We start from the raw sequence: 57,671 nt of genomic DNA on the forward strand, positions 1-57,671 counted from the left end.
CTGGACATGGCACCGTCGTTCGTTTTACCGGAACGACGCGAACGGTCTTATCCTCGATCGGTCAGGCGCCGGCCGCAGAAGTATCCGGCCAAGAAAAATGCCAGTCAGTGTTAACTGACTGGCATTAGCCCATGGGCAGTCCCTTTCGTTTGCTTCATGGCCTCAAGCGCAGTCGATCACTCCACCGTGACACTCTTGGCGAGGTTGCGCGGCTGATCGACGTCGGTGCCCTTGAGCACGGCGACGTGATAGGAGAGCAACTGCAACGGCACCGCGTAGACGATCGGTGCGAGGAAGCGACAGACGCCTGGCACAGTGACGACGTGGACGCCTTCGCCGGCCTTGAGGCTGACTTCCGGGTCCGCGAACACGAACAGCTGACCGCCGCGGGCGCGAACTTCCTGCAGATTGGATTTCAGCTTCTCCATCAGGTCATCCATCGGCGCGACCGCCACCACCGGCATGTCTTCATCGATCAACGCCAGCGGGCCGTGCTTGAGTTCGCCGGCCGCGTAGGCTTCGGCGTGGATGTAGGAGATTTCCTTGAGCTTGAGCGCCCCTTCCATGGCGATGGGATACTGGCTGCCACGGCCGAGGAACAGGGTGTGGTGACGGTGCATGAACTTCTCCGCCAGCTGCGCGATCTCCCCATCCAGCGCCAGGGATTGCTCGATCACGTGCGGCAGGTCCTTGAGACGCATCAGCAGCTGACGGCTCAGCAGGTCATCCGTCTGAGCATCGCCCTTGGCCTGACGCAGCGCCAGGGTGGTCAGCATCAGCGCTACCAGCTGGGTGGTGAAGGCCTTGGTGGAGGCAACCCCGATTTCCGGCCCGGCGTGGGTCAGCAGTGACAGGTCGGATTCACGCACCAGCGAGCTGCCCGCCACGTTGCAGATGGCAAGGCTTGCCAGATAGTGACCGGCCTGCGGGCCTTCACGGTTGAGCTTCTGGATGTCACGCAGCGCCGCCAGCGTATCGGCGGTCTCGCCGGACTGGGACAGGGTCAGGAACAGTGTCCCCGGTGCCGCGACCCGCTCGCGATAACGGAATTCCGAGGCCACCTCGACCTGAGCCGGAATGCCCGCGACCTCTTCCAGCCAGTAGCGCGCCACCATGCCGGCGTGATAGCTGGTACCACAGGCGATGATCTGTACCTGACGCACATCCGCGAAAAGCTGCGTCAGACGCGCCACATCCACGACCTGCTTGCCTTTCTCGGCCCCATTGTCTGCCGCGAGGAAGGAGTGACGCGAGACATCGAAGGCCTCCAGACGCACACCCTGCGGGTCCAGTCGCTCGGCCAGAGTGCGCGACAGCACACGCGGCTGCTCCATGATTTCCTTCATCATGAAGTGGCGATACTCGCCCTTGCCGGCGGCTTCGACACTATGCTCGTAACGCACCACTTCACGCGTGACCGGCGTCAGCTCATCGCGGTCGCCAGTACGTTCCAGCACCTGGATACCCGCCGGCGTGATGGCGACCATGTCGCCTTCATCGAGATAGATGAAGCGATCGGTGACCGGCAGCAGCGCCAGCGGGTCAGAGGCGATGAAGTGCTCATCGATCCCCACGCCGACCACCAGCGGGCTGCCCTGACGGGCGCCGACCAGCAGCTCGGGGTTGCGCTGTTCCATCACCGCCAGCGCGAAGGCGCCATCGAGACGCGCGGTGACCGCATTGACGGCCTCCGGCAGTGCCAGGCCGCTGCACAGTTCGCGATCGACCAGGTGCGCGACCACCTCGGTGTCGGTCTCGGAAGTGAAGACATAACCGGCGCCTTCCAGCTCGCCGCGCAGTGCTTCGTGGTTCTCGATGATGCCGTTGTGCACGACAGCAACCCGCTCACTGGAGAGATGCGGGTGCGCATTGTGCTGGGCAGGACGCCCGTGGGTCGCCCAGCGGGTGTGCGCCACGCCGATGGCGCCGGACAGCGGCGCCTCGCGCAGCTCGTCTTCCAGCGCACGTACCTTGCCCACGGCACGCGCACGACTCAGTTCTCCGGCAGGGTCGATGACCGCCACGCCAGCGGAGTCATACCCGCGGTATTCGAGGCGATGCAGCCCCTCGATCAGAATCTTGCTGATATCACGCTGAGCCAGACCGGCAACGATGCCACACATGAGAAATTCCTCTACTGCGTGCCACCCTCATGGAGAGCGTGGCACGACTGAATGGATGTCTTTCAGGGAGTGCGTACGCAGATCAGGTACGCGTGCTGAATCTTTCAGCGACGTTCAATGCCTGCTTGAGCCTTGATGTCTGAGCATTGACGTTTGAGCACTGACGCTCGGGCTGTGATGCCAAGCGGCAAGCTCAAGCCTGATTCAGCAGCAGGGTGTCACCGCGGCCGACCGCGTAGTACATCAGGCCGGCGGCCTTCATGGCGGTGGGCTCGAACAGGTTGCGGCCATCGACCACCACCGGGAAGCCGAGCTGGGACTTCAGCCACTCGCCATCCAGGGTGCGGAATTCCTTCCACTCGGTGCAGATCACCAGCGCATCGGCGCCCTTGACCGCCTGCTGACGGTCCGCGACCAGTACCAGCTCATCGCGCTCGCCGTAGATGCGGCGGCATTCCTTCATCGCTTCCGGGTCATAGGCCTGCACGGTCGCGCCAGCGGCCCACAGCGCTTCCATCAGCGTGCGGCTCGGCGCATCGCGCATGTCATCGGTGTTGGGCTTGAAGGCCAGCCCCCAGACGGCGATGGTCTTGCCTTTGAGGTCGCCATCGAAGGCCCGCGACAGCTTGTCGAACAGGGTGACCTTCTGGCGCTTGTTGACGGATTCCACGGCGGTCAGCAACTCGGCTTCATAGCCGATCTGGCTGGCAGTACGTGCCAGCGCCTGGACGTCCTTCGGGAAGCAGGAACCGCCATAGCCACAGCCCGGATAGATGAAGTGGTAGCCGATACGCGGGTCACTGCCGATGCCGCGACGCACTTCCTCGATGTCCGCGCCGAGACGCTCGGCCAGATTGGAAATCTCGTTCATGAAGCTGATCTTGGTCGCCAGCATGGCGTTGGCGGCGTACTTGGTCAGCTCGGCGGCACGCACATCCATGAACATCAGCTTTTCATGGTTGCGGTTGTAGGGGGCGTAGCATTCGCGCATACGCTCACGCACCGCTTCGGAATCGGTGCCGACCACGATGCGCGCGCCACGCGTGAAGTCGTCCAGCGCCGCGCCTTCCTTGAGGAATTCCGGGTTGGAACAGACATCGAAATCAACGCTTGCACCACGGTCCTTGAGCACGTCATTGACCCGTGCCTTGACGCGGTCTGCCGTGCCCACCGGCACGGTGGACTTGTCGATGATGACCTTGTAGTCATTCATGTGCTCGCCGATGGTGGTGGCGACGGACAGCACGTACTTGAGGTCGGCGCTGCCGTCTTCATCCGGCGGCGTGCCCACGGCGATGAACTGCAGCACGCCATGCTCGACGGCTTCACGCGCGTCGGTGGTGAAGCTCAGGCGACCGGCTTCCACGTTGCGCAGCAACATGCCTTCAAGGCCCGGCTCATAGATGGGAATCTCGCCCTGCTTGAGACCCTCGATCTTGGCGGCGTCCACATCCATGCACACTACGTCGTGGCCGACGTCGGCCAGGCAGGTACCCGTGACCAGACCGACATAACCGCTTCCAAAAATCGTGATCTTCATTGATGTCATCCTTGCTGGCCTTGTCGCCAGATCGTGTCGTGATACTCAAAGTGAAACGAGGCAATGACGGCAGAATCTCGTGCACATCTGACGGCTTTTCAGCGGCAATCGAGGCGGACTCCAGGGCATTTCGCCGTAAAGTCCTGCTCCCTCATGACTCCCTCAAGACTCCCTCAAGACTCCCTCGAGACTGCCTCGAATCTCTCTCAAGAGATGTCTTCGCAGGCGGAATTTCCCGCCTTCGTTGGCCGAAAATGAAATGCCGACAATGTCCTGTGCAAGAGGATCAACCCCCATTGAACAGCGATATTTCGTGACAGCGGCGCGAGGTTACCCAACCCACGGGCCAGAAGGCTCGCAGGGTGATTGCAGGTAGACTGCAGATAGCTCGCAGGAAAAGACGCGCCGCTTGAGTCAGTGACGGGCAATCATCGCTGCCCGAAGTGTGGCTCTGTTATAAAGCAACTTCGTGAAAAGTCATCCTGTCGGGCGCAATATGATCCAAAACATGACCCTATATAACTTGTGACTTATCTTTCTGATCCTGCCTGTCGCAACTTCCCTGATATGCCGCTTGATCAATTGACTACCCGGGCGGCAATGGCCATCTCATGGATGGCCATGCCTTCGCGCTAGAGTCGTCATCAAATCAGAACCGTCAGTCAATGAGAGCCATCAGCGGCGCGGCAGCCATCAGCGAAAGTAATGCTTCGCGAAGGTCGCCAGGTGGCCATGCTTCATGGCGACCGGCGCCTTGCGCAGGAAAAAGGCCAATGACAACGGCGAGAAACGACTGCCGGTGGCGCGGGCAAACATGCGCCCCTTGGTGCGCGCCTTGGCCGGCGTGCTGTAGAAGTCGCTGCCGGAGGTGACCCCCGCATGGGCGACGATACCCAGATTGGCACGCATCAGACGCGCGCCCTGACGACGCGCATCGCTCAGCACGATGAACTCCTCGCCGGAGGGCTGATCGGTGCCCAGGCCGAACTGCTCATCGAAGCGTGCATGGAACTGGCAGAGATCCAGCGCCATGTCGACCGAGCGCACGCGCGCCAGTGACATCAGGCTGTGGGTCTTGAAGGACACGGGTGGCGCGGGCCGATCCGGGTCTCGCTCATGCAGCGGGAAGGCCTTGACGTGGGGGAAGCTGATCGCGGCCGCTTCGGTGCAGGTGAAGGCTTCCATCACCAGCGCGACTGCCTGGGGATGCAGCTCGATGTCGTCATCCAGCACATAGGCGTAGCGCGTGGCACAGGCGGCCAGCGCCGTGTTGCGACTCTTCGACAGCCCCCGCCCGTCGATCGCCAGGTACTCGAAACGGCTATCGAAATTGGCCAGCGCGTACTCGCGATATTGCTCGCGGCTTGCAGGGTCTGACAGCTGATGCACGATCAAAAAGCGCGCCCCGGGCAGCGCATCATGGCGCGGCACGCTGTAGAGGCCGTCATCCAGGGTCGAGATCAGGAAGGTCAGCTCCGGCACCTGACGACGCGCGCTGTCATCCACCTGACGTGCCCCGACCAGCACGCGCGGGCGCGAACCGAGGGCCGGCTGCGCGCTTGCATCGGCATGGCGGGAAGCCGCCGTGGACTCGGTGGAAGGTGTCGCGGACGCCGCGACACCCTGTTCAACGATGTTTTGCATAACCGTTCACCGCGTAATGGACAAAGTTGCGACTGGCGCTGATCACATCCATCCCCAGCACCTCACGATACAGGCGCCACTGATAGGCGGCGGCCTTGAACTTGTTGGACGACACGCTGCTCTCGCGACGCGTATAGCGCGCCAGCGGTTCCGGCATGCCCTGCGCCGGGCCCAGCTGACCGATGATGATCAGCCACAGCGCCAGGTCCTGACGCTTGCGGATCGTCGGCATGTAGAAGCGCCCATAACGACCGGCGTCATAGATGGCGGTCAGGCAGCCGATGGAGTTGGAGCGCAGCATGTCGTCACGCGTCAGGCGCTCGGGCGGCGCGAAGTACGAGACGTGCTCGCCCTGCTCGTCGACCATCTCGTAGCCGGTGTAGGAAAGCCCGGCGCCGGTGTCCTGCATGAAGGCGATCTGGCGTTCGATCTTCTCGGGCAGCCAGGCATCGTCGGCATCCAGAAAGGCGATATAGCGGCCCTTGGCCTCGGCGATGGCACGGTTGCGTGCCCGGCCCGGGCCACCGTTGGTGTCGGTTTCCAGCACGCGGATCTCGACGCCAGCGGTGTCCAGCGCCGCGAAGTCGTCACGCAGACGACTGGCGGCGCCATCCGGCGAGGCATCGTCGCTGATCAGGATCTCGCGTACCGGCTCGCTCTGGGCCAGTACCGAGTCGACGGCGGCGTGCAGGCGGCGGTCATAGCCGTAGTTGGGCATGATGACGGAGACATCAGCCATGGGCCTTCTCCTCAAGCGGCTGTCGCTGAACGCGACGCGAGTGTGTGTCTGGGCGCGTGTCTGCGGATGAGTCCTGACGCGCTTGCTCGGTAGTCGCCGCATCGCCGGGCGTCGGCGGCGCGAGACGTGAGATCAGACGCTGATATTGCGGCAACACCGCGTGTGCGCTGTAGCGGTCAAAGCTCTGCCAGGCACCGCTTGAGAGACGCAGCAGAAGCTCGTCATCGAACTCGAGGCGCGCCAGCTCGTGGGCAAGCTCCGCGATGATGGCGGCATCCCCGCTGCCATCCGGTTCCGCGCTGAGCATCCCGTCGCGGCCATGCTCGATCAGCGCCAGCGGACCGGAACGCACCGGGCGCGACAGGCACGGCAGCCCCTCACGCTTGGCCTCGATCACGTTCATCGGCAGGCATTCGCGCTCCGAGGTCAGCAGCAACAGGCGTGCACGCCGCAACTCGTGGGAGACGTCCCTGAGCGCGCCGGTGAACAGCACCTGCGTGCCGGCAGGCACCGTACTGTCGTTGGCGCCCTGGAAGACACGCAGCCCCAGCTCGTTGCACAGCGCCAGCAGACGTTCACGCTCCGGGCCGTCACCGACCACCACCAGGCGGCCGCGACGATAGCCGGAATCCGCGAAGGCACGAATCGCCAGATCGAGGCGCTTGATCGGCGCCAGACGTCCGACCATCACCACATCGACCTGATGCTCGCAGCCGCTGCGTGCCTCGTCCGCCCGCTGGTCATCCAGATAATTGGGAATCACCGTCGGCGTAAGGCCGCGGCGACGCCAGCATTCGGCATCGACCTCATTGAGCACCTGCAGCACGTCGAGGTGGCGATAGGCCAGCTGCTTGACGATGCGCTTGGCACGGCGGTCGTGGTGATAGGCGCTGTGCTCCTGGGCGATGATGCGCGTGCGCGGACGCGGACGCCCCTCGCCATCGACACCACCGGTACCGCGCGCCGCCAGCTGCGCCGCCAGATGGAAGGCGAAGTAGCCACTGACCATCACCTCGACCCGCTCCTCCAGCATCAGGCGACGCAGATGCGTCACCCAATGGCGGAAGTTCTGGCGCGTGCCGGTGGCCGGCAGCCCGAGGGTGCGATATTCGACACCCTCCAGACGCCCCCAGTAGGGCTCGCCTTCGCGCACCGAGACCAGCGTGACCCGGTGGCTGGCGCTCAGGTCCCGCGCCAGACCATGCATCACCTTCTCGACGCCACCACAGGCACTGATGTCCTGAATCAACAGAGCGACATGTGCCATATCAGGCTCCTCGCACGACAGGCTCGCTGTCGTGAGCGGCAGTCGCGCTGTTGTCGCCGGCAGGCGCATCCGCGGCCATGGTATCGGCCGCTGCGGCATCGGCCGGCGCAGAATTGACTGGCGCAGCAGTGGTGGCAGTGGCCACCGGTGCCGGGAAGGCAGCGTCATTGAGCTTCAATTCACGCTGGCCCCAGACGCCGGCACGCCCCGGTGCACGGCGCAGGAAGTCACGCGTGATGTCGGCGGTGATCGCCAGCTTGTCGGCGATGACCTTCTCGGCCAGCGCCGGGAAGGCCTTGTCGGCGACCAGCTGTTCGATATCGGCCACGATGCGCGCCGGGTCGAAGTTCTCGATGTCCTGCACGCTGTCGCCGAGACCGAAGTCACGCATGATGCCCGGCGCCTTGGGACCGCAGTAGGACAGCGCGTAGACCGGCGTGCCGGACATCAGCGCGAAGATGACCGAGTGGAAGCGGGTGCCGACCAGGAACTGGGCATCGCGGTAGAGATCGACCAGCGCGTCAGGGCTCGGATCGCCCTGTACCAGCTCGATACGCGTGGCGAGGTCTTCACCGCCCGCCGTGGCCAATGCCTTCTGCAGATGATCGAACACCAGCTGGGAGATGCGCTGGTCATTCTCGATATCGGTCGGGCCCAGCACGTGCGGCACCACCAGCAGGCGCTCGATGCCCAGACGCTCGCGGGATTCCAGCAGTGAGCGCGACAGCACCTCGACACGCTCGGCGAAGGCTTGCTGATCCAGGCCCCACCAGTCGCGCAGGGTGATCACGGCATACGGCGAGGCCACGCCATTCGGCGCCTTGACCGCGGCATGCTCGTCGCTGGCGCGCGGGGCCATGGCGAAGGCCATGTCGGTGCCCAGCAGCGCGTGCGGAAGCTTCGGGTCGGCCTTCTGGGTCATGGCATGGGTGATTTCCTCACGCGAGACCACCAGGCAATCGCTCAGGGTACGCAGGAAGAAGCGCTCCTGGGCCGGGGTCTTGAACGGGCCGAAGGAGTGACCCAGCAGCAAGGCGCGCTTGCCGGCCTTGCGGGCCAGCATCACCGGCGCCAGATAGCCGATCAGCGCCAGCCACGAGGACAGCGTCTTCTTGAAGCTGCCGTTGTGGAAGATATGACCACCCTTGACGACCACCAGGTCCGCGGCGTCGATGATGTCGTTGCCACTCTTGCCCTGCTTGCCGAACATCATCTTGGCGCCCAGGCCGAGCAGCGAGGTCACGAAGCGCAGCTTGTCACGCATCGGCGGCATCAGCGGCTGGCCGACGGTGACGCGTTCACGGTAGCGACGACGAATATGGCGGAACGGGCCGCGCTCGGTGGCGAACACCTGATCATCGATGGGCAGGATGTCGATGCGGTGGCCTTCGGCTTTGGCCACGCCGGCACCGGAGACATCGCTGCGGCCCTGTTCGGCATCGATCAGCTGATCGAGGAAGTCGATGGTGCCCATCAGGATGGCAGAGTCGCCCTTGTTGTCGTCATGCCATCCGTGCGTCATGCATATCTTGGCCATGCTGTTCGTCCTTCTGTCCGTAATGTCGCGATTCGAACGCGCGATGCCTGAGGGCTGTGTCTGCATGCCCGGCATCGCCGTCATGTCATCAACCGGAAGGCACAGATGCTGACCTTCCGATTCCTGCTGCGCTCGTGAAGCCCGGTCAGGCACTCGCCGCAGCGTTGTCTTCGTGTGCCTTGCCGCCGCGGGAGAGTGATGGCTGAAAGAGGATCGCCATCGCCAGCATCACCACTTCGGCGGCGACCGGCACACACAGGAAGAGGCTGTAGAGATCGACGCCCAGGAGGCTGCCGGTGTCACCGGGCGCGTTGCCCAGCGAGTGATTGAGCGCCGCGATCGCAAGGCCCCCGCCGACCACCAGCGTGGCGCCGGTGCTCTGGCACAGCAGGCGCTTGCCGTTGAGGCGCAGCGCGGCCAGACGCGTGAAGGCGCAGGTGACGAAGGCGTGCACCAGATAGACCAGCGCGAAGGCGCGCAGCGTCAGGGTCAGGCGCGGGTAGGCGCCGCTCAGGAAGTGTTCCGCCAGCCACGGCGCGATCAGCGCCAGCCCTCCCGCCACCGGCAGCGCGAAGCCACTGGCGATGGCCAGGTACTCCTTGAGGCGCGCATCGCCGTGGGTCAGCTTGGGCAGGTAGTAGCGATACAGGCTGGTGGGGAAGACATAGAGCGCGAACACGATGGAGGTCACCACCGAGACACTGGCCACCTGAGCGGGCGCAAACGCCAGCCCGGCCAGAATCACCCAGGCCTGCAGGTAGGCGAACGACATCAGGTTGTTGTAGAGAAAGCCGCGACCGCGCGCGAAATCGGCCTTGCTAGGCAGGCGACGCTGGCCCGCGCCCTCTTGGTCCGCGCCCTCATGGCCCGCCGCCGCGTCGGCCTCGGCCCGGGCATCCGCTAGCGCATCACGCGACAGCCACATGCCCAGCGTCATCACGATGACCAGCGCGAGGGCGCTGACCATCACGAAGGTCGGCACCGGCGCCAGGCCGAACATGCCGGCGGGGGTGGTCAGGTCAACGCTGAACTCGGCGCCGGTCACGAGCTCGACGCCCTGATGGTAGAGCGCCGGCCCCGCGGCGCAGGCGACCGCGATCGCCACCGCCAGCGAGATCAGCACCGTCATCAGATTGACGCGACCTAAACGCTCCTGACGCTGCAGGCGTGAGTTGATCATCTGCAGGCCGACCTGCTCCGCCGCGGCGCGCAGCGCACAGAAGGCGAAGATGAAGGCCGACAGACCCAGCAGCGGCGCGATGCCGACGGCGAAGCCGATCGCCAGCAAGGCATACAGCGAGATACCGACGCCCATCCAGCGGCGCAGTGCCGACGCGCTGGCGCCGTCGCGGGTGACCAGCAACACCTCGTTGCCGCCCATGCGCGCCAGTACGCCCAGCAGTACCGCGTAGTTGAGGGCCAGCGCGTATTCACCGAAGGCCTCCGGCGCCACGGCACGCGCCAGCAGCAGGCCCGCGGCGGAGGACAGGCCGCGCGCCATCAGATTGAACAGCGAGAAGATCAGCGCTTCGCTCATGACTGGCCTCCGTTGCCGACGACCAGGGCTTCATCGCTGAGGAAATAGAACTCGTAGTTGTTCAAGAAATCGTGGTCCTGATTGCCGGCCGCCACCTTCAGCGACATGAAGAACAGCGCCATCATCAGCACGCCGCTGATCAGGCTGGGCAACAGCTTGTCGCGGAAATGCTCGATCACGTCACAGATGACGAAGATGGCGAACGGCAGGAAATAATAGCTGGCACGTGCCACATGCTCACCGTAGGTGATGAACAGGGTGTAGAGCGCCACGCCGATGAACATCAGGTTGAAGGCCCAGGGGTCCAGTGACAGGCGGAAATGCTTCCACATCACCAGGGTGCCCAGGCAGATCAACAGGTAGATGACGTAGAGCTTCTCGCCACCGCCGGAGAAATCCTCGAAATAATGCGCATAGAGGCCCAGCGCACTGAGAATGCTCTTGGCCAGCGGCCCGGCCACGAAACACAGTGGCAGCAGCCCCAGGTAGAGCCAGAACGGGTAGGCACGACGCAGCAGCGGATAGATCACCAGCAGGGGCAGATACAGTGCCAGGGTGTAGTGGAAGCTGGTGCCGACAAGCATCAGCACCAGCGCGGGCAGCCGCATGCCGCGTTCCAGGCACGCCATCGCCAGCATGAACAGCGCAATCGCCACGTGCTGCTTCACGAACCCGAAGGCCGACAGATAGATCAGCGGCAGGCAGACGAAGAACAGCAGGCACCAGGCCAGATTGCGACGGCTCATCACCAGTGCCGAGACGAAGCACGACACGTAGAGGATGGCGGTGATGATGAAGAACAGCTGCGGCTCGCCCCAGGCCCGCGCCATGCGTGCCAGGGCAGCAGGTGCGGGCTCGAGAAAGCTCAGGTCGACCTGCCAGGTGGCCATCTGGCGGTACGAGAAGTAGTCGTACCCTGCGTCGTAACGCAATGCCATGAACGCCAGACACAGCCCACCGGCCAACCAGGCACCCACCATGCGGGTGCGCTCGTTGGCGGCCAGCGGCAGGATTGCCACCAGCAGGGCCATGAAGCCGACGTAATAGCCACTGACGGTCAGCATGCTCAGCGTGCCCCGAAGCCGGTCAGCATGGTCTTGATGGTACGGCCGACGATCAGCAGGTCGAGCCACACGGAGAAGCGCTTGATGTAGTAGAAGTCGTGCTCGAGCTTCTCGCGGGTCTCGTCGGCGTCAGAGGCGTAACCCTGAGTGACCTGTGCCCAGCCGGTGATGCCCGGGCGGACTACGTGACGGTAGTTGTAGAACGGGATCTGTTCGGCGAATTCATTCACGAACTTGACCTGCTCCGGACGCGGGCCGATCAGGCTCATCTCGCCCTTGAGCACGTTGATGAACTGCGGCAGCTCATCGATGCGGGTCTTGCGGATCACGCGACCGATGCGGGTCACGCGCATGTCATTGGCCTGGGCGAACTGGGCGCCGGTCTTCTCGCTGTCGTGGCACATGCTGCGGAACTTGAACATGCGATACGGACGACCACCCTGGCCGACACGTTCCTGCACGAAGAACACGCCACCCGGCGAATCGAGGCGGATCAGCACGGCGGTCACCAGGCAGATCGGCAGCACGAACGGTGCCACGGCGAGCACGGCCAGCATGTCGAACAGACGCTTGAACAGCTCATATTCACTGTTGGGGGCCAGCTGACCGAAGCTGTTCTCACGCACCTGATCGAGCTCGACACGGCCGGTCAGCGACTCGCGGACTTCGCTGGCGTCATAGACCGGGATGCGATGCAGCACGCAGTTGGCCAGGAAACGCTGCCATTCTGCCGGCATCTCGGCTTCCAGGTCGGCGACCACGCCATTGTAGCGCTCTTCGCCGAGATCCGGAGCGCGCATCAGGTTCCAGCGTGCCCCACGGGTGGTGAACAGGCTGCGGTAGTCACCGAAGGGCACCACGGCCAGCTTGCGGATGCGGGTGCGCTGCTCGGCCCAGAAGCCGATGGAGCAGATCAGCATCGCCGCCAGCCAGGAGCTGCCGAGCACGAGGCGGCTGAAGCGCAGATCCAGCGCGATCAGCACGCTCATCGCCAGCAGATAGCTGATGGTGATGGCCGGCAGCACATAGGCGAAGGCCTTGGCGCCGGGGTAGCGCGACATGTGACGAATCGCCTGCAATGCGAGCAGGAAGCCGCCGCTGGCGGCGATGACACTGTGCATGCGCATCTCGCTGACCCACGGGCGCAGGCCATTGATCAGCAGCAGCGGGACACCCACTGCCAGAATCAGACCGACGATGGCCTGACACAGCGAGTTGAACATCAGTCGCTCGTACATGCGGGAGTGTCGCTGACGCCCTTCCAGCCCGGAGCTTGCATGGTTCGTCGTGGTATTCATATGCCGTTACCCCCTTGGCTTGCGTTCGTGTTGTGGTTCCGTTCATCACGCTCGGAGCCGCTGGCGCCGTCGCTCGACGGCGTGCTACCCGATGCTTCACCCGTACTGCCTCGGCTCTCGCCTCGACTGCCGATCCCCACTGCCAACGAGGCACGCAGTCTCGGACATCGGGTTCGCGGGCTCTAATGCAAGTGGCCGCTAACCCTTGGCGCCACCCTGGTACTGATAATCGTGATAGCTGTAGCCGTAGCTGTAGGTCGTGGTGGCCTTGCGCTCGACGGCATTGAGAATCGCGCCATCGACGTGCACGCCACTGGAGGCGAAGCGCTCCAGCGCCGCTTCGATTTCCTTGGGCGAGTTATGCATGAAGCGCGTCACCATCACGCTGACACCGCACTGCTTGCCGACGATGGCGGCATCGGTGACGGCCAGGATCGGCGGTGTATCGACGATGACCATGTCGAAGTTGGCGCTGGCCCACGTCAGCAGGTCGCTGAAGCGTGACTGCAGCAGCAGCTCCGACGGATTGGAGGGCGTAGTACCGCGCGCCACGTAGCACAGGTTGCTCGGCGCCCCATTGGCGGCCACCCCTTCGTCAAGCGCCGCAGCGGCGGTCTCGGACATCGCCAGACTCGGATCGGTGATGCCACGCACGATGCTGTCGCGGTCGGCCTTGCCGAGCAGGAAGTCGCTCAGGCCCGGTGCGGCGTCGCTGTGCTGGACACCCGCCATGCTCTGGTGGACATGGCCGCGGCGCATGTCAGCATCGATGACCAGCACCCGGTTGCCGGCCTGGGCGCAGACGGCGGCCAGGTTGGCGGACACGAAGCTCTTGCCGATGCCCGGGCTCGGGCCACAGATCATCAGGCGATTGTCGGGGGCTTCCATCATCGCGAAGTGCAGGCTGGTGCGCAGACCGCGCAGGCCCTCGATGGAGAGATCCGCCGGATTGCGGATCGCCAGCAGCCCCGGCGCGACATTGTCATTAGCCGCTGCGGCGACACCACGCCCGGTGAAGCGCTTGAAGCCACGCGCCAGACGACGGTTGAGGCGTGCCTGCTCTTCGGAGAGCGGCAGGGTCGCGTGGACATTGAGGCCCAGGTCGGACAGCTCCGACGGCGTCTCGATACCGCGATGCAGCATGGAGCGCAGCAGCACGAAGACCACCCCGAGCATGCCGCCCAGCAGGGTCGCGATCACCACGATCATCGCCTTGCGCGGACTGATCGGATGCGGCTGTGCGACGGCCTCGTCCAGTATGCGGATATTGCCGATGGTGCTGGCCTGGGCGATGTTCATTTCCTGGGTCTTGTTGAGCAGCTGCACGTAGATCTGCTGATTGACCTCGACTTCACGCTCCAGACGCAGGATTTCCTGCTGGGTGTCCGGCAGATCACCGACCTGCTTCTCCAGCTCCTTGCGGGTCTGCTGCAGGTCCGCACGCTTCTTGCGCAGCGCCACGTAGTTGGGGTGACTGGGGTTGAACTTGCCGGACAGCTCCGCTTCTTCCAGCTGGGTCTCGTTGATCTGATTGTCGATATTGACCAGCTGCTCGAGCACCGACTTGGTCTCGAGATCCAGATTCACGCTATCGCTCTTGCCGCGATAGGCATTGAGACGGTTCTCGGCCACTTCGAGGCGCTCACGCACCGTCGGCACCTGCTTCTTGAGAAACTCGAGCGACTTCTCGGCTTCGGCGGACTGACGCTCGATGTTCTGCTGCTGGTAGGTATCGGTGATGCGCTGCAGGGTCTGCTGGGTGCGCAGCGGGTCTTCGCCGACCAGCGCCAGGCCCAGCACCCCGGTTTCCTTGCCCATCTCGGCCACCGCGAAGCGTGAACGCAGCGCGTTGGTCGCTTCCAGGGTCGACTGATGCATCAGCGTGAATTCAGCGCCCCTCGCCGCGTCCAGTGCGCTGACCTGGAGCGTCACCTCGCCCAGCGGGCCATCGAAGCGCGAGGCTTCGCCGACCGCACCGGTGCCCAGCGCATCGCCGTCGTACTGCAATTCGTACTCACCGCCCTCTCCCAGCGACACCAGCGTCAGCGGCACATTGTCCCAGGCCGCCGGCACTTCCAGGCTGGCCACGTCGATCGACTCGCCGGCCCAGACCATGCTGGACCCGGCAAGCCAGCTCGGACGCGCGAATTCGTGGGTGCGCAGGAAGGTGCCGATCAGCGGGTACTGATACGGCTTGACCACCAGATCCAGCTGCTCCTTCTTGACCGTCTCGCCCAGCACCAGGCGTGAGGTGATGATCTGGATCTCGGACTCGGACGGCGGTGCCTCGCCACGCAGCAGGCTGGAGACATCACGCAGCGGGTTCATGTTGCCGCCGCCCTCCTCGACCTGCACCAGCGCATCGGCCTTGTAGATCGGAGTCGCCAGCAGCGCGTAGAGCACCGCCAGCACGGTGAAGGTGCCGGTGATCAGCGCCAGCGTCAGACGGCTGTCATACAGCTGGCCCAGCATGCGGCCGAGATCAAGACTGGTGCGCGCGGGCACGCTTGACGACTCGCTGGCCGAGGCCTGACGCGCGGTGTGGGAATTGCGGTTCGACATCGTTGGGTCACTCTCCTGGTGTCCTGCCCGGCCACGGCGGTGCCGGGCAGGGACGCCTTGACGACCCCTCGCCTTACTGGCCGAGGGTATCGAGGTTGTCCTGGATTTCGGTGCTGTAGTAGATGGAACTCACCGTCGGCAGCAGCTGGGTAATCACACGGTTCCAGCGCGAGACCGGTGCGGCGGTGACATAGACGACGTCCTGCGGCTTGAGGCCGAAGTCCGCGCCCAGAATCAGCGCCGTGGAATTGCGCGCATCCAGCTGATAGACGGTGGCCAGCTTCTCGGGGTCTTCACGATCACGACGGATGACGAAGATGCCCGACGCATCGGCGGAGTTTTCCTTGATGCCGCCGGCACGCGCGATGGCATCGGTCAGCGAGATCGGGCTTCTGCCCAGCGGCAGGCTGATGGACTTGTCCACCTCGCCCATCACGAACACCTTCTGGGTACCGACGTCCGGCACGTAGAGGGTGTCGCCATCCTTGAGCAGGCGATCATTGCCCGCCTCATCGTTGGCGCCATTGCGCTCGGCCAGCAGCTCATAGAGGGAGATGGTGGTCTCTTCGCCATTGCGCTTGAGCACCACGTTGTGCCAATCGGCGTCTTCGGACAGACCACCCGCCGCCGCGATGGCGTCCAGCAGGCTCAGCGGCACATCGCTGATCGGTTGCACGCCGGGAGACTGCACCTCGCCGGTGATCCGCACCTTCTGGCTGCGGAAGGCGGCGACCTTGACGTCGATCTGCGGCGCATTCAGGTAGGGCTGCAGCTTCTCGCCGAGATCACGGCGAATCTGGTCCAGCGTCATGCCACTGACCTTGACGCGACCGACATAGGGATAGAACAGCGTGCCATCGGCGTGCACGACGTTGCCGGCTTCCTGCGCACTGCGCTCGGAACCCGTCGGCAAGGTCAGCTCGGGATGGTCATAGACGATGATGGTCAGGATGTCGCCGGGGCCGACACGGTACTGATAGTCCGGTGCCAGACTGGCGCGCGTGCTGCTGTTGAGCTCCTGGGCCAGCGCCTTTTCAAGCTCACGACGCTGCCTGTCATCGCCACTGGATTGGCGTGATTCGGCGTCTGCGCGCGCCTGGGCCTTGATCAGGCCAAAGGTGATCGGTTCCACATCGACGATGTCGTCCACCGGCGCAGCGCTGGTGTCGTAGTCGATGTTGCCACCGGGGGCGAAGACGCACCCGGCGAGCCCGGTGAGGGCGCCGATGCTCAAGCTGGCGCCCAGAAGTCGTGCTATCAGTGCATTTTTCATCTGAAGTCCGTTGAGTCGACAGGCCCGATGACCCGGCACCCCAGTGCCATGATCATCGCGCCTTCCCCCGCCGCACATGGCCGCCGGGATGGATTCGATAACGTCTTCAGTTCCTGCTGCGTCATGCGTGTCGCCGGCCTTGCCTGGCTGTCACGCGGCTGCCGAGGGTGGGCCCTCGTGCATTTAGGTACCGGACCCTGACGGTCTCGGCGTCTTGCGACTGGCCGCTGCGACTTCATTCACGCTGCACCAGTGTGATCCGCAACGCTTACAGCGATATTTCCGCCATATGAATCATGCACATGGCTTGTCATATCCCGCCGTCATCCCCAGTCAGAATGTAGGCGTATCGTTCAAGATGATCAGAACACGACCCTGAACCGCAACCGACGATGCTCAGACGGAAGGTGCATTCAATGTGCTTTCCACTTGCGGCTCTGACACCACTCTCTGCATGGCGGCCTTCATGCCACTCTTGCTGTCATTTGGGCAATATCTTCAGCGCCATTGCAGAGCGAACTTTCTGTAGTTTTTTTACCGAAATGCGGCACACCTCTTTCGACTACAGCCCACGACCCATGGAGCTGCCAGAGGATTTGCCGCTGAATCAGTAATGCCAATGCTGTGGCATCGCCGTGCATTGGATCACGCCATTCGTGGCATTTTTGGCAAGGTGACCAAACCCTGTCTGCCGTGCATTTTACCTGATACACGCCTCCCGCCAATCAGCGCCCTGTTACAAAAATCCAATAAAAACATTGGTTTGTAGCGCCGCAAGTACGCTCGATGTCGCCACCTCCACGAAAGACGCGTTGCCGATGACAGACACCCCAGGCCCCATTTCGTCGGCAATGCGACACACTCAAGCGCAGGATTCCAGTCGCCACGCGGACCCTGTCTGGCGTAGCGCCCGGTGGAACATCGACAGCCACGTCGCCAATCATCCACACCCCAATTACTCTTTTTTACATAAATAATCCTCAAGCGATCAACGCGAATAATACGCAAGGCTTCACGCTAGACAGTTCACATATTCTCGTTAACATGAGCCTCGCTTTGCCACGACTCATCGGCTTTGTGTCTGTGCGGAGAAGGACTTCCTGCATCAACCGCTCAGCGGCTGACATCTGACAGGACTGTCAGGCGCAGACAGCAAGGCGCAACGATGAATTTCGGCAAGCGCATGACCAGGGAATACGGTCATGACAGGAACACCTCAGGACGAGGTCGCGCCACGGAGGATGCCAGGGATGGTGTCAGGGACGGCGCTCTTCTCCTCTATCGATATCTTCAGCAGCAGGTTGGATGATTGCCAGCATCTGCTGGCAGCCTCGACGCCGATGCCTCAGTCCTTGAGTCATCACGTCGTGGTCTGACATCCCTTCCTGGTCGGCTGACCGCCGACAATGCTCATCAAGGAGAGTTATCCATGCGCAAGACACATCTCGGAGCCATCATCGGCCTGACAGGTGCCCTGCTTCTCGCTGGCAATGCCATCGCGGAAGAAGAAGCGCCTCAGGGTGCGACCGGCACCATCGGTACGACCGGGACTACCGGTACAACTGGTACGACTGGTACGACTGGTACGACTGGTACGACTGGTACGACTGGTACGACTGGTACGACTGGTACCACCGGCACGACTGGGACTACTGGTACGACTGGGACTACCGGTACTACAGGCACGACTGGGACTACCGGCACCACTGGTACGACTGGGACCACTGGCACGACCGGCACTGTGCCGACAGGTAGCGCAGCCGGCACCGGTACTGCCAGCCAGAATGCCACCGGCAGCGTGACGCCGAGCGCCAGCAGCGGCAGCGTCGCTGCAGGTGCGGCCACCGGCACCGTCGGCGGCGGCACCGGCACGACCGGTACCACCGGGACAACCGGCACCACTGGTTCAACCGGGACTCGCTGATGAAGACGGCACGTGCGACGCAACGCTTCACGTTCTCAAGCCCTGCGCGGGGCACGGCGGCTACCTCGGTGGTCTCCCGTGTCCTGCGCAGCAGGTCGTTGGCGGCCTTCGGCACCCTTGCGTGTCTGGTGTCGCTTTCCGGCTGTGCCCAGATCGTCTCGAGTTCGCTCGGTGACGTGATGGGCAAGGACGAGTTTGACGCCACACGTGCCAGCGAGCTGCCCTATGCCTCTCTCAAGCTGAAGCATGCCAACAGCACCGCGCTGGTGGTTCTGGCGACGCTGGAAGGCAATGGGCGCATCGCGCGTTTCGAGAGTCGCGACCGCGGCATCCTCGAATTGCGCGATGGCGTCCTGTCCGCCACTTCAGGCTTTGCGCGTGATGTGGCAGACAGGCGTGAGCAAAGTACTACCGGGCGCGCTCTGGCGCGTCCGGCCTGGTTGATGGCCAGTGGCACGACCTATCTGGTCAGTGTCAGTGCGCTGTCCCCCTACCCGCGTCGGCTGGAGCGTCAGGATGCCGCCTCCACCGGCAGCCAGCGCCAGGACGACGTCACCGTGATGCAGGTACACGAGGCCACGGCGCGACTCGAATGCGAGGCCGCCGCCCCCTATTCGCTGCCGCTGGCAGAACTGCCGCTGCAGCATTGCCGCGAGATTCTGAGCTGGGACGACGGCAGCACCACGCGCAATGACCTGTGGCGCGACGAGAATCGCGTCTGGGCGGCCGACATGACGGCCTGGCCCGGTGGTCCGCGGTTCGGTTGGGAGGTCGCCAAGGCATGGTGATCCCCGTCTTCGCATCGCTGGCCCGTCTGTCATCACTGGCCCGTCTGTCATCACTGGCCCGTCTGAACAGCGCCGCCCTCCTGCTGCCGCTCGGGCTGAGCACACTGCTGGCCGCGCCCCTGACGAGCGCCGATGACACCCCGCTGCCGTTCAGCGCCGCGAGCACGCCGCTGGCCAGTCAGGTGCTGCAGGCGCAATGGGATAGCCTGGCGCCGTCAAAGGCGCTGGATTGGCGCTACAGCTTCGTCAGCACGCCGCTGATTCGCCAGCAGATGGCCGCTCGGGCCAACCGCGTCAGCGCCGAGCTCGAACTGATCGCGGCGCGCTACGCCGTCGGCGCGAAGGACGAAAGCCCTCAGGCGCGTTACGCCGAGGCGTTGCAGGCCTGGCAGGCCTATGTCGAGCAGGGCCGCGCGCCGGACACTGACGCCGTGGTGGCGCGCCTGCCCGGTCAGCTCGACCCGCGCCGCGACATGCGCGATGGCCCGCAGGCGATCCGCATCGCCCCGGGCATGGTGGTCGGGGCCTGTCAGGCACCGCGCAGCGTGGTGATTCTGGACGCCACCGGCGTTCACGAGCGCAAGTGGACGCCCAATCTCAGTCTGGACGCGCTGATCGATGAGCGCGCCGCTGCCGGCGGTATCGGGCCAGCCGTCGAGGTCAGCCTGGTGACGCCACAGGGCCAGGTGCTGACCCGCCCGGTGGCGAGCTGGAATCGTCTGACCAGCGGCGACGCCGACCTGCCCGTTGCCCCCGGCGCCAGCGTAGTGATCAGCACGCCGGGCATCGACACCGCGCAGCAGTGGGTGAACGAGGCGCTACCGGCCTGGCTTGCCAGCCGCCTGCCGGGCCATGCCTGCCAGAGCTGGCAGCTGGACGCCGCGGAGCTACCGACCTCATGACACCCCCGCGCTAGCCGTCGAGGATGCCCCGGCGCAGCACACTGCGCCTGACCGCGAACCCAATCCCTTATTCACGTACGTGAGCCCCTGGCTTGCGTGCATGCGAGACGCCCATGTCGAGTCCTTTTCGCCCTGCCAATCACGTTACGCACTCAAGCCCCGAGCAGCGCCCTGCCCTGGCACGCAATGGCTGGCTGGCACTCGGCATGGCGGGCGGGTTGCTGGGCGCGCAGATCGCCCATGCGGTGACCGGCGAATCCCAGAGTGACTTCGGTGGCGTGGGCCTGATGCAGACGCCCACGGCGCGTTTTGCGCCCCAGGGCGAATTGAGCTTCACCTACAGCCGCACCCAGCCCTACAAGCGCTTCAGCGTCAACGCGGCGCCCTTCGACTGGATGGAGCTGGGCTTTCGCTATGTCTCGGTGGAAACCGTCAGCTATGGTGCGGCTGCCCCGGACCGCGACTACCTGGATAAATCCTTCGACACCAAGTTCCGCCTGCTGCAGGAAGGCCGCTATCAGCCCGAAATCGCGGTGGGCCTGCGAGATCTCGGTGGTACGGGCCTGTTCAGCTCCGAGTATCTGGTCGCCAGCAAGCGCTACGGCGACCTCGACTTCAGCCTGGGCCTCGGCTGGGGCTATCTGGGCACGCGCGGCGACTTCAGCAATCCGCTGGCCGTGGTGAGAAGCAGCCTCGAGACGCGCAGCGACTCGACCAGCGATGACGGCGGCGACTTCCAGCTCGGCAGCATGTTCAGCGGCAGCCCGGCCGTCTTCGGCGGCATCGAATACCAGACGCCCTGGGACCCGCTGACCCTGATGCTGGAATACGAAGGCAACGACTACTCCGACGAGCCACTGACGGTGGAGATCGAGCAGGACTCGCCGGTCAATCTGGGCGCGACCGTCAAGGTCAATGACAACCTGTCGCTGCATGGCGGCTGGGAGCGAGGCAACACCGCCATGCTGGGGCTGTCGCTGTCGACCAATCTGGCCGGGCTCGCCCAGGCCAAGGACGACGGCACGCCGGAAGCGGTCGCCCCCAGCACCCACAGCCGTTATCGCAACGACCAGACACCCGAGGCCTTCCGCGTGCGCTCGCTCAACGCGGACGCCTCAACCGCCAGCGCTGCCCAACCGGCAGGCGTGGCGGCAGAGCCCTCAGCCCATGAAGAGCCGTCGGCCCATGAAGAGCCGTCAGCTGATGCGCAAGGCACTCTGCTGACACTCGACTCGTTCGGCGGCGCGCCTGCGGACTCCCCGCTCGAGCCCGGCGCGGCTGACGGCCCGCAGGCAGAAGATCTCCCGCGCCTTGCCGACGTCGACTGGGATGCGCTGGCCGATACCCTACGCGCCCAGAGCGGCCTTGAGGTGTCACAGCTGCGGGTCGAGGGCGACACCCTGATCGTCGAGGCCGAGGCGACGCGCTTCCGCGATGACCTGCAGGCCGAAGGCCGTGCCAACCGCGTGCTGCACAACCGCCTGCCCGCCGAGATCACCACCTTCCGCTATCGCCTGAGCAGCAATGGTCTGGCGCTGCGTGAAGATGAGCATCCGCGCCAGCCCTTCGTGGCCGCCGCCAATGACCGTCGCTTCGGCGCCGAATACGAGCACTCCATCACCGCCCATGCCGCCTCGCCCCGTGCCATCTCGCCCAATAGCGCCGATGACGCGGCACGCCAGGCGACAGGGGATGGCGTCAAGCTGGCGCGCGAGCCGTTCGGCTTCAGCTGGGGCTTCTCGCCGATCCTCAAGCAGAACTTCGGCGGTCCCGATGGCTACCTCTATCAGCTCAACCTGCAGCTGGACGCCCTGTGGCGCACCGACCGCAATGGCTGGTTCACCGGCGTGGCGACCTATCAGCTCGCCGACAACTTCGACAGCTACGAGTACATCGCCAATTCCGAGTTGCCGCGCGTGCGCACCTACGTCGGGGAATACATCAAGGAAACCGACCTGGGCATCACCAGCCTGCAGTACAACCGCACCCACCAGTTCGGGCGCGACTGGTACGCCCAGGCCTACGGCGGCATTTTCGAGATGATGTATGCCGGGGTCGGTGCCGAGCTGCTCTATCGCCCGATGAACAGCTCGCTGGCACTGGGGCTGGACATCAACCGCGTCCGCCAGCGCGAGTTCGACCAGCAATTCGGCCTGCGTGACTACTCGGTCACCACCGGTCACGCCACCGCCTACTGGCAGTCCGGCTGGCACGATGTGCTGGTCAAGGGCTCGGTGGGGCGCTATCTGGCCGGCGATGTCGGTGCGACGCTGGACCTGTCGCGCAGCTTCTCCAACGGGGTCAGCGTCGGCGCCTGGGCGACCCTGACCGATGCCGGCGATGACTACGGCGAGGGTAGCTTCGACAAGGGCCTCTACGTCAGCATCCCGCTGGATGCCTTCTTCACGACATCGAGCAAGGGCAGCACCGGCTTTGCCTGGGCACCGCTGACCCGCGATGGTGGCGCACGCCTCAACCGCCGCTATCAGCTGTATGACATGACGCGCGATCGTGATCCCGAGACTTACTGGGAAGGCATCGACAAGGTCTACAAGTAATCCGTGCGTGAGTGTGTTTCACTGCCGGCTGAAGCGTGCCGATGTTGGCGCCTGACTCACTGTGGCTGACCCTGACCCGATGAATATTCCGATTACCGACGTCTCGCCGGCCACTGCCGGCGCTGCGACACCTGCCAATCACGAGATCGCCTGCAGCAACTGCCAGGCCTGCTGCTGCCGACTTGAGGTCATCCTGCTCACCGATACCGGCGTGCCGGACTACCTGATCGACGAGGATGAATGGGGCGGCGAAGTCATGCGCCGCCTCGACGATGGCTGGTGTGCCGCCGTCGACCGCGAGACGCTGATGTGCACCATCTACGACCGGCGCCCGCAGCTGTGCCGCGATTACGAGATGGGCAGCCCGGAATGCGAAGACGAGCGCCTGGAAAACGGCCTCGATCAGTAGGCCGCCTGCCAGCGCTCGTCCTGGTTGTTTCTCCCAAACACCCTGCCTGTGGTTGTCTCTCCCAAGCGCCCTGCCTGATGTGCGATCAGGCAGTGGCGTCCGGCAGCGACGGGGCCGCTCCTGCAAGGTTTTGGCTTGGTTCGGGTGCCGTGCGCATGGCACGCATATGCCCCTTCACCTCTACCTCGCGATGCCAGCTCAGCGCCTGCTCCAGACAATGCGGCGTATGGCCGCCACGCTGGCACGCCTCCTCGAAGTAGGCGCGCAGCGCAGGGCGATAGCTCGGGTCCGAGCAGTTCTCGATCACCTGCACCGCCCGCTCGCGCGGTGCCAGGCCGCGCAGATCCGCCAGCCCATGCTCGGTGACCAGGATATCGACATCGTGCTCGGTGTGGTCCACGTGGCTGGCGAACGGCACCACGCTCGAGATATCGCCGCCCTTGGCCAGTGACTTGGTGATGAACACCGACAGCTGGGCATTGCGCGCGAAATCGCCGGAACCGCCGATGCCATTCATCATCCGCGTGCCGCAGACGTGGGTGGAATTGACGTTGCCATAGATGTCGAATTCCAGCGCCGTATTGACCGCGATCACGCCGAGGCGCCGCACGATGCCCGGATGATTGGACAACTCCTGCGGGCGCAGGATCAGGCGATCACGATAGCGCTCGAGGTCCTTCCACAGCGTGCGGCCACGCTCCTCGGTGACCGTGATGGAGGAGCCGGAGGCGAAATCGAGCTTGCCGGCATCCAGCAGATCGAAGGTGGAATCCTGCAGCACCTCCGAGTACATGGTCAGGTGCTCGAAGGGGCCTTCCTTCAAGCCACTCATCACCGCGTTGGCCATGCTGCCGATGCCCGCCTGCAGCGGCAGCAGTGCCGGTGTCAGACGCCCCAGCGCGACTTCCTGCTTGAGCAGCTCGACCAGATGGCCCGCCATGCGCTGGGTGCCGTCATCCGGCGGCGTGCAGGTCGAGGGGCTGTCACTGCCGCGGGTCAGCACGATGGCGGCGATTCTGGCGGGGTCCATCGGGATATACGGCGTGCCGATGCGCGAGTCCGGCGCGACCACCGGAATCGGCTGCCGGCTGGGGCGCATCTGCGGAATGTAGATGTCGTGCAGCCCTTCAAGCGCCGCCGGCGACTCGAGATTGAGCTCGATGATCACCTTGTCGGCGAGAATCGCATAGCTGGCCGAGTTGCCCACCGAGGTGGTCGGCACGATACCGCCATCGGCGGTGATGGCGCTGGCTTCGATCACCGCGACATTCATGTCACTCAGCTGGTGATTGCGCAGCAGCTCCACCGTCTCGGACAGGTGCTGGTCCATGAACATGACTTCGCCGGCATTGATGGCCCGGCGCAGCACCGGGTCGACCTGAAACGGCATGCGCCGCGCCAGCATGTGGGCATCCGCCATCTGGCCGTCGAGGTCATTGCCCAGCGAGGCGCCGGTCATCAGCGTGATGGAGAACGGCTCGCGGCGCGCCTTCTCGACCAGCGCCAGCGGCAGAGCCTTGGCCTCCCCCGCCCGCGTGAAGCCACTCATGCCCACCGTCATGCCATCGTGAATCAGTTCGGCGGCCTGACTGGCGCTCATCTGGCGCGACTGCCAGTCAGGCCAGCGGCAGCGACGCGCGACCTCGGCGTACTGCTCCGGGGTCAGCTCGCCGGCCTCCATGCGCGCCAGCAGCGAGAAGACCTCGCTTGATTCAGCTGAAGCGGCAGGCGCGGCTGATGCCTCGGGAGATGGGGAGGCTGGCGCATGCTCTGCGGAGACCGCCTGGGCATGAGGCGTGACACTGGAGCGAGAACCGGATGAAGACACGACGGCAGAACCTCCTGATGGGCAAGACACCACGAAATGAGCAAACAAGGCGCTGGCAAGACGCTGACTGAGCCAAGCATAGCCAAGCCTGAAATAGCCAGGTCTGTAATAAACAGGTCTGTAATCACCAGGCGCTGGCTTTCAGCATCCCACGCAGTACGCCGCCCCCGCATCAGGCCTTGGTCGTAAGGTGGCGGCAGCGGCTGGAACCAGGTGGTGCACAAAGGGCGACGCAGCATGCGGCGCAGATGGCGGCAGCGAGACACGAAAAAGCCCGCTCATGAAGAGCGGGCTTTCGGGAGGCGCAGATGATGATGCGAGGCGTCACACCATGCTGTCGAAGTCCATGTTGTCGAAGCTTTCCGGCGCATCGGCGTAGCCGTAGAGCGTATTGCGACGCTGCAGGCGGAATTCGCCCAGCAGCTGCTCGTAGCGGCGCGGCACCTCGGCATTGTCACGTGTGACGATGTAGAGGTTCTCGTAGACGGCTTCGGTCAGCGGCATCTCGCGCACCTGACGCTGCCACGGCGAGGTCTCCAGCACCGTGCGCGAGACGACGGTGAAGCCCAGACCACGCGCCACGGCGTCCAGCACCATGCCGATATCGTTGGTGAAGCCCTGCTGCGGGAAGTGGCTCATGGAGCGGAATTCGCCGGCGAAGTTCTCACGCAACAAGGCACTGGCATTGTTGACGCCATCGGCGTAATTCATGAAGCCCAGTGCCATCAGCTCGTTGAGGCTGTTGCCGGCGAAGTCGGCGGGCACCACCAGGCACAGCGGCTCCTGATGCCACAGCTCGAAGTTCAGGTCCGGATGCTTGACCGGCTCGGTGACGATGCCCAGGTCGAAGCGACCCGCCAGCACGTCCTGCACGATCTCGGAATTGAAGGCGAAGCTGTAGCTGACCGTCAGCCCCGGATGCTGCTGCTGATAGCCCAGCGTGAACGGGTAGAACATCAGCCCGACGCTTGAGGGGCTGGCCACGCGACATTCGCCGCTGTCCGGGGAGTCATCATCCAGCGAGTGCATGAACTGGGTGTGCTCGGCGAACAGCTTGATGGAGTAGTCATAGCAGCGACGCCCCGCTGCGGTCAGCGAGAACTTGCGTCCCTGGCGATTGAGCAGCGAGCGGCCCAGATACTGCTCCAGCTTGCGAATATGCTGGCTGACGCCGGGCTGGGTCATCTCCAGCTTGCGCGCGGTATGGGTAAAGCTGCCTGTCTCCACCAGTGTGATGAAGGTACGAAAATACTGGGCGTTGAACATGAAGGCACTGACCACTCACGAACGGGGGACGCGACTCGGCGCATCGTGTTGCCGGCGACGACCTGCATGACGCAACTGCCCTGTCTGCACAGGTGCCACCGACCCGCAAAGCACATGATTCTACCAGAGCTGGCCGCCATGCGCAGCGCTGCGCCCCGCCACTCTCGCGTGTTAGCATCATGGACAATGCCAGCTGCCACCTTGGCTGCGTCTGCCGTGTTCAACGCCACGGCGACGCGCCAGGGCCCGGCGCTTTACCCCTGTCCTGGCCAATCTTCGGACTGGCCCGAAACACGAGATGCTTTAGATGTCTGATGCTCTGGCTGCACGCGGCGAAGCCATTCACAAGGCGCTGCTCGCCATGGAAAGCGACTGTGCCGAAAATGACCTGTTCCCGCTGGGGTACATGATTCCCCAGGTGGAACTGGTGCTGGAAAACGCCGATTACGATCCCGAGGATGTGGTCGCGGAAGACTTTGACGCCACCTTTGAAGAGTGGATGCAGCACGCCTTTGCCCAGGACAGCATGAGCGTGGACGACCGCGAGCGCATTGCTGAACTCTGGGCAGAAGCCCGGAAACGCGCCCAGACCACCGTGGGCGCCTGACACAAGGAAGACAGTCATGAATTCTGTCACCAGCGAAGCGACGACCTATTCACGTGATGCCAGCTCCATGCTGGTCTCGACCATCATCTCGCCGGAAGGCAGCCTGGAAGTGCTCTCCCAGGATGAGGTCAATCGCCTGCGCGATACCTCCTCCAACGGCTTGCACGACATCCTGCGCCGCTGTGCGCTGGCCGTGCTCAACTGCGGCAGCCAGACCGATGACAGCGTCGCGGTGCTCAACGCACACAAGAATTTCGAGATCGAGGTGCTGCAGCAGGACCGCGGCATTCGCCTCAAGCTCGACAATGCGCCCGGCGATGCCTTCGTCGACGGCAAGATGATCCGCGGCATTCGCGAGCATCTCTCCAGCGTGTTGCGTGACATCGTCTATGTGGCCAACGAGATCCAGAACACCCCGCGTTTCGATCTCACGACCACCGAAGGCACCACCAATGCGGTGTTCCATATCCTGCGCAACGCCGGGGCGCTGAAGTCCTCGCGTGAGCCGAGTCTGGTCACCTGCTGGGGCGGTCACTCCATCAACCGCGAGGAGTACGAGTACACCAAGGACGTGGGTTACCACCTCGGCCTGCGTGATCTCGACATCTGCACCGGATGTGGCCCGGGTGCCATGAAGGGCCCGATGAAGGGCGCCAACGTTGCGCACGCCAAGCAGCGTCGCACGGAAGGTCGCTATCTGGGCATCTCGGAACCGGGCATCATCGCCGCCGAATCGCCCAACCCGATCGTCAATGAACTGATCATCATGCCGGACATCGAGAAGCGCCTTGAAGCCTTCGTGCGCACCGCACATGGCATCATCGTCTTCCCGGGCGGCGTGGGCACCGCCGAAGAGATTCTCTATCTGCTCGGCATTCTGCTGCACCCGGAAAACAGCGAGCTGCCGTTCCCGATCATCTTCACCGGCCCGGCGTCCAGCGCCGAGTACTTCAAGCAGATCGACGAGTTCATCGCCTATACCCTGGGCGAGGAAGCGCGCTCGCGCTACACCATCATCATCGACAACCCGGTCGAGGTGGCACGCACCATGCGCGGTGGCATCGACGAGGTGGCGGAATTCCGTCGCCAGCATCAGGATGCCTTCTACTACAACTGGCGCCTGCATATCGCCCCGCACTTCCAGCAGCCCTTCGCGCCGACCCACGCCAACATGTCGGGCCTGGCGCTGCACCGCAACCAGCCGGTGCACGAACTGGCGGCCAACCTGCGTCGTGCCTTCTCGGGCATCGTCGCCGGCAACGTCAAGAAGGAAGGCATCGAGGAGATCGAGCGCGACGGCCCCTTCCGCCTGACCGCCGAAGCCGAGCTGATGGAGCGTCTCGACGCCCTGCTCACCTCCTTCGTCGCCCAGGGCCGCATGAAGCTGCCGGGTAGCGATTACGTGCCCTGCTACACTCTGTGCAAGTAAATGGCCCGGTGATGACACGCTGAGGCGTGTCGTCACCTCACCAGCCATCACAAGAGCGCCATCACAAGAACGCCCCGATCATCGCTGATCGGGGCGTTCTTGTTTATAGGGAAGATCTTGCTGACAGGAGCGCAAGAACCGAGGCTCAGCCTTCCTCACCACGGCGGCGCTGCATCCACATGCTGATCACATGCGCCAGCAGGCCCAGCGTCAGGCCATCGACCAGTATCTCAAGCGCTCCTTCCTGAGGGCGGTTGAGCATCGGCGCGGCAAAGTTGAACGCCGCCATCGCCGCCAGCCCCACCACCAGCCAGACCAGCAGACGACGCATCATCGTCGGCACCTTGGCCTTGGCGGTGTCTGACAGCTGGCGATAGATGTAGATGCCCAGCGCGCTGACGGCGACGGCAAAGCCGACGATCAGCATCAGACGCGTATTCTCGCCACTGATCAGGAAACGCGGAATATTGGCGACCATTACCACCGCCAGCCCCGCCAGCACGGAGACGCGCTGCGGCGTCAGGTTGCGGGCACGCGGATGATCAGGATTCAGTTTCGGCATGTGAAGCAGTCTCGATGAAAGAACGGACAACAGAAGAGGCAGGCGGCGGGCGACCCCACCGCCGCAGGATCAGGCCGTGGCCGGCAGGGTCGGAATCCAGCTCTCGACCCACGACAGCGCCGCGTCATCGGCCATGAAGGTTTCCATGGCGTCGATCTCCAGGCGCTCGCCGTGACGCGTGGCGCCCAGGTCGGCCAGACGCTCATCCAGATGACGCCCCGCACCACAGTAGGTCTCGCCGTAGGAGCTGTCGCCCAGGGCGATCAGACCATAACGCAGCCAATCCAGCGCCGGGGACTCGGCAGACAGCGCATTGAGGAAGCCGGTCAGATTGCCCGGCACATCGCCACTGCCGGTGGTGGAGGTGACGAACAGCGCCAGATCAGGGCGCGCGTCAGTCAGGTCGGCCAGTGTCGGCTGGTCGAGCACCTCGACCGTGTAGCCTGCCTGCTCGAACAACGGCTGAACCTGCTCGGCCACATCCAGTGAACCGCCATACATCGTGCCGACAAAAATCTTCAGAAGCGCCATGCATCCTTCCTTATTCGAACGATCACCCGCCAGTGGCGGGAACGTGAGTGCAGTGCGAAGAGTCGCGCAGACGCTCTCCGACATTTGGTCGCGATGGTAGCACAGCCCGCCTGCGGGACGCAGGCAGCAGGCGGGCCTGGTCTGATGAATCGGTAGCACCGCGTGGCCGCGCGACGCAGGCAGCAGTCAGCAGTCAGCAGTCAGCAGGAGCTGGCAGCCCCGCCCTTCTGTGCGCCCCGCAAACGAAACAGCGCCACCGTGAAGAACACGATGGCGCTGCGAGGGTCTTGCCAGTGAAGCATCCTGCGTTGCGAGCCTGGATCACGATCGCTGGCGATGACACCCTGTCAGGTGCGAACTTGCGGGTTCAGAGCCTTCTGATCAGAAGCGATACGCCACTGACAGACGCACGTCACGCCCCGGGCTGGTGATGGCGCCCGTCGTGATGCCGCGACGATCGTTGGGTTCCAGGAAGTAGGTGTTCTGGTCGGTATATTCCTTGTCGAACAGGTTGTAGATACCGGCAGTCAGCGTCAGGTCCTGCATGTCACGCGGCACCCAGCTGGCGTAGACATCGTGCGTGGCGTAACCGGCGCGCTCGCTCTGATCATCCGGCAGGTCGGTGAGGCGCTCGTAGGCGGTCACGGTCCAGCCGATCGTCATCTGCGGGTCAACGAAGGTGTAGCGGTTGTCCAGGCTCCAGCGATCACCGGTCTGGTTGCCCAGGCCCATGTCGTCGACCACGGTCTCGCCCTGATTGTCTTCCAGGTCCATGGTCAGGTAGCCCAGCGTCATGTCCCAGCCGCCGATGCCGTAGGTGGCACGCGCCTCGACACCCTTGCTGGTGACGATGCCTTCCATGTTGTAGATGGTGGTTTCGCTGCCGACGGTCTCATCGGTGATGTAGTTGTCGAAGTGGGTATCGAAGTAGGTAACTTCCAGGCCAGCGCGGTCACGCTGGGTGAGGAGGTCATTGCCCTTCCAGCGCGCGCCGACTTCGGTGCTGCGCGAGGTCTCGGCCTCGAGACCCGGCTCGACGGTCAGCGTCTCGCCGACACCGACGCCATCGTCGGCCAGGATGGCTTCACGACCCTTGTTGCCGCGCACTGCCGTGGAGTAGCTGGTGAACAGCTCGACACCGCCGCCGACGCGCCAGTTGAGGCTCGCGTTCGGGCTGACATCGGTGTCATCCAGCGTCTCGCCATTGGCATATTCGGTCTTGTAGTCATCGACACGCGCGCCGAAGGACAGGTCCACCGCGCCCAGCGTCATGCGGTGCTGGGCGTAGAGTGCGAGGTTGCGCGCCTTCTCGTCAAAGCTGCCGGTGCTGGATTCGTCGTAGACGTAATCGCTACCCAGCGTCAGACGGTTGTTCATGTCCTCGGGGCCGAAACGGAAGGTGTTGTTTAGGTCACCGCCGTAGCTCTCGACATCGGCGTTCAGCTCAGCGCCGGTGGAGACGGTGGTGCGGTCCAGCTCGGTCTTGGTGTGGAAGACGTTGGTGTGCACGTCCACCAGACGCGAGCCCGGCTCATAGTCATAATTGGCGGTGTAGGTGTCGCGGCTCAGCTCGGTGTCGACCTTCACGTTGTTGAACGGCTGACATTCCATATTGGGACGCGTGCAGTAGATGCCGCTGTCCTCGTTGTGCTCGGCACTGATGCGCAGGCTGTGCGCGCCCTGGTCGAGCAGGCTGAACTTGCCGAAGTAGCTGCGCTGATGGCCGCCGGTACCTTCCTCTTCATCACCGCCGCCGGTGCGGTAGTCATCGCTGTTGCGTGCGCTGGTCGAGAACAGCAGGCCCGCGTTCGGCGCGACTTCACCGTAGACGGACAGCGTGCCCTTGACGGCATCTGCCGCGGACTCGGTGCTGCCCTTGACCATGCCGCCGAAGGTCTCACCCGGCTCGAGCAGGTCCTGGGCATCCTTGGTGACGAACTTGATGCTGCCGCCCAGGGCGTTGGGGCCATTGTCGGCGGCGCCTGGTCCGGCCTGGACTTCGGCGCGCTTGAGCAGTTCCGGCTCGATGTTGAAGCTGGAGCTGTGGTGGAACAGGTAGCCGTTCTGGCTGGCACCATCGACGCTGATGTTGAGGTTGGTGTCTTCCAGACCGCGCACGTAGATCATCTCCGACGAGGCAGTGGTGCCGCCGACGGTGACGGACGGCGTATCACGGAAGACATCCTTGAGATCATGCGCCTGATGCAGCGCGATCTCTTCGCTATCGATGACCGCGGTCGCGTTGAGGCGATCGTCCTCGATCTGCAGCGTGTCCATCTGCAGCGTCTCTGCATGGGCAGTACTGGCACACAGCAGCGCAATGGCTGCCACCAGCGGACGCGGAGTGAAAGCAGTGGCGCGGGAAGCGCTGGCTGCCACGCACGGAGAGAGGCGATCGGTCATGAGCGGTGGGTTCCCAAGATTAATAATAATAATGATTCTCTTTGCGAACGAGATAATGCACGCGTTTGCACATTTGCGTCATCAACACTTCCTGCAACGCCGCTCTGCAACTTCTGCAATCAGGCCGCGTCATTTCTCATCACTCACAGCGCCAGATTGTGCCTCAACTGCCAGAAACGGCCCGATTTGCACACTTTTTCACCCGTGCAGCCACCAAATTCACTTTTTTATCACCTGTCTGTCATCAGATACGGAACCATCGCCAGCCACTGACGTCTTAGCCGACATGCCTCGACAAGTGCCTGGCCCACGCAAATTTCTCGCTTCACGGCAGAGTTTCATCCTGCGGAGATCGGATTTGCGCAATGCATGCGACTTTAGATGCAACACTACGAGCAGAGTGATATAGTTAGCGTGCTCAGATTAAGGGCGCTTGCTGTCACGCCAAGGCAGTACCCTGTCATGGCCTCGGCCCTGAGGATATCTGCAGCAGATGCAAGACCTGTCGCCGCGCGCTGAGGTGCTCGGCTGGCAGTGACGGTTGTTGATCGATGAGCGCGTCTTTGCCCGGGGGCCTCCCCCTGCGGCCTGAGGGGCACGGTCATCGACAGGCAATCCGTTGTGCAGCGACTGGCGCTGCAACGGGCCCGTTTGGCCCGTACAAGGTGGGTGTTTCCCTGACGGCACACCCCGACCCTCTGAACAACCGGACCTATTCGATGAGCGATATCGACGCCTACAACACCTTCCTGATGGTCGCAGACCTCGGCAGCCTGTCCCGCGCAGCAGAACGTCTGCGCCTGCCCAAGTCTACCGTCAGCCGTCGCCTCGACGCCCTTGAGGGCCGTTTCGGCACTCGCCTGGTCGAGCGTGGTCATCGTGGCATTCGCCTGTCAGAAGCCGGCGAGACCCTTTACCGTTACGCACGCTCGATGGCCAATCTCGATGATGAAGCGCACCGCGCCATCGAAGACCGCCAGTCAGATCTCACCGGTACCATCCGTATCCACGCCACGCCGTCGCTGGGTCGTCACTTCCTGGGTCACGCGCTGACCAGCTTCCTGTCGGAACACGAAGGCGTCGATATCAAGCTGAAGCTGTGGCACAACGGTCGCGAGATTCTCGAGAATCAGCCGCACCTGGTGATCGGCTTCCCGCATCTGGCCGGCAGCACCCACGTCTTCCGCCCGCTGACCCACTGGCATCAGGCGGCCTACGCGGCCTCTCACGTCGAGAACCCGGAAGAACTGCCGTGGGGCGAGCTGGAACCGCTGGTGTCCGGTACCTCCCTCTCGCGTCACCCGGAAGACCCGCGCCCGAATCACATCCAGTCAGATGACCTCGAAGTCCTCACCGACTACGTGGCCGATGGCCTGATTCGCGCCGTGCTGCCGACCGATTGGGTCAATACCCTCAGCGAGCGCAACGGCCAGTCCTTCAAGCGTCTGGAATGCAGCGAGATCCCGCCGGTCGAGATCGGCATGCTGCTGCCGCGTGGCCCGATCCCGACCCGCGTGCGCATGCTCGCCGACTGGCTCGCCCGCGAGATCGGCAAGTCAGAGCCGGAGCGCGTCACCGCCAAGGCCGCCCGCCGCACCGTCAGCGAAGCCGCTACCACTGCCGGTTGATTCAAGCTTTGCAACGCTGGCTCTCACCCTCGCGGTGAGCTGAATCAGCACGGCACGCAGCAAAAAGGCCAGCCCTCAGGGGCTGGCCTTTTTGTTTTTTAGGTGATCCACTATTTTTACATCAATTATTTCGACTATGCTTAAGTGGAAAGTTATTCTAACAACTCAGAGTACTAGCTAATGAAAAAATGGAATTTAGATGATCTTCGAAAAATAGACTATAGATTTTCTTTAGAAGATATACCTATGCACCAACGTCCACTAAAAGCTGCGATCGAAATATTAGGAAGTAGTGTATCATTTGAAAACTTGGATCCTATAGAAGTAAAGAAAATAGTACAGGCTTACAAAACAGTACTTCCCGAAGCTGATAGCAGTTGGCCTGGAGCAGGTATTGGCCTCATAAGCTCTCTAGATAAAACCAAGAAAATTGTTCTCCCACTTAATTATGGGAAATCTTCGTTTATAGCTTGGAAAATAGCAGGATTCACCACGCACAAAGAGTACAATAACTGGTGCCACAACAAACAAAACATAGCTCTTGGCGTGGATTACGCAATTGCAGATATCTATGACCTTAGCATGGGCCTTGAGCACGTTAAAAACACCAATACTGAAGCAGCAACATACTGGGAATTGGCACAATCATGCTTAGAAGACTTGAGCAACGCGCTACCAAACTTAACGTCCAATGACACGATAATTCAATCAATACATATGACATCGGAGTTATCACTAAAAGCAGCGCTGATTTATCAAGGTGCAAAAATAAAAGACATCAAGAGTCATGATTTAGATCTTCTTGCTAAAAAAATGTTTTCAGCACGCCGCCACCGTGATGATGAGAATATCACTTCGGTTATACATAAAATGCCGCATTTTGTTAATAGCCGTTACTCTTCTGCAGGTATGACACGACTCCAAGTAGTCAAATTAGCCATTGGATCACAGTTTATCGCAGCATCAACATTACGCCGCTTGACAGAATGCGATCTATCTCAAACAATAGAAAAAGTAAGCAACACTGGACCACGATCGCTATTTACTGTCTAGCACACTAAAAACCAATCAACGCCCAAACTAAGATTAGAAACTACTATGTGGCAACGCGACACTCTCACCCTCTCCGCCCGCAAGCGCGGTTTTCACCTCATCAGTGACGAGGTGGAGCAGGCACTGGCCGAAATGCCGCCGGTCAGTGTCGGCCTGCTGCATGTGCAGCTGCTGCACACCTCCGCCTCGCTGACCCTCAATGAGAACGCCGACCCCGACGTGCGCCACGACATGGATGCCTTCCTGCGCCGCCTGGTGCCCGGCAACCTGCCCTACTTCCGCCACACACTGGAAGGCGATGACGACATGCCCGCCCACGTGCTCGCCAGCCTGCTCGGCACTCAGCTCACCCTGCCCGTCGAAGCCCGTCGCGGCGTCAACCGCCTCGCCCTCGGCACCTGGCAAGGCATCTGGCTCGGTGAACACCGTGATCACGGCGGCAGCCGCAGGCTGTGTCTGACGCTGAGTGGAGAATGAAAAAAGGCCGCGAGTGATCGCGGCCTTTTTTGTTGTCAGGAGCTACTGAAACACGGGCTTATCGCGTCGAGTCCTCGTCCCCTACCGTCCCGCCCATTGGGTCGATGGCTTTGCTGGAGGGGTATTTGTAGGAGGCGAAGCGCACGGCGAGTACCGAGAGGGCGAGGAAGAAGATGCCGCCGCAGAGGTAGAGCAGGCCGATATCGGGGGCCTTGTGGTGGGAGACATCGCCGATGAGGTAGCGCGTCAGCGCGGTGATGGCGATGTAGAGCAGAAAGCGTATCGGCAGGTGGTTGGTCTTGAAGTAGATACCGACCATCGCGCCGAGTTCGAGATAGATGAACAGCAGCAGGATGTCATCGACGCTGGCCGAGCCCTTGGCGAACATCTCGAAGAAGGCCGATACCGAGGCGATCGCAATCGCGCCGCCGATGGCGAACAGGCCGAGATAGTGAAAGCCTTCGACCAGGAAGTTGCCGATCGAGTTGGCTTGCTTGTGCATGCGCTCCCGATGCTTGTCTAACCTGTTCATGCCGCGTGTCCTCAGACAGAGATGATGGAAAGAGACTGCAATATCGGTGCCGCGGTCGTGATGAAGGCAAGTTTGGGCCACCAGGCCCGCGCAGACGCTGCCCTACCAGCCGAGCGTCTGCTTGACGAAGGGAATGGTCAGCTTGCGCTGGGCGGAGAGCGAGGCGTTGTCGAGTTCGCTCATCGCCGCGAACAGGCCCGGCAGGCTGCGCGGCCCGCGATGCAGGATGTAGCGGGCGACTTCGTCGGGCAGTGCAAGGCCGTGGTCACGTGCACGCAATTTGAGCGCTTCGAGGCGCTGGGCGTCATCCAGCCCCGAGAGGTGGAAGGTGACGCCCCAGGAGAGCCGCGAGGCGAGATCCGGCAGGATGACGGGCAGCAGACGCGGTGCGCAGCTGGCGCTGACCAGCAGATGCCGCCCGCCGTCGCGCAGGCGGTTGTAGAGGTGGAACAACGCCTCTTCCCAGCGCTGACGACCGATCACCACATCGAGATCATCGATGGCGACCAGGTCCATCTCATCCAGCCCTTCGAGCATGTGCGGCGGGAAGTGACCCAGCTCATTGAGCGGCAGATAGAAGGCACGCTTGCCCTGCTCGCCCGCCAGATGACAGGCCGCCTGCAACAGGTGGCTACGCCCACTCTGCTCACCGCCCCACAGATAGACGAAGGGCTCCCCGCCGTCGGCAAGCTGCCCCTTGAGGGCCTCCGCCAGCGAGGTCGAGGTGAAGTGGTAGTTGTCGAAGGTCGCGGCGTCACGTACCCCGACGCCGAGTGCCATCTGTCCCTGAGTCATTGCCATCCGTCATGCTGATTGTTGTTGCCGTGATCTCGTCTCTCGATCACTGGGTATCCTCTGCCGCCGGCGGCGCTGGCTGATCGGCAGCCACCGCGGGGCGAGAATCACGCTGTTGGTCATATAAAGTACTGTTTTTATAGCGATCATGCAGATAACGCAAGAGCACCATGATCACGGCCGCCACCGGCAGGGCCAATAGAATGCCGGTAAAGCCGAACAGCTGGCCGCCCGCCATCACCGCGAAGATGACCGCGACCGGATGCAGGCCGATCTTGTCGCCCAGCAGCAGCGGCTGCAGCACCACGCCTTCCAGCAGCTGGCCAAGCGCGAAGACTCCGCCGACCGCCAGCAGCGCCCACCACTCGCCGAACTGGAAGAAGGCCACCGTGGCCGCGATCAGAATCCCGACGATGACGCCAAGATACGGCACGATGCTGGCAAGCCCCGCCACCAAGCCGATCAACAGCGCGAACTTGAGCCCGATGATCGCCAGGCCAATGGCATAGACGATGCCCAGACTCAGCATCACCAGCAGCTGCCCGCGCAGGAAGGCGCCCAGCACCTCATCACAGTCATGCGCCAGACGCGTGGCGGTGGGCTCCATATGGCGCGGCAGCAGGCCCTGCAATTTCTCCTTCATGCGGTCCCAGTCGAGCAGCAGATAGAAGGTGACCACCGGAATCAGCGCCAGATTGCCCAGCCAGATGGCCATCGCCAGCCCGGACTTGGAGACGGTGCCCAGCAGCGCAGCGGCGAAGGTGCCGGTCTCTTTCCAGTTGCCCAGCAGCAGCGAGCGGACCTGATCGAAGTCGGCGCTGAAATCCAGCCCGGTGAACGACTGGATTTCCGGCAGCACCGTCTCGCGTATCCAGTTGAAGACCACCGGCATGAAGCTGATCAACTGCGCCAGCTGACGCCCGAGCAGCGGCACCAGCACCAGCAGTGCGATCAACAGCACCACCGAGAGCACGCTGAACACCAGCGTGACCGCCAGATGGCGCGACAGACCCTTGTCTTCCAGCCAGTCGGCCAGCGGGTCACCCAGATAGGCGAGAATCATGCCGATGAAGAACGGCATCAGAATCGGTTCGAGCATCACCAACAGGCCGAGGAAGGCCACGCCTGCGGCCAGCAACCACCATTTACGCTGCATCTTCACTCCTTGAGACAAGCCGTGGGGCACTCGTGACGGCTGACTGCCGACGGCGCACGCATCACCCATTGTTGCCTGTCGCCGAGTCACCCACAAGACACGCGCCGCTCACGCGTCTGACATTGCCTCCCCCGGTGCCACCCAAGGTGCGACAAGGCCTGCCATGACTGGCGTGGCGGCCTTTTCACATTTTGATGCGGTTTTGTGAATCGGCACAGTGTCAGCCGCGAAGCGCAATGCTACAATGGCCGCCTTTCTTTTCCCGCGATCGATCGTGTCTCACCGCCCAGGCCGCACCGACAGGAACCTCACATGACGCAACGCCCCCAGGACTCCTCGCCCAGCAAGACTTCCTTGAGCTACAAGGATGCAGGTGTCGATATCGATGCAGGCAACGCCCTCGTCGAACGCATCAAGGGTGTCGCCAAGCGCACTCACCGCCCGGAAGTGATGGGTGGTCTGGGTGGCTTCGGCGCCCTGTGCGAACTGCCGGCAGGCTATCGCCAGCCCGTGCTGGTCACCGGCACCGATGGCGTGGGCACCAAGCTGCGCCTGGCCATGGACCTCAACCGTCACGACACCATCGGCATCGATCTGGTCGCCATGTGCGTCAATGATCTGGTGGTCGCTGGCGCCGAGCCGCTGCAGTTCCTCGATTACTACGCCACCGGCAAGCTCGACATCGACATCGCCGCTGACGTCGTCACCGGTATCGGCGAAGGCTGCCTGCAGTCCGGCTGCGCGCTGGTCGGCGGCGAAACCGCTGAAATGCCCGGCATGTACGAAGGCAGCGACTACGACCTGGCAGGCTTCTGCGTCGGTGTGGTCGAGAAGTCCGAGATCCTCGACGGCAAGAAGGTCGGCGCAGGCGACGTGATTCTGGGTCTGGCCTCCTCCGGCCCGCACTCCAACGGCTACTCGCTGATCCGCAAGATTCTCGAAGTCGCCGATGCCTCCCTGCTGGAGCAGGAAATCGACGGCCAGCCGCTGGCTGACGCCCTGATGGCGCCGACGCGCATCTACGTCAAGCCGCTGCTGTCGCTGCTCAAGGAAAGCGGCCTGTCCGTGCACGCCATGTCCCACATCACCGGTGGCGGCCTGCTCGAGAACATCCCGCGCGTGCTGCCGGAAGACTGCACCGCCGAGATCGACGTCGCCAGCTGGAAGCGTCCGGCGGTCTTCGACTGGCTGCAGCAGCAGGGCAACGTCGAAGAACACGAGATGCACCGCGTGCTGAACTGCGGTGTCGGCATGGTCGTGGTCGTCGCTGAATCCGACGCCACCGCCGCGCGCGCTCACCTGGAAGCCCAGGGCGAGACCGTCTTCACCCTCGGCAGCATCCGCGCCCGCAACGGCATGGAAGAGCAGGTCCAGCTGGAGAATCTGTCCGCATGATCGAACCGAATACCAACGCCTCCAACGGTGACACTCTCGGCGGCTTCGGCAACGGTTTCGAGGCAGACGATGCGCCGGTTCGCCCGCGCGTCGTGGTACTGATTTCCGGCAGCGGCAGCAATCTGCAGGCGCTGCTGGAAGCACAGGAACACGACGAGCTGGGCGGCGACGTGGTCGCGGTCATCTCCAACAAGGCCGATGCCTACGGCCTGGTGCGTGCACGTGACGCCGGCGTCGATGCCGTGGCGCTGCCGCATGAGGAGTATGAGTCCCGCGAGCATTATGACGCCGCGCTGATCAAGGTGATCGAACGTCATGAACCGGACCTCATCGTGCTGGCCGGCTTCATGCGTATCCTGTCGCCGCTGTTCGTGCAGTACTTCTTCGGGCGTCTGATGAACATTCACCCGTCGCTGCTGCCGGCCTGGCCGGGGCTTGATACCCATCGCAAGGTATTGGAAGCCGGCGAGAAGGAACACGGCGCCAGCGTGCACTTCGTCACCGAGGAGCTCGACGGTGGCCCGGTCGCGATCCAGGCCGTCGCCAACGTGCTGGAAGGCGATGACGAAGCCAGCCTCAAGGAGCGCGTGCACACGCGTGAGCACCTGATCTACCCGATCGCGGTGCGCTGGTTCCTCGAAGGCCGCCTGAAGCTCGACGGGGAAGTGGCCAAGCTCGACGGCCACAATCTGCCGGTGGGCGGTCTGCGCCTCTCCCACGCCGATGTGGAAGAAGAGCTCAGCGATGAGCTGCCGGAAGGCGAAGAAGACTGATCAGTGACGCTGCCTTGCTGGCAAGGCCGACTGATCTGATAGAAAGTTGATAGCAAGCTGACAGCGAGCTGAAAACAGAAGACCCCGCGACATGCCGATGTCGCGGGGTCTTCTTGTTTTCAAGCTTCACTCCTCTCTCAGCGGCTTTCGCTTTCAGAAGGTGTAACTCACCCCCACCTCCCCGCGCGCCGTCACCTCATCCCAGGTCTCGATGCCGGCGCCCAGATGCAGCATGGCATTGCGGCCGAGCTGCATGCGCCAGCCGCCATCGACACGCAGGTAGTTGTCGCTGCCGCGATCCAAATCCTCGCCGCGGTAGGCATTGGTCGGCAGGCTCGCCAGACGCACCTCGGCGCTGTCGGCGTCGTCATCCAGACGCTTGCCGTAGGCCAGCTCACCGTAGAGGCCGAAACCCTCCGCGATGGCGCGGTCGACCATGAAGCCAGCCTCGACCCGGCGATCGCGGAGCGTCTGATCCGAGACACTCAGGGCGTTGGCGGCAGAGCCGGATTCAGTGTAGCCATCGATGTCGGACTCGGTATGGCGGTAGGCCACGAAGGGCGCGTTGTACCACAGCGAATCGGCAGCGGTGAGGCGATAATCGAGACGCGCCTCGGCGCTGAAGCCATCGCCATCGGTCTCACCGGACAGGGTGCGCGATGACTGGCCCAGCGCGACATGGCGATCGAGGTCGTAATCGAAGTCGCCGTAGCTGGCCACCGCCTGGACGCCAAACCTGCCCAGCTGCTGACGCGCGAACAGGCTGAACACCTGCCCTTCCAGCTCCAGCTCACTGCCATCATCGACATCGAAGTCCGCAGTGCGCTGACTGACGGCGACGCCGCCCCAGGCCTGGCCGAGGGCGTTGTCCAGCGGCAGCATCACGCCGACACCCGCAGCGCGCTGCTCGCTGTCAAAGCCCTGCTGGCCGCTGGGAGTCTCGCCATCGCCGGTGCCACCACTGGCCGAGCCGATGGCGAACACGCGCACGCCCTCCCCTGAGCGCCTGTCCTGCGCACCGGGACGCAATTCATCGCCGAGACTGCGCTGACTGGCATTGAGCGCGCCCGTGCCCAGCTGCGGCGCCAGCCCCAGCACCGAGGGCGCGGCGAGCATCGCATAGGCGTAGTCGGCCAGAATCTCCTGGCCGGCGGTGGTCGGGTGCACGCCATCATTGAACAGCAGCTTGTCAGGGTCTTCTTGTACGCCCCCTAGTTCATAAACAGATTCATCGCAGTCTCCTGAAAAACAGACTTTGGTCAATGACACGTCGCTGGCGAAACCGAACTCGGCCGGCGAGGCCAGCACCTCCTCGAGAATGCCGACGGTGTCCAGGCGGATGATGTTGACTTCGCCATCCAGCGCCGCCAGTCGCGCGCCCAGCGCATCATTGAAGACGTCTACCAGCGCGGAGGTCCCCGCCGCCTGCGCCGCGCCCGCCGACTGACCGGCCGGGGTGCTGCCGACATCCGGCAGGTTGGAAACCATGATGGTGGTGGCACCCGCCGCTGCCAGCGCCTCCACCGCGGAGGCCAGATTGCCGGCGGAGGCGACCGCCGTGGCCGGCGAGGTGATCACGCCCTGCAGGAAGTCGTTGCCACCGCCGTTGACGTAATAGAGGGCGTCCGGGTCAGCACTGCCGCCGGTGCTGACCAGATAGCCATCCTCGACCCTGAGCACCGTGCCCGCACCGGTACTGCCCGGCGGGATGACCACCTCGGAGCCATCCTCGTCGGTCACCGAGGCCAGAATCTGCGCCGTGGTATAGCCGCCCACCGCGTAGTTGGTGCCGTCACTGAAGCCGGCCAGCTGATAGATCACCGAGGTGGAAGGCTCTGCCGCCAGCCCCAGTTCCGTGGCCAGCAACTGGGTCGAGACGCTGCCATAGGCCGAGTTCTCGTAATCCGGGCCGCTGCGGTTGGTGAAACGCAGACTGTTGAGGCCACCTAGGGTGGTATCGGGGAACTGGCCGGAATCGCTCAGGCTGTCGCCGAAGAGATAGAGATTGGAATAGGCCTGCGCGGGAGTCGCCAGCAAGGTGGTGCTGATGGCGAGGGCGAGACCGCTGAGGGTAAAACGTCGGACCAGGCCGCTGGCGCTTGCCGGCGGGAATACAGCGCGATGTGAACGCGATGGCATGGCGTGCCCCTTGCTTGTGGGAGGTATCCGTCCTGCAGCCACTCTGGGGTGGCCTGCAGACAAGCATAGGCAATAAAACGAGTGATTGAATCACGTGTTTCGTTCAACTTCCGGCTAAGACTCAGCGCCTTGCGAGCGTGCCACGTTCTCGCTACTTGCCACCGGCGTCTCTCTTGCCATCGTCGCCTCTCTTGCCACCGTCGGCACACGTCGCCACGAGCAGGCACAAGCAGGCACAAAAAAGCGCCTCCCGAAGGAGGCGCTCTTGGCTTGCCGCACGCAAGTAACTTGCCGCTCACGGCCAGATACTCGCGACAACTCGCACGATAGCGAGCGCGCAGCAAGGGGTATCAGGTACGCGGCAGAGTCACGCCACGCTGGCCCTGATACTTGCCGCCGCGATCCTTGTAGCTGGTCTCGCAGACTTCATCGGACTCGAGGAACAGCATCTGCGCCACGCCTTCGTTGGCGTAGATACGCGCCGGCAGGTTGGTGGTGTTGGAGAACTCGAGGGTGACGTGGCCTTCCCACTCCGGCTCCAGCGGCGTCACGTTGACGATGATGCCACAACGCGCGTAGGTGGACTTGCCCAGGCAGATGGTCAGCACGTTACGCGGAATGCGGAAGTACTCGATGGTACGGGCCAGCGCGAAGGAGTTGGGCGGAATCACGCAGGAATCGCCCTTCACGTCCACGAAGCTCTTCTCGTCGAAGTGCTTGGGGTCCACCGTCGCCGAATGGATGTTGGTGAAGACCTTGAACTCATCCGAGCAGCGCACATCGTAGCCGTAGCTGGAAGTGCCGTAGGAAATCACACGGCGCTCATCGTGAAAGCGCACCTGATCGGGCTCAAAGGGTTCGATCATGTCGTGGCTTTCGGCCATGCGACGGATCCACTTGTCGGATTTGATGCTCATCGAGCGTACCTGACTGACTGATGGGGAGAGACGCGTGAGCGCCATGAAACGCGGGCCAGCATGATACCGGCCCGCTGTGTCGCTGGAAACCTCGGCACGCGCGGCTAGCGCCTGGCGCGTCGGGCTCAGCTGAAGCTGATGCTCGGGCCTTCGTCCGCGCCGGCACTTTCCAGTGACTCGGAGACCTGACGCGCGATGGCGCGGAAGCTCGCGGCCACTTCGCCGTCCGGCTCCGCGATCACGCTCGGGCGACCGCCATCGGCATTTTCGCGAATGCTCAGGGTCAGCGGCAGCTGGCCCAGCAGACGAGTCTGGTACTCATCGGCGATACGCTCACCACCGCCCGCGCCGAAGACCGCTTCGCTGTGGCCACACTGGCTGCAGGTGTGAGTGCTCATGTTCTCGACCACGCCCAGCACCGGCACCTTGACCTTGCGGAACATCTCGATGCCCTTCTGGGCATCCAGCAGTGCGATGTCCTGCGGCGTGGTGACGATGACGGCGCCGGAGACCGGCACCTTCTGCGACAGGGTCAGCTGGATGTCACCGGTGCCCGGCGGCATGTCGATCAGCAGCACATCAAGCTCGCCCCAGGCAGTCTGGTTGAGCAGCTGCTGGAAGGCACCGGCGACCATCGGGCCACGCCAGACCATCGGGTCCTTCACGTCGACCAGATAGGCCATCGACATGGTCTTGATGCCATGCGCCTCGATGGGGCTGAAGACCTGCTCACCGGCCATCTCCGGACGCTGACCGGTCGGCACGCCGAACATCTGCGCCTGACTCGGACCATAGATGTCGGCGTCCAGCAGGCCGACCTTGAGACCTTCCGCCGCCAATGCCAGCGCCAGATTGGCGGTGACGGTGGACTTGCCGACGCCACCCTTGCCGGAAGCGACCGCGACAATGTGCTTGATACCTTCCATACCTTGAAACTCCTGTGACGGCCTGCGCGGCGCGATGAATGTGGCGCGCAGGCGTCTGAACTGTCAGCGAAAAAAGCCGTGGAACACGATGGGCACAGTATGCCTGCCACCGCTACACGGGCCAAGCCGATGAAGCATGTCCATGGAAGCCATGCCTCAGGAAGCCATGGCCCTGGGAGCAAATCAGAAGCGCACGTCTCAGAAGCGCACGTCGACCGGCAGGAAGCGCCACTCACCCGGCGCCATGCGGCCGAGCAGAATCGCGCCCAGTCGCAGACGACGCACCTCGATGACCTTGAGGCCCTGCTCTTCGACCGCGCCGCGGATACCGCCCACCGGCACCCGCTTCATGGCGATGCGCAGACGGGTGTCGCTCTGCCAGCTGATGCTGACCTTGGGCTTGCGGCCACGGATGTCGGCGCACAGCGCGAAGCCGATACGCTTGAGGCCTTCGTCATCCAGTGTCCCTTCCACCTCGACGACGTATTCCTGCTCCAGCTGGTCGAGGTCATCGCCCAGCTTGCGGATCACGCCACGGTTCTGTGACCACACCGCGAGACCGGATTCGTCTTCGCCGAGCTCGGCCAGCGGCTGCTGGGACAGGAAATGCACCTTGAGCCAGTCGGCACCGCTGTTGTCGAGCGCGCTGCGCGGCGCGCCGTCACGCAGGGTCAGCGGGTCCGGCAGCGGCGTGCCCGGCGGCTGATACCAGACCAGAGTCAGCGGCTCGATGGGTGCCATGCTGGCGCCTTCATCGACGGTGACTTCCTCATCGGTGACCTTGAAGAAAGGCGCTTCCACGATCTCGCCCGCGACACGTACCACCCCCTTGGCGATGAGATGCTCGGCCTCACGGCGCGAGATGCCCTGCTGATGGGCCAGAAACTTGGAAAGACGGACGGGTTCGGTCATGGGGACTCTCGAGGCAGCGACGCAGGCAACAGGCAGAGCAGCAGCACGCAGAAGCGCAGATAAAAAGAAGTGGGACAGCCTGACAGGGTCATCAAGGCTAGCCCGCCATGATAACGGCATGCGCCAAGGATGGCACGGACGAGACGCGCTGAAGATGCTAGGCTGCGTGGCCAGAAATCGGCGCAGTGTGCTTCAGCAGATCATTTGATGCGCCTTACCAGGCCCTTCGACGCTCGAAGCCAGCGCATCTGATCCACTACGCCTGGTCATCCGCCCTTCTGGCGCAAGCGATCTGGCTGCCTCTGGCACGCCTGATCATGCACTGACAGGCGCGATGCGCTGCCCGCGCCATCGCCATCGCTACGCAACCGCGTGGTGACACTTGCGGAACCCTTTGCGCGGCAAAGCGTCAGAGTTGCGTTGAAGCTCACTCTGGGCCATACAAGGTCAGGGTCAGGCAAACTGATGCGCTTGCGCGTCGACTGTCGCTACCGAGGAAGCCGGTGGCCAACGCTTCAGTCTCCGTCAGTGACTCGCCAGCCGAAGGTGTGCGATCAACCCGGATTGACCCTGCGCGCCATCCCGCCTTGCTGCGCTTCCCAGGCCACGTTCACAGGTATCTTGCATGCGTTTACCCCTCACACCGCGCCGCCCACTGACTCACACTCGGCGCTACGCCATCAGCAGTGCACGCACGCTGCGTCATCTGGTACTGATCTTCGGCCTGACGCTGGCCGCGGGCTGCTCCGCGCCGCACGCCTCGGACGCGCCTGCCGCCCCGACCACCGCGGCCAAGGCAGCCGTCAAGGCCGAACGGCTGGAAAGCCTGCTGGTGCAAGGCGAGAGCGATGTGCCCGAGAGCCTGCTGCTCAGCAAGGCCGGCGCCAAGGCGATCGACCCCAACGGCCAGCGTCCGGTGGATGATCCGCTGACCTGCCTGGCGCGCGCCGCCTACTGGGAAGCCAAGGGCGAAGGCAGAAGCGGCATGCAGGGCATCGTCAATGTGGTGATCAATCGCGCCGCCGACCCGCGCTTCCCCGACAGCCTGTGCGGCGTGGTCAAGCAAGGCGGCGAAAGCGGCAGCTGCCAGTTCTCCTGGTGGTGTGACGGGCGCTCCGACCGCATTCGCGAACCCGCCGCCTACGCCGAAGCACGCGACGTGGCCCGTCAGGCGCTTAACCATCAGCTGGAAGACGTCACCGACGGCGCCCTCTACTTCCACGCCCGCTACGCCACGCCCTACTGGGCCAAGCGCTTCGTGCGCACCGCGCGCATCGGTCAGCACCTGTTCTATCGCAACTGAGTGCGAGCCGCTGCTGCTGGATGACCGCTGCTGAGAACCAGCGACACTGCGACCAGAAGTCGCAAACACGACGCCCCCGCTGCCATTGGCAACGGGGGCGTCTGCTTGAGGATGCCTGAATAGCGGTATCTGGACAGGGGAGTCCAGGCAGGGACGCTCGGATAGGGGGGCGTATATAAAATTCCTGACGGATCAGGTGTCCGGCTGTGCCGCCAGCTTGGTGCGGATGAACTCGCTGTGGCTGACATGCAGCAGGCCGGCAAGACGGCGGATGCGATGCTCTTCCTGCGGGTCCAGCTCGCCATCGGCGTAGGCCAGCTCCCAGAGCATGCCGATCAGCTCGCTGCGCTCCTCAAGGCTCATGTGCTCGTTGAGCTGCTTGACGAAGCGGTAGTGGTCCGTGGCCTGCTCGGCATCCTGCTCGGCCTGGGTCAGCAGGCTGGCAAGTTCCTCATCCCCCAGCGAGAAGCGCTCGGCCAGCTGGCGCGCCAGGGCTTCACGTTCGCGCACATCGAGATGGTCATCGGCGCGTACCACCTCGAACATCAGCACGGCCATGGCGAGTTCCGGGCCGGGCTCCTCGTTGGGACGGGCGTTGCTGCCGGGCATCATCACCTGGCGGATGAGACGATTGATCTGACCGGCGACGGATAGCTGTGCTGGCATGCTGACCTCCAGGAACGGAAAATGTAGTGTCCTTGAATCCTTCATGAGGGCAGCGGCACGGGTTGCAACCTCGCAGTTGCGCACGCCAGCGTTGCCGGTGACGCGACGCGCCCTTCGCGCCGCCCGCACCTTCGCGATATAGTAGCGCCCATCCCGACGGGGCGATGCGTTCGCCCCTTATCACGAGTCATCCCGGCGAGTGGCTGCGCACTGCGCAGCAGGCGCCCTTTACCGTCAAGACGAGGCCTCATGTCAGCGCGCAAGATTCTGGTTACCAGTGCCCTGCCCTATGCCAATGGGTCGATCCACCTGGGTCACCTGCTTGAGTACATCCAGACCGACATCTGGGTACGCTTCCAGAAAAGCCGTGGCCACGAATGCCATTACGTGTGCGCCGATGATGCCCACGGCACCGCCATCATGCTGCGTGCCGAGCAGGAAGGTATCACCGCCGAGCAGCTGATCCAGCGTGTGAGTGACGAGCATCAGGCCGACTTCGCCAAGTTCGGCGTCGGCTTTGACAACTATCACTCCACCCACTCGCCGGAAAACCGCGCCCACAGCGAGCGCATCTATCTGGCGCTGCGCGATGCCGGCCATATCGCCACACGCGATATCGAGCAGATGTTCGATCCGGTCAAGGGCCTGTTCCTCGCCGACCGCTTCATCAAGGGCACCTGCCCGAAGTGCAAGACCGAAGACCAGTACGGTGACAACTGTGAAGCCTGCGGCGCGGCCTACACGCCGGCCGAGCTGATCGATCCGGTCTCGGCCATCTCCGGCGCCACGCCGGAAATGCGCACGTCCACCCACTACTTCTTCAAGCTGCCGAACTTCGCCGAGTTCCTGCAGGAGTGGACCAAGAGCGGCCGCGTGCAGAGCCAGATTTCCAACAAGCTGCAGGAATGGTTCGAGGCGGGTCTGGCCGAGTGGGACATCTCCCGCGATGCGCCCTACTTCGGCTTCGAGATTCCCGACGCGCCGGGCAAGTACTTCTACGTGTGGCTGGACGCGCCGATCGGCTACCTCGCCAGCTTCCAGAACCTGTGCGAGAAGCAGGGCATCGACTTTGACAGCTACTGGAAGGCCGATTCCGACGCCGAGGTCTATCACTTCATCGGCAAGGACATCGTTTACTTCCACGCCCTGTTCTGGCCGGCGATGCTGGAAGGTGCCGGCATGCGCACCCCGACCGGCGTCAACTGCCACGGCTTCGTGACCGTCAATGGCGCCAAGATGTCCAAGTCGCGCGGCACCTTCATCAAGGCCGACACCTACGCGCAGTTCCTCAACCCGGAATACCTGCGCTACTACTTCGCCGCCAAGCTAACCTCCGGCGTCGATGATCTCGACCTCAACCTCGACGACTTCACCGCCCGCGTGAATTCCGACCTGGTCGGCAAGGTGGTCAACATCGCCAGCCGCTGCGCCGGTTTCGTCAAGAAGTTCGGCGACGGCAAGCTGTCCGCCACCTGCGCCGAGCCGGAGCTGGTCGAGCGCTTCATCGCCGCTGGCGAAGGCATCGCGGCAGACTTCGAAGCCCGTGAATTCGCGCGCGCCATGCGCAAGGTGATGGAGCTGGCCGATGAAGCCAACACCTACATCGCCGACAAGGCGCCGTGGGCGATGGCCAAGGAAGACGGCCGCGAGCAGGAAGTGCTCGACGTCTGCTCCGTGGGCATCAACCTGTTCCGCCAGCTGATGGTCTATCTGGCGCCGGTGATTCCGGAGCTGACCGACAAGGCACGCGACTTCCTGAACCTCGAGAGCCTCGACTGGGCCAGTCGTGAAAGCGTGCTGACCGATCATGCGATCAACAAGTTCAAGCCGCTGCTGACCCGTGTCGAACCGGAGCGCATCGACAAGATGCTCGAAGCCTCGCGCGAAGTGCTGGTCGAGGAGCAGAAGATCAAGGACGGCACCGCCAAGGCAGAAGCCGCGGCCGCGCCGAGCCCGCTCGACGCCGACCCGGTCGCCGACGAGATAGACTTCGATACCTTCATGAAGACCGACCTGCGCGTGGCGAAGATCGTCAAGGCGGAGCACGTCGAGAAGGCGGCCAAGCTGCTCAAGCTGACGTTGGATATCGGTGGCGAGACGCGCACCGTGTTCTCCGGCATCAAGTCCGCCTACGCGCCGGAAGCGCTGGAAGGCCGCCTGACGGTGATGGTCGCCAACCTGGCGCCGCGCAAGATGCGCTTCGGCGTGTCCGAGGGCATGGTGCTGGCCGCCGGTGACGACGAAGGCATCTACCTGCTGGAGCCGCACACCGGCGCCAAGCCGGGTCAGCGCGTCACTTGATCCACTGATGATGCGCCGAGGGCTCTTTGCGATACCACGCTGAGGACTCTTCAGGACAACGCCCCGCCAGAGACTCTCTGGCGGGGCGTTGTCGTTCATGCGTCACATCCGGCCGGCGAGACGGCTACTCGTAACGGCGACCGGCATGCTCCAGCCAGCCATCCACATGGCGGCCACCGGGATCATGATGCGTCCAGTGGATCACGCCGCCCTTGTCGGTCCACTCATATTCGCCGTAGAAGCCGATGCGATCACCGACCTGAAGACTGTCGATGCGTGGCGCGAGGTCGATGTTGTGCGCCACCAGAATGGTGGTGCCGCCCGCGACCCGGATCAGAAACTTCTGATGACGGCTGCCCTTGAGATCATCCCTGAGCAGACGCGTCACCTCGCCCACGCCCCGCACCTGCACATCACTCTGCTGGGCACTGATGGCGCGCCTGAGTCGGCTCTCGTCTGCCGAGGAAGCGCCTTCCCCCTGCGTCGCCTCGGCCTGCGGCGACTGGAAGTCATTCCACAGCTGGGAAAGCGAGAAATTGCTATTGCCCGTCAGCTGAGAGATGCCCGCCATCGCCACCACCAGAATGATGACCCATAACGGCCGACGGCCGCGTGTTCCTGTCCTGCGCATATCCCGCTCCTTGTGCCACCCCGGATGACGTGAAAGTCGCTGATCACACCATAATCAATAAAAGTAATAAAGGAATTCTTCTTTATTACTTCAAGAACCAAGCAAAACGCGAAACAATGGTCGTCTCATGCTGGCAACACTACGCCTCGCTTGCCACGCTACAGGCTGTCGGCCAGCAGCATCTTGCGTATAATACCGCCGCGCTCGACGATCCACTGCCGTGCAGCTTCCTGACAGCTTGCGGCAGCAACAGCCCTGATCGCCTGCGAGTGCCGGTTCATGCATGCCACGAGCACGGAAGCACCTTCGAAACACCCAGACCGAGCGACGCCCCTGATGAGTGAATACCTTCTTATCCTGATCAGCACCATCCTGGTCAACAATTTCGTACTGGTGCAGTTCCTCGGCCTGTGCCCCTTCATGGGTGTCTCCAACAAGCTGGAGTCCGCGATGGGCATGTCGCTGGCCACCACCTTCGTGCTCACGCTGTCGTCGATGTGCGCCTACCTGACCTATCACTTCATCCTCGCGCCGCTGGGGCTCGAGTACCTGCGCACCATCGCCTTCATCATGGTGATCGCCGTGGTGGTGCAGTTCACCGAGATGGTGGTCAAGAAGACCAGCCCGCTGCTCTATCAGGTGCTGGGCATCTTCCTGCCGCTGATCACTACCAACTGCGCGGTACTCGGCGTGGCGCTGCTGACCCTGAACCGCAACTCCAGCTTCATGGAAGCCACGCTCTACGGCTTCGGCGCGGCCGTCGGCTTCTCGCTGGTGCTGGTACTGTTCGCCGCCATGCGCGAGCGCCTGGCCGTCGCCGATGTGCCGCGCCCCTTCCAGGGCCCGGCCATCGCGATGATCACCGCCAGCCTGATGTCGCTGGCCTTCCTCGGCTTCTCCGGACTGGTGCAGATCTGACATGCTCGAATTCTTCAACGACCATACGCTGATCTCCGCCATCGTCGCACTGGTGGCCATGGCCGTCGTCTTCGGGGGCCTGCTCGGCTTTGCCGCCGTGGCCTTCAAGGTCGAGGGCGACCCCATCGTTGAGCAGATCGACCAGCTGCTGCCGCAGACCCAGTGCGGCCAGTGCGGTTACCCGGGCTGCAAGCCCTACGCCCAGGCCATCGCCAAAGGCGACGAGATCAACAAGTGCCCGCCGGGCGGCGAGAGCACCATCGCCTCGCTGGCCGACCTGCTGGGCCGCGAGGCCACGCCGCTGGATGGCGACAGCGACAACACGCCCAAGGTGGCGGTGATTCGCGAGGACGAGTGCATCGGCTGCACCAAGTGCATCCAGGCCTGCCCTGTCGATGCCATCCTCGGTGCCGCCAAGCACATGCACACCGTGATCGCCGACGAATGCACCGGCTGCGATCTGTGTGTCGAGCCCTGCCCGGTCGATTGCATCGACATGGTGCCGGTCGCCACTGACGTGCGCAGCTGGCACTGGCCGCAACCGGCGGGCCCGACCCGCGACAATGCCCGCTTCAGCGGCAATCTGATCGTGACCGATGCCGCCGATTCTACTGCCACATCTGCAAGGAATGTCGCCTGATGGTTCTGTCGTTACTCAAATCCATGGTGACTTCCTCACGTTCCGCCGCCACGGCGGAGGCGGAACACACACAGAAGGGCCAGGACGCGCCGCGCGTGTTCGACTTCCACGGCGGTATCCATCCGCCGGAGCACAAGGCGCTCTCCAACCGCGCCCCGCTGGTAGCCGCCCCGCTGCCCCGTGAGGTGGTACTGCCGCTCAGCCAGCATATCGGCGCGCCCGCCCAGCCACTGGTGGAGATCGGCCAGCGCGTGAAGACGGGCGAGCTGATCGCGCGCGCCCAAGGCATGATCTCCGCCCCGGTGCATGCCAGCATCACCGGCGTGGTCACCGCCATCGAGCCGCGTCAGATTCCCCACGTCTCGGGCCTGGAAGACCTGTGCATCGTGATCGAACGCGAGGGTGAGATCGATGAATGGGCGCGCCTGGAAGCCTGGCGCGACTGGCGTCAGCAGGAAGCCCAGGACCTGATCCAGCGTCTGCAGGATGCCGGCGTGGTCGGCCAGGGCGGTGCCGGCTTCCCCTCGGCGGTGAAGGCGCGGGTGCGTGAGCGCCACGCCATCGACACCCTGATTCTGAACGCGGCGGAGTGTGAGCCTTACATCACCGCCGATGACCTGACCATGCGCACGCATCCGGAAGCGCTGATCGAAGGGCTCGAGATTCTCGCCAGCCTGATCGGCCCCGAGTGCATCCTGATCGGTATCGAGGACAACAAGCCCGAGGCCGTCATCGCGCTGGAACAGGCGATTCGCGCCCGCCGCGCCGACAAGCGCCTGCCGCCGCTGGATTCACGCCTCGAAGTCGTGGTGGTACCGACCAAGTATCCCTCCGGCGGCGAGAAGCAGCTTATCAAGCTGCTGACGGACCGCGAAGTGCCCAGCCGTGGCCTGCCCGCCGATGTCGGCGTGGTGGTGCACAACCCGGGCACCGTGCGCGCCGTGCAGCGCGCGGTGTGCTTCGGCGAGCCGATGATCTCGCGCGTCGTCACCCTGACCGGCGAGGCGTTGCAGCACCCGCACAATGTCGAGGCGCGCCTGGGTACCTCCATCGCAGACCTGCTGCGTCTGGCAGCGCCTGCGCCGACGGGTATCGCACGTCTGGTGATGGGCGGGCCGATGATGGGCTTCACGCTCGAGAGCGACGCCCTGCCGATCATCAAGACCACCAACTGTCTGCTGGCCTCCTCCCCCGAGTCACTGCCGGCACCGGCGGTCGAGCAGCCGTGCATCCGTTGCGGCATGTGTGAGCAGGCCTGTCCGGCCGAGCTGCTGCCGCAGCAGCTCTACTGGTTCTCCAAGGCACGCGAGTTCGACAAGGCCGAGCTCTACAATCTGGCGGACTGCATCGAATGTGGCGCCTGCTCCTACGTCTGTCCCAGCCAGATTCCGCTGGTGCAGTATTACCGCTTCGCCAAGGGCGAGATTCGCAGTGCCCAGCACGAGGCGCGCAAGTCCGAGCGTGCGCGTCACCGCTTCGAATTCAAGCAGGCGCGCATGGCGCGCGAGGAAGCCGAGAAGGAAGCCAAGCGTCAGCAGCGCGCTCAGGCGGCCCAGAAGTCCGCCGCCGCCCGCGCCGATGCCGGCGCCGCCGCAGACACGACTTCGGCCTCGGCCTCCACAACGGCCGCCGCTGCCCAGCCGGCACCGGCCACCGACATCAAGGCATTCAAGACGGCGCGCGCCGCGGCCAACATCGCCCTCAAGAAGGCCGAGAAGGCCCTCAAGGCAGCCCAGGATGGCGGTGAGAGCTCCGAGGACGATATCGCCAAGCTCGAGGCCAACGTGACCGCGGCCAAGGCCAAGCTCGCCAGCGCCGAGAGCGCCCTCAAGGCCGCCAGCGAGGCAAGCGAGTCAGCTGCCCCGGCGGCTGCCCCCGCCGCCGATCTCAAGGCGCTCAAGACGGCGCGCGCCGCGGCCAATATCGCCGTCAAGAAGGCCGAGAAGGCCCTCAAGACCGCCCAGGACAGCGGTGAAGGCGATATTCCCGCCCTCGAGACCAGCGTGGCAGAGGCAAAGGCGCGACTGGCCAAGGCCGAAGGCGATCTCAAGGCTGCCAGCGAGGCCAGCGAGTCAGCTGCCCCTGCGGCGGCCAGCGCTTCCGCGACAGGCGCGGCTGCCCCGGCAGCCGACCTCAAGGCGCTCAAGACGGCACGTGCCGCGGCCAATATCGCCGTCAAGAAGGCCGAGAAGGCTCTCAAGACCGCCCAGGACAGCGGTGAGGGTGACATCCCCGCCCTCGAGGCCAGCGTCACCGAGGCCAAGTCCCGCCTTGCCAAGGCCGAAGGCGATCTCAAGGCAGCGACCGACGCCGCTGGCGCTGCTCAAGGCGCTGATAAAGGCCCTGTAGCAAGCGCTGCGGCTGGCTCTACTGCCAACGCTGCTGCACCGGCAGCTGCGGCACCCAGCGCCGATATCAAGGCACTCAAGACAGCGCGCGCCGCAGCCAATATCGCGGTCAAGAAGGCCGAAAAGGCCCTGGCCCGCGCCAGCGAAAGTGGCGAAGGCGATATCGAGGACCTGCAGACCCTGCTGGCCACGGCCCAGGAAAACCTGCGTGCCGCCGAGGTGCGCCTCAACAGCGCGCAAGCTGGCAGCACTGAGGCGTCGCCTGCCGCCAAGGGCGCGGGCGAATTGATTCCCGAGACGCCCAAGCCCGCTGCGGGTTCTGTGGGGCGCGGCAGCATGGCCAGCAACGTGACGCTCTCTCAGGACGAGATCGAGGCATCACGCGCCGAGAACCTCGCCAAGCGTCACAAGCAGGTCAGCATCGCGGTCAAGGCGGCCGAGGCGGCCCACCGCAAGGCCGAGGCGGCTTTGAGCGAGGCAGATGACGAAAACCGTCAGCGCCTGGCGACCAAGGTCGACCGCACGCGCCGCAATCTGGAACACGCCCGCGAGTCATTGGCCGAGGTGCAGGCACTGGTGGACGCCCAATGAGTGACCTGAGCCCAATTACCGCGCCAATGGCGACTCATCCTGATGCACGCCTCGTGTCATTGCCCATTTACCGCAAGGATCTGACCGTCTCATGAGCCTGATGCATGCAAGCTCCCCCCATGCCCACGGGCCAACCGCCACCTCGCGCGTGATGGCCTGGGTGCTGGCCGCGACGCTGCCGGGTATCGCCGTGCTGTGCTGGCACTATGGCTGGGGTGTGCTGTTCAACCTCGTCTTCGCCTGCCTGGCGGGTGTCGCCCTCGAGGCGCTGCTGCTCAAGCTGCGTGGCCGTCCGGTCAGCTTTTTCCTCAAGGACAATTCGGCGCTGGTGACCTGCGTGCTGCTGGCGGTGTCGTTGCCGCCGCTGGCGCCCTGGTGGCTGGTACTGACCGGCGTGATCGCGGCCATCGTGGTCGCCAAGCAGCTCTACGGTGGTCTGGGCCAGAATCCGTTCAACCCGGCGATGGTCGCCTATGCGCTGCTGCTGATCTCCTTCCCGGTCGAGATGTCGCGCTGGTCATCCCCGGATGGCTTCGCACTCGGCTTCACTGACAGCCTGCAGCAGTTCTTCGGTGTGATCGCCACGCCAGATGCCCTGACCGGCGCCACTCCGCTGGACGCTTTCCGCAACAAGGGCGAGCTTTCCAGCAGCGAGTTCTGGGCAGACCCGAGCCTGCTGCCTGCCGCCAACCTGCTGGCCTGGCAGCAGACGGCCATCGCCTGGGGCCTCGGCGGCCTGGTGCTGCTGGCGCGTCGCCTGATCACCTGGCATATCCCGGTGGCGATGCTGGGCAGCCTGGCGGTGATCTCCGCCATCTTCGCCTTCGTGGATGGCGAGCAGCATGCCAGCCCCCTGATCCACCTGCTGTGCGGTGCGGCGATATTCGGCGCCTTCTTCATCGCCACGGACCCCGTCACGGCGGCGACCTCTAACAAGGGCAAGCTCTATTACGGCGTCGGCATCGGCGTGCTGATCTACCTGATTCGCACCTTCGGCGCCTATCCTGACGCCATCGCCTTCGCGGTGCTGCTGATGAACTTCAGCGTGCCGTTCATCGATTACTACACCCAGCCACGCAGCTATGGTCACAAGAAGGCCCGTCGCGGCATCAAGCTGGAGGACAAGGCATGAGCCTGACGCCTGATCAGCCCGAACAGCAAGCCCAGGCCGCGCAGGGTCTGAAGCACACCATCGCGCGGGCCGCGCTGGGTCTGGCGGTCTTCGCCGTCATCACCGCCGGCGTCGTCGCCGTGACCCAGATAACCACCGCCGAGACCATCGCCGACAACGAGCGTGCCGCCCAGAGCGCGGCGCTGGCCGAGATCATCCCGCCGTCTCTGCACGACAATGACCTGCTCGACGCGGCCTTCGCCCTGCCGCCTTCACAGGTGCTGGGTCTGGAGAGCGCCGATACCGGCTGGCGCGCCACCCGAAATGGCGAGACCGTCGCGGTGCTGCTGCCGGTGGTGACCGGCAAGGGTTACAGCGGCGATATCCGCCTGCTGGTCGGTATCCGTGCCGATGGCAGCGTGGCCGGAGTGCGCGCCGTCAAGCACGCCGAGACCCCGGGGCTGGGCGACAAGATCGAAGCGCGCAAGTCCGACTGGATTCACGAATTCGATGACCAGACGCTCAGCTCGGTGGAATGGAAGGTGAACAAGGATGGCGGTGATTTCGACCAGTTCACCGGTGCGACCATCACCCCGCGCGCCGTGGTGGGTGCCGTTCGTCAGGCATTGATCTACTTCATGGCGCACCGCACGGCGCTGCTGGCCGGCGACAGCGAGACGCTGACCGCGACCCGCCGCGCCGCCAGGGCCCAGCAAGACACGCAAGCTCCCACCGCTGATGGCACGCTCACGCCATCAGCGCCTTCTGAACACGGCGGAGACGAACCTCATGAGTGATATCTCGCTTGGCAAGATCAGCCGCGACGGCCTGTGGGACAACAACCCGGCGCTGGTACAGCTGCTGGGCCTGTGTCCGCTGCTGGCCGTCACCGCCAGCGTCGTCAACGCCATCGGGCTGGGGCTTGCCACGCTGCTGGTGTTGATCGGCTCCAACGTGGCGGTGTCGCTGATCCGCAATCTGGTGCCTTCTGCAGTGCGCCTGCCGGCCTTCGTGATGATCATCGCCTCGTTCGTGACCTGTGCCGAGCTGCTGATGAAGGCCTACACCTATGAGCTCTATCAGATTCTCGGCATCTTCATTCCGCTGATCGTCACCAACTGCGCGATTCTCGGGCGTGCCGATGCCTTCGCCGCCAAGCATCCCGTGCTGCCGGCGGCCACCGATGGCCTGATGATGGGACTGGGGTTCATGGCCGTGCTGGTGCTGCTGGGTGGCATGCGTGAGCTGTTCGGCCAGGGCACGCTGTTTGCCGGCATGGAACTGCTCGTCGGGCCGATGGCCGCCGACTGGCAGCTGACGATCTTCACGGATTACTCCTTCCTGTTCCTGGTGCTGCCGCCGGGCGCCTTCTTCTGCATGGGGCTTATCATCGCGGGCAAGAAGACCATCGATGAGCGACTCGAGCAGCGCCGCAAGGCGGCCAACGCCGATGCGCCCAAGGTGTCGCGTCGTGTACGCGTGACCGGCACCATCTCCTGAGCCCCTCTCACACAGGCTGTCAGCCCGCTGGCTGACAGCCTGTGTCGACGATGCCCGCTTCCAAGCCCTTACCGCCGTATCCGAGATATCATGAACGCCCAGAAACGCCTCGAGATCTTCACCCGCCTGCGCAACGAGAATCCTGAGCCACGCACCGAGCTTGCCTGGTCAACGCCCTTCGAGCTTTTGATCTCGGTGCTGCTGTCGGCGCAGGCGACGGATGTGGGCGTCAACAAGGCCACGGCGAAGCTGTATCCGGTCGCCAATACGCCGGAGAGCATCCTCGCGCTGGGTGTCGAGGGCCTGAAGGAGTACATCAAGACGATCGGCCTGTTCAACACCAAGGCCGAGAACGTCATCAAGACCTGCCGGATGCTGATCGAACGGCATGGTGGCGAGGTGCCGCAGACTCGCGAGGCGCTGGAAGCGCTGCCCGGCGTGGGCCGCAAGACCGCCAACGTGGTGCTCAACACCGCCTTCGGCCAGCCGACCATGGCGGTGGACACGCACATCTTCCGTGTCTCCAACCGCACGCGCATCGCCCCGGGCAAGAACGTGCTGGAAGTCGAGCACAAGCTGATGCGTCATGTGCCCAAGGAGTTTCTGGTCGACGCCCACCACTGGCTGATCCTGCATGGCCGCTACACCTGCGTGGCACGCAAGCCGCGCTGTGGCAGCTGCATCATCGAAGATCTCTGCGAGTACAAGGACAAGGTCGACCTGTAACGCCTCCCGGCACGAGAATTTGATGACTTCTTCATGATCAGGAGCTTGATGACTGGGGCTTGATGACTGGGCCTTGATGACTGGGCCTTGATCACCAGACGCCTGGCGAAAGCCCCGTTCCTGCGTGAACTGCCTGCGTGGCCTGCAGCGTGGCCTGCATGCATGATCGTTGATTGAGCATGAACCTCGCCTCCCCGCCTATTCAACCGAGCGGCAACGTAGACTGAGCGCACAGACCGTCGCCTCAGGAACCTGCCATGACCGCACCTTCCGATGCCGGGGATCACCGCTCTCCGCGCCCAGAAGGTTCCGACGATTCCCCCCAGCCTGATGACAGCTGCCTGCACTCGCGCCTGCAGGAGATGTCGTCACGTCTCGAGGCACTGGAAGCCGAGAACCACCTTTTACGCACCCTGGTCGACACCCACCCCGACATCCTGTT

At 63.7% G+C, this 57,671-nt stretch carries 48 protein-coding genes (1 of these 48 running past the window's edge); 23 read left to right on the forward strand and 25 right to left on the reverse strand.

Features of this window, described 5'->3' with window-relative positions; all coding sequences use genetic code 11:
• Positions 1–176 precede the first annotated feature (176 nt).
• From glmS to IZU87_RS10990, 11 genes are all read right to left on the reverse strand, one after another.
• A complete protein-coding gene (gene glmS, locus IZU87_RS10940; protein ID WP_213114530.1) occupies positions 177–2,123 on the reverse strand; it encodes a glutamine--fructose-6-phosphate transaminase (isomerizing) in 1,947 nt (648 codons plus the stop codon).
• A 193-nt stretch (positions 2,124–2,316) separates the two neighbouring features.
• Positions 2,317–3,663 (reverse strand): UDP-glucose dehydrogenase family protein, encoded by a 1,347-nt coding sequence (locus tag IZU87_RS10945; protein ID WP_213114531.1) that lies wholly within the window; start codon positions 3,661–3,663, stop codon positions 2,317–2,319.
• Positions 3,664–4,356: 693 nt separating this feature from the next.
• Positions 4,357–5,307, reverse strand: coding sequence for a glycosyltransferase family A protein (locus IZU87_RS10950; RefSeq protein WP_213114532.1), 951 nt, complete (start codon positions 5,305–5,307; stop codon positions 4,357–4,359).
• Entirely contained in the window at positions 5,291–6,046 is a 756-nt protein-coding gene (locus tag IZU87_RS10955; RefSeq protein WP_043334128.1) for a glycosyltransferase family 2 protein, read from the reverse strand. The genes IZU87_RS10950 and IZU87_RS10955 overlap by 17 nt, the downstream gene beginning before the upstream one ends.
• Entirely contained in the window at positions 6,039–7,313 is a 1,275-nt protein-coding gene (locus tag IZU87_RS10960; RefSeq protein ID WP_213114533.1) for a glycosyltransferase, read from the reverse strand. The genes IZU87_RS10955 and IZU87_RS10960 overlap by 8 nt, the downstream gene beginning before the upstream one ends.
• A gap of 1 nt (position 7,314) precedes the next feature.
• Positions 7,315–8,850, reverse strand: coding sequence for a polysaccharide pyruvyl transferase family protein (locus tag IZU87_RS10965; RefSeq protein ID WP_213114534.1), 1,536 nt, complete (start codon positions 8,848–8,850; stop codon positions 7,315–7,317).
• Positions 8,851–8,995: 145 nt separating this feature from the next.
• Positions 8,996–10,387, reverse strand: coding sequence for a polysaccharide biosynthesis protein (locus tag IZU87_RS10970; RefSeq protein ID WP_213114535.1), 1,392 nt, complete (start codon positions 10,385–10,387; stop codon positions 8,996–8,998).
• Positions 10,384–11,451 (reverse strand): EpsG family protein, encoded by a 1,068-nt coding sequence (locus IZU87_RS10975; RefSeq protein WP_131432419.1) that lies wholly within the window; start codon positions 11,449–11,451, stop codon positions 10,384–10,386. Before IZU87_RS10975 ends, IZU87_RS10970 begins: the two co-directional genes overlap by 4 nt.
• 2 nt (positions 11,452–11,453) lie before the next feature.
• Positions 11,454–12,749, reverse strand: a complete 1,296-nt coding sequence (locus IZU87_RS17715) for a sugar transferase (protein ID WP_249330547.1) — start codon at positions 12,747–12,749, stop codon at positions 11,454–11,456.
• 198 nt (positions 12,750–12,947) lie between these two features.
• Positions 12,948–15,311 (reverse strand): GNVR domain-containing protein, encoded by a 2,364-nt coding sequence (locus IZU87_RS10985; protein WP_213114536.1) that lies wholly within the window; start codon positions 15,309–15,311, stop codon positions 12,948–12,950.
• Between the two features lie 73 nt (positions 15,312–15,384).
• Positions 15,385–16,584: a polysaccharide export protein gene (locus IZU87_RS10990; protein WP_213114537.1), complete on the reverse strand. Its 1,200-nt coding sequence runs from the start codon at positions 16,582–16,584 to the stop codon at positions 15,385–15,387.
• A 1,741-nt stretch (positions 16,585–18,325) separates the two neighbouring features.
• Between IZU87_RS10990 and IZU87_RS17720 the strand changes: the two genes are divergently transcribed.
• The 5 genes from IZU87_RS17720 to IZU87_RS11015 all read left to right on the forward strand — a co-directional run bounded on the left by IZU87_RS17720 (position 18,326) and on the right by IZU87_RS11015 (position 23,165).
• Positions 18,326–18,508: a hypothetical protein gene (locus tag IZU87_RS17720; protein WP_249330548.1), complete on the forward strand. Its 183-nt coding sequence runs from the start codon at positions 18,326–18,328 to the stop codon at positions 18,506–18,508.
• Positions 18,508–19,296 (forward strand): YjbF family lipoprotein, encoded by a 789-nt coding sequence (locus IZU87_RS11000; protein WP_213114539.1) that lies wholly within the window; start codon positions 18,508–18,510, stop codon positions 19,294–19,296. The genes IZU87_RS17720 and IZU87_RS11000 overlap by 1 nt, the downstream gene beginning before the upstream one ends.
• The gene (locus IZU87_RS11005) at positions 19,290–20,198 is read left to right on the forward strand and encodes a hypothetical protein (RefSeq protein WP_213114540.1); all 909 of its coding nucleotides are present in this window, start codon (positions 19,290–19,292) and stop codon (positions 20,196–20,198) included. Before IZU87_RS11000 ends, IZU87_RS11005 begins: the two co-directional genes overlap by 7 nt.
• A gap of 113 nt (positions 20,199–20,311) precedes the next feature.
• A complete protein-coding gene (locus IZU87_RS11010; RefSeq protein ID WP_213114541.1) occupies positions 20,312–22,756 on the forward strand; it encodes a YjbH domain-containing protein in 2,445 nt (814 codons plus the stop codon).
• A gap of 79 nt (positions 22,757–22,835) precedes the next feature.
• On the forward strand, positions 22,836–23,165 hold the full coding sequence (locus IZU87_RS11015; RefSeq protein ID WP_054556269.1) for a YkgJ family cysteine cluster protein: 330 nt from the start codon (positions 22,836–22,838) through the stop codon (positions 23,163–23,165).
• A gap of 85 nt (positions 23,166–23,250) precedes the next feature.
• Here the strand turns inward: IZU87_RS11015 and scpC are convergent, their stop codons facing one another.
• Positions 23,251–24,993, reverse strand: a complete 1,743-nt coding sequence (scpC, locus tag IZU87_RS11020; protein WP_502711609.1) for a succinyl-CoA:acetate CoA-transferase ScpC — start codon at positions 24,991–24,993, stop codon at positions 23,251–23,253.
• 324 nt (positions 24,994–25,317) lie between these two features.
• On the reverse strand, positions 25,318–26,259 hold the full coding sequence (locus IZU87_RS11025; RefSeq protein ID WP_043334148.1) for a LysR family transcriptional regulator: 942 nt from the start codon (positions 26,257–26,259) through the stop codon (positions 25,318–25,320).
• Between the two features lie 307 nt (positions 26,260–26,566).
• On the opposite strand from IZU87_RS11025, the gene IZU87_RS11030 reads away from it, so the two are divergent.
• Together IZU87_RS11030 and ppnN are read left to right on the forward strand one after the other, a co-directional pair.
• A complete protein-coding gene (locus IZU87_RS11030; RefSeq protein WP_043334118.1) occupies positions 26,567–26,866 on the forward strand; it encodes a hypothetical protein in 300 nt (99 codons plus the stop codon).
• Between the two features lie 16 nt (positions 26,867–26,882).
• Positions 26,883–28,295: a nucleotide 5'-monophosphate nucleosidase PpnN gene (ppnN, locus tag IZU87_RS11035; protein ID WP_283248897.1), complete on the forward strand. Its 1,413-nt coding sequence runs from the start codon at positions 26,883–26,885 to the stop codon at positions 28,293–28,295.
• Between the two features lie 145 nt (positions 28,296–28,440).
• Here ppnN and IZU87_RS11040 read toward each other — a convergent pair whose 3' ends face one another.
• From IZU87_RS11040 to IZU87_RS11050, 3 genes are all read right to left on the reverse strand, one after another.
• Positions 28,441–28,857, reverse strand: coding sequence for a hypothetical protein (locus IZU87_RS11040; protein ID WP_213114542.1), 417 nt, complete (start codon positions 28,855–28,857; stop codon positions 28,441–28,443).
• 69 nt (positions 28,858–28,926) lie between these two features.
• Positions 28,927–29,388 (reverse strand): flavodoxin domain-containing protein, encoded by a 462-nt coding sequence (locus IZU87_RS11045; protein ID WP_213114543.1) that lies wholly within the window; start codon positions 29,386–29,388, stop codon positions 28,927–28,929.
• 381 nt (positions 29,389–29,769) lie between these two features.
• On the reverse strand, positions 29,770–31,791 hold the full coding sequence (locus IZU87_RS11050; RefSeq protein WP_213114544.1) for a TonB-dependent receptor domain-containing protein: 2,022 nt from the start codon (positions 31,789–31,791) through the stop codon (positions 29,770–29,772).
• Positions 31,792–32,510: 719 nt separating this feature from the next.
• Here IZU87_RS11050 and IZU87_RS11055 point away from each other — a divergent pair.
• The 3 genes from IZU87_RS11055 (at position 32,511) to IZU87_RS11065 (ending at position 34,949) form a co-directional block, all read left to right on the forward strand.
• The gene (locus IZU87_RS11055) at positions 32,511–33,419 is read left to right on the forward strand and encodes a LysR family transcriptional regulator (protein WP_043334115.1); all 909 of its coding nucleotides are present in this window, start codon (positions 32,511–32,513) and stop codon (positions 33,417–33,419) included.
• Between the two features lie 180 nt (positions 33,420–33,599).
• On the forward strand, positions 33,600–34,472 hold the full coding sequence (locus tag IZU87_RS11060) for a hypothetical protein (protein ID WP_213114545.1): 873 nt from the start codon (positions 33,600–33,602) through the stop codon (positions 34,470–34,472).
• Positions 34,473–34,517: 45 nt separating this feature from the next.
• Positions 34,518–34,949 (forward strand): secondary thiamine-phosphate synthase enzyme YjbQ, encoded by a 432-nt coding sequence (locus tag IZU87_RS11065; protein ID WP_136938633.1) that lies wholly within the window; start codon positions 34,518–34,520, stop codon positions 34,947–34,949.
• Between the two features lie 58 nt (positions 34,950–35,007).
• Here IZU87_RS11065 and IZU87_RS11070 read toward each other — a convergent pair whose 3' ends face one another.
• The 3 genes from IZU87_RS11070 to IZU87_RS11080 all read right to left on the reverse strand — a co-directional run bounded on the left by IZU87_RS11070 (position 35,008) and on the right by IZU87_RS11080 (position 37,432).
• Positions 35,008–35,481: a phosphate-starvation-inducible protein PsiE gene (locus IZU87_RS11070; protein ID WP_107336345.1), complete on the reverse strand. Its 474-nt coding sequence runs from the start codon at positions 35,479–35,481 to the stop codon at positions 35,008–35,010.
• Positions 35,482–35,583: 102 nt separating this feature from the next.
• Positions 35,584–36,282 carry a DnaA regulatory inactivator Hda gene (hda, locus tag IZU87_RS11075; RefSeq protein WP_043334111.1) on the reverse strand — a complete coding sequence of 233 codons (699 nt, stop codon included), beginning with the start codon at positions 36,280–36,282 and terminating at the stop codon, positions 35,584–35,586.
• A 40-nt stretch (positions 36,283–36,322) separates the two neighbouring features.
• Positions 36,323–37,432 carry an AI-2E family transporter gene (locus IZU87_RS11080; RefSeq protein ID WP_043334110.1) on the reverse strand — a complete coding sequence of 370 codons (1,110 nt, stop codon included), beginning with the start codon at positions 37,430–37,432 and terminating at the stop codon, positions 36,323–36,325.
• Between the two features lie 312 nt (positions 37,433–37,744).
• Here IZU87_RS11080 and purM point away from each other — a divergent pair, with 312 nt between their 5' ends.
• Both purM and purN read left to right on the forward strand, forming a co-directional pair.
• A complete protein-coding gene (gene purM / locus IZU87_RS11085; protein WP_054556274.1) occupies positions 37,745–38,827 on the forward strand; it encodes a phosphoribosylformylglycinamidine cyclo-ligase in 1,083 nt (360 codons plus the stop codon).
• Positions 38,824–39,600 (forward strand): phosphoribosylglycinamide formyltransferase, encoded by a 777-nt coding sequence (gene purN, locus IZU87_RS11090; RefSeq protein ID WP_054556275.1) that lies wholly within the window; start codon positions 38,824–38,826, stop codon positions 39,598–39,600. The genes purM and purN overlap by 4 nt, the downstream gene beginning before the upstream one ends.
• A 153-nt stretch (positions 39,601–39,753) precedes the next feature.
• Here purN and IZU87_RS11095 read toward each other — a convergent pair whose 3' ends face one another.
• From IZU87_RS11095 to IZU87_RS11110, 4 genes are all read right to left on the reverse strand, one after another.
• The gene (locus tag IZU87_RS11095; protein WP_213114546.1) at positions 39,754–41,739 is read right to left on the reverse strand and encodes an autotransporter outer membrane beta-barrel domain-containing protein; all 1,986 of its coding nucleotides are present in this window, start codon (positions 41,737–41,739) and stop codon (positions 39,754–39,756) included.
• 350 nt (positions 41,740–42,089) lie between these two features.
• The gene (dcd, locus tag IZU87_RS11100) at positions 42,090–42,656 is read right to left on the reverse strand and encodes a dCTP deaminase (protein ID WP_043334107.1); all 567 of its coding nucleotides are present in this window, start codon (positions 42,654–42,656) and stop codon (positions 42,090–42,092) included.
• A gap of 125 nt (positions 42,657–42,781) precedes the next feature.
• Positions 42,782–43,618, reverse strand: a complete 837-nt coding sequence (gene apbC, locus IZU87_RS11105; protein WP_276315243.1) for an iron-sulfur cluster carrier protein ApbC — start codon at positions 43,616–43,618, stop codon at positions 42,782–42,784.
• Between the two features lie 162 nt (positions 43,619–43,780).
• Positions 43,781–44,494, reverse strand: coding sequence for an RNA pseudouridine synthase (locus tag IZU87_RS11110; RefSeq protein ID WP_159055855.1), 714 nt, complete (start codon positions 44,492–44,494; stop codon positions 43,781–43,783).
• Between the two features lie 625 nt (positions 44,495–45,119).
• Here IZU87_RS11110 and IZU87_RS11115 point away from each other — a divergent pair.
• Entirely contained in the window at positions 45,120–45,797 is a 678-nt protein-coding gene (locus IZU87_RS11115; RefSeq protein ID WP_213114547.1) for a cell wall hydrolase, read from the forward strand.
• Positions 45,798–45,989: 192 nt separating this feature from the next.
• On the opposite strand, the gene IZU87_RS11120 is transcribed toward IZU87_RS11115, so the two are convergent.
• Positions 45,990–46,463: a tellurite resistance TerB family protein gene (locus tag IZU87_RS11120; protein ID WP_052384628.1), complete on the reverse strand. Its 474-nt coding sequence runs from the start codon at positions 46,461–46,463 to the stop codon at positions 45,990–45,992.
• 249 nt (positions 46,464–46,712) lie between these two features.
• Here IZU87_RS11120 and metG point away from each other — a divergent pair, with 249 nt between their 5' ends.
• Positions 46,713–48,764, forward strand: coding sequence for a methionine--tRNA ligase (metG, locus tag IZU87_RS11125; RefSeq protein ID WP_213114548.1), 2,052 nt, complete (start codon positions 46,713–46,715; stop codon positions 48,762–48,764).
• Positions 48,765–48,888: 124 nt separating this feature from the next.
• Here the strand turns inward: metG and IZU87_RS11130 are convergent, their stop codons facing one another.
• Positions 48,889–49,395 (reverse strand): DUF3465 domain-containing protein, encoded by a 507-nt coding sequence (locus IZU87_RS11130; RefSeq protein WP_249330549.1) that lies wholly within the window; start codon positions 49,393–49,395, stop codon positions 48,889–48,891.
• Between the two features lie 29 nt (positions 49,396–49,424).
• Here IZU87_RS11130 and IZU87_RS11135 point away from each other — a divergent pair, with 29 nt between their 5' ends.
• The 9 genes from IZU87_RS11135 to IZU87_RS11175 all read left to right on the forward strand — a co-directional run.
• On the forward strand, positions 49,425–49,739 hold the full coding sequence (locus IZU87_RS11135; protein WP_213114549.1) for a hypothetical protein: 315 nt from the start codon (positions 49,425–49,427) through the stop codon (positions 49,737–49,739).
• Positions 49,732–50,313, forward strand: coding sequence for an electron transport complex subunit RsxA (rsxA, locus tag IZU87_RS11140; RefSeq protein ID WP_043334102.1), 582 nt, complete (start codon positions 49,732–49,734; stop codon positions 50,311–50,313). The genes IZU87_RS11135 and rsxA overlap by 8 nt, the downstream gene beginning before the upstream one ends.
• A 1-nt stretch (position 50,314) precedes the next feature.
• Entirely contained in the window at positions 50,315–50,953 is a 639-nt protein-coding gene (rsxB, locus tag IZU87_RS11145) for an electron transport complex subunit RsxB (protein WP_213114550.1), read from the forward strand.
• The gene (gene rsxC, locus IZU87_RS11150) at positions 50,953–53,892 is read left to right on the forward strand and encodes an electron transport complex subunit RsxC (protein ID WP_249330550.1); all 2,940 of its coding nucleotides are present in this window, start codon (positions 50,953–50,955) and stop codon (positions 53,890–53,892) included. The genes rsxB and rsxC overlap by 1 nt, the downstream gene beginning before the upstream one ends.
• 91 nt (positions 53,893–53,983) lie before the next feature.
• Positions 53,984–55,024, forward strand: a complete 1,041-nt coding sequence (rsxD, locus tag IZU87_RS11155; protein ID WP_043334100.1) for an electron transport complex subunit RsxD — start codon at positions 53,984–53,986, stop codon at positions 55,022–55,024.
• On the forward strand, positions 55,021–55,800 hold the full coding sequence (gene rsxG / locus IZU87_RS11160; protein ID WP_213114551.1) for an electron transport complex subunit RsxG: 780 nt from the start codon (positions 55,021–55,023) through the stop codon (positions 55,798–55,800). The genes rsxD and rsxG overlap by 4 nt, the downstream gene beginning before the upstream one ends.
• On the forward strand, positions 55,793–56,503 hold the full coding sequence (locus IZU87_RS11165) for an electron transport complex subunit E (protein WP_213114552.1): 711 nt from the start codon (positions 55,793–55,795) through the stop codon (positions 56,501–56,503). Before rsxG ends, IZU87_RS11165 begins: the two co-directional genes overlap by 8 nt.
• Positions 56,504–56,593: 90 nt before the next feature.
• Entirely contained in the window at positions 56,594–57,229 is a 636-nt protein-coding gene (gene nth, locus IZU87_RS11170; protein WP_213114553.1) for an endonuclease III, read from the forward strand.
• Positions 57,230–57,486: 257 nt separating this feature from the next.
• Positions 57,487–57,671 carry the start of an EAL domain-containing protein gene (locus IZU87_RS11175; protein ID WP_213114554.1) on the forward strand. 2,023 nt of this gene lie beyond the right edge of the window, so only the first 185 of its 2,208 coding nucleotides appear in the window; the start codon lies at positions 57,487–57,489; the stop codon falls past the right edge of the window.

It is taken from the genome of Cobetia sp. MC34, from assembly GCF_018340035.1.
In the GTDB taxonomy this organism is placed as follows: Bacteria; Pseudomonadota; Gammaproteobacteria; order Pseudomonadales; family Halomonadaceae; genus Cobetia; species Cobetia amphilecti.

Bases quoted from the DNA above. Each gene is read 5' to 3' on its own strand.
- IZU87_RS11005 (WP_213114540.1), top strand. From the start codon at position 19,290: ATGGTGATCCCCGTCTTCGCATCGCTGGCCCGTCTGTCATCACTGGCC.
- IZU87_RS11110 (WP_159055855.1), bottom strand. From the start codon at position 44,494: ATGACCGAACCCGTCCGTCTTTCCAAGTTTCTGGCCCATCAGCAGGGC.
- IZU87_RS11060 (WP_213114545.1), top strand. From the start codon at position 33,600: ATGAAAAAATGGAATTTAGATGATCTTCGAAAAATAGACTATAGATTT.
- hda (WP_043334111.1), bottom strand. From the start codon at position 36,282: ATGGCAATGACTCAGGGACAGATGGCACTCGGCGTCGGGGTACGTGAC.
- IZU87_RS11015 (WP_054556269.1), top strand. From the start codon at position 22,836: ATGAATATTCCGATTACCGACGTCTCGCCGGCCACTGCCGGCGCTGCG.
- IZU87_RS10955 (WP_043334128.1), bottom strand. From the start codon at position 6,046: ATGGCTGATGTCTCCGTCATCATGCCCAACTACGGCTATGACCGCCGC.
- IZU87_RS11040 (WP_213114542.1), bottom strand. From the start codon at position 28,857: ATGCCGAAACTGAATCCTGATCATCCGCGTGCCCGCAACCTGACGCCG.
- metG (WP_213114548.1), top strand. From the start codon at position 46,713: ATGTCAGCGCGCAAGATTCTGGTTACCAGTGCCCTGCCCTATGCCAAT.
- IZU87_RS10970 (WP_213114535.1), bottom strand. From the start codon at position 10,387: ATGAGCGAAGCGCTGATCTTCTCGCTGTTCAATCTGATGGCGCGCGGC.
- IZU87_RS10985 (WP_213114536.1), bottom strand. From the start codon at position 15,311: ATGTCGAACCGCAATTCCCACACCGCGCGTCAGGCCTCGGCCAGCGAG.
- ppnN (WP_283248897.1), top strand. From the start codon at position 26,883: ATGAATTCTGTCACCAGCGAAGCGACGACCTATTCACGTGATGCCAGC.
- IZU87_RS11080 (WP_043334110.1), bottom strand. From the start codon at position 37,432: ATGCAGCGTAAATGGTGGTTGCTGGCCGCAGGCGTGGCCTTCCTCGGC.
- IZU87_RS10960 (WP_213114533.1), bottom strand. From the start codon at position 7,313: ATGGCACATGTCGCTCTGTTGATTCAGGACATCAGTGCCTGTGGTGGC.
- IZU87_RS10990 (WP_213114537.1), bottom strand. From the start codon at position 16,584: ATGAAAAATGCACTGATAGCACGACTTCTGGGCGCCAGCTTGAGCATC.
- rsxB (WP_213114550.1), top strand. From the start codon at position 50,315: ATGCTCGAATTCTTCAACGACCATACGCTGATCTCCGCCATCGTCGCA.
- rsxA (WP_043334102.1), top strand. From the start codon at position 49,732: ATGAGTGAATACCTTCTTATCCTGATCAGCACCATCCTGGTCAACAAT.
- IZU87_RS11130 (WP_249330549.1), bottom strand. From the start codon at position 49,395: ATGCGCAGGACAGGAACACGCGGCCGTCGGCCGTTATGGGTCATCATT.
- IZU87_RS10950 (WP_213114532.1), bottom strand. From the start codon at position 5,307: ATGCAAAACATCGTTGAACAGGGTGTCGCGGCGTCCGCGACACCTTCC.
- glmS (WP_213114530.1), bottom strand. From the start codon at position 2,123: ATGTGTGGCATCGTTGCCGGTCTGGCTCAGCGTGATATCAGCAAGATT.
- dcd (WP_043334107.1), bottom strand. From the start codon at position 42,656: ATGAGCATCAAATCCGACAAGTGGATCCGTCGCATGGCCGAAAGCCAC.
- IZU87_RS11010 (WP_213114541.1), top strand. From the start codon at position 20,312: ATGTCGAGTCCTTTTCGCCCTGCCAATCACGTTACGCACTCAAGCCCC.
- IZU87_RS11065 (WP_136938633.1), top strand. From the start codon at position 34,518: ATGTGGCAACGCGACACTCTCACCCTCTCCGCCCGCAAGCGCGGTTTT.
- IZU87_RS11025 (WP_043334148.1), bottom strand. From the start codon at position 26,259: ATGTTCAACGCCCAGTATTTTCGTACCTTCATCACACTGGTGGAGACA.
- purM (WP_054556274.1), top strand. From the start codon at position 37,745: ATGACGCAACGCCCCCAGGACTCCTCGCCCAGCAAGACTTCCTTGAGC.
- IZU87_RS11095 (WP_213114546.1), bottom strand. From the start codon at position 41,739: ATGCCATCGCGTTCACATCGCGCTGTATTCCCGCCGGCAAGCGCCAGC.
- IZU87_RS17715 (WP_249330547.1), bottom strand. From the start codon at position 12,749: ATGAATACCACGACGAACCATGCAAGCTCCGGGCTGGAAGGGCGTCAG.
- IZU87_RS11030 (WP_043334118.1), top strand. From the start codon at position 26,567: ATGTCTGATGCTCTGGCTGCACGCGGCGAAGCCATTCACAAGGCGCTG.
- IZU87_RS11115 (WP_213114547.1), top strand. From the start codon at position 45,120: ATGCGTTTACCCCTCACACCGCGCCGCCCACTGACTCACACTCGGCGC.
- IZU87_RS11120 (WP_052384628.1), bottom strand. From the start codon at position 46,463: ATGCCAGCACAGCTATCCGTCGCCGGTCAGATCAATCGTCTCATCCGC.
- rsxC (WP_249330550.1), top strand. From the start codon at position 50,953: ATGGTTCTGTCGTTACTCAAATCCATGGTGACTTCCTCACGTTCCGCC.
- purN (WP_054556275.1), top strand. From the start codon at position 38,824: ATGATCGAACCGAATACCAACGCCTCCAACGGTGACACTCTCGGCGGC.
- IZU87_RS11050 (WP_213114544.1), bottom strand. From the start codon at position 31,791: ATGACCGATCGCCTCTCTCCGTGCGTGGCAGCCAGCGCTTCCCGCGCC.
- IZU87_RS11055 (WP_043334115.1), top strand. From the start codon at position 32,511: ATGAGCGATATCGACGCCTACAACACCTTCCTGATGGTCGCAGACCTC.
- rsxD (WP_043334100.1), top strand. From the start codon at position 53,984: ATGAGCCTGATGCATGCAAGCTCCCCCCATGCCCACGGGCCAACCGCC.
- IZU87_RS10965 (WP_213114534.1), bottom strand. From the start codon at position 8,850: ATGGCCAAGATATGCATGACGCACGGATGGCATGACGACAACAAGGGC.
- IZU87_RS10945 (WP_213114531.1), bottom strand. From the start codon at position 3,663: ATGAAGATCACGATTTTTGGAAGCGGTTATGTCGGTCTGGTCACGGGT.
- IZU87_RS11045 (WP_213114543.1), bottom strand. From the start codon at position 29,388: ATGGCGCTTCTGAAGATTTTTGTCGGCACGATGTATGGCGGTTCACTG.
- IZU87_RS11070 (WP_107336345.1), bottom strand. From the start codon at position 35,481: ATGAACAGGTTAGACAAGCATCGGGAGCGCATGCACAAGCAAGCCAAC.
- IZU87_RS11000 (WP_213114539.1), top strand. From the start codon at position 18,508: ATGAAGACGGCACGTGCGACGCAACGCTTCACGTTCTCAAGCCCTGCG.
- nth (WP_213114553.1), top strand. From the start codon at position 56,594: ATGAACGCCCAGAAACGCCTCGAGATCTTCACCCGCCTGCGCAACGAG.
- rsxG (WP_213114551.1), top strand. From the start codon at position 55,021: ATGAGCCTGACGCCTGATCAGCCCGAACAGCAAGCCCAGGCCGCGCAG.
- IZU87_RS10975 (WP_131432419.1), bottom strand. From the start codon at position 11,451: ATGCTGACCGTCAGTGGCTATTACGTCGGCTTCATGGCCCTGCTGGTG.
- IZU87_RS11165 (WP_213114552.1), top strand. From the start codon at position 55,793: ATGAGTGATATCTCGCTTGGCAAGATCAGCCGCGACGGCCTGTGGGAC.